Below are 57,671 nucleotides of genomic sequence, written 5' to 3'. Positions count from 1 at the left end.
CAAAAACTTCATTATGAATAACTGTATTTCCTATAAATCGTTTGTCTCCGCTTTCAGTATATATATCTAAAATATCAAGGCCTTCAAGTTTTTCGCCTTCAGGGGTTGTGTAATATTTCCCAAGCAATTGATATCCACCACAAATAGCTAAAAATACTTTACCATCTTGGATGTATTCTTCCATTGCTGATTTTTTAAGTTTTATTAAGTCAGGGGATACTATGGTCTGCTCATAATCTTGTCCTCCACCGAAAAATACAATATCATAGTCATCCCCTCTAAAATCATCACCCATAGACACATTAACGATGTTTACTTCTATGCCGCGGAGTTCAGCTCTGTGTTTTAATATTAAAATGTTTCCTACATCCCCATATACGTTCAGTAAATCAGGATATAAATGACAAATATTAATTTCCATATTAATTTTATACCTCACTTTTCTATTTAGACTATATTATATTACCAAATTTTATCAATGTAACCTTTAGTATGTAAAAATTTTCTTAAATTTATCATAGCAGTATAGGTAGCAAGTATATATACTATCTCTCCATTACAAGCTTTAATTTCATTAAGTAATTTTTCTTCATCACTGCATAAGAGGAAGGAATCTGATGAAAAACCTGCTACTTTTAGTCTTATAGCCATATCATACAGACGTATTCCCGATATCATAATTTTATTAATATTAAGGTTAGTTAAACGTTCGAAATTTACATCCCAAATCCATGAAACATCTTTTCCATCTGCGTAGTTATCATTAAGCATTAGGGACAAATTTATTTCGCGAGTGTCCAGGTTAATAGTATTTACAGCTTCATCATAACCAGCTGGATTTTTAACTAATATTATTTTGACCTCAATGCCATCTATATTTAAAGTTTCTTGTCTACCAAAGCTACTAGCCACGGTTTTAAGAGAGTGCTGCATAACGTCATCCTCAATGCCAAGCTCCTTAGATACAGAATATGCACATAAGGCATTGTAAATATTATAAGTGCCTGGTTGGTTTATATAATACTCCTTATTGTTGATATTAACACTTGAACCACTGGTGTTTAATTCAATAATTTTATCAACAGAGTATGTAAGGGGTGGACGTTTGTATCCACAACCAGTGCAATAGAAATCACCTAGATGGTTATAGGTAATAAAATTATATTCATAAGGAGATTTGCAGATCGTACAAAATTTAGCATCAGCATTGATATCTACAATTTTGTTTTCATTAACCTTCGCAGTAAAACCATAAAATTTCATATCATTTTTAAGGTCTAAATTTCCAAATAAAGATTCATCTCCATTAAGAATTAGGGTTGAAGAGGGAACTTTCGTAACGCCCTCAAGGATCTTTTTGAGAGTTGTATATACCTCTCCATATCTGTCCATTTGATCTCTAAACAAATTGGTAATAGTAATTATTTTAGGTGTTATATACTCAGTTACAAATTTAAGATTGGCTTCATCTACTTCTATAACAGCAATTTTTTTTGGGGTAGATTTTTTAAAAGAATAGTTTGAGATAAAACACGCGATTATTCCTGTATACATATTTGCACCAGTATTGTTAGTGATTACTGGTTTTCCGCTATCTTTTACTATTCCATAAATCATACTTGTTGTTGTAGTTTTACCATTTGTACCAGTTATGAGGATAACTTCATAATTAATTGCGATTGTTTTTAAAATATTCTTGTCTAATTTTAAGGCGATTTTACCTGGAAAATTTGTTCCACCTTGAAACAGTAGTTTTGATAATTTCATAATGAACTTTGAAACTAAGATACTGAGTAATGACTGAATTTTAATTTTGAACACATCCTTTAATTGTACTATGTAATTGTGTATTTATTTACTATTATTGACATTTATATAGAAAAACTTATCACTTATTTTAAAACCAGAATCTTTAGAGAGGTTATTTAAATTATTTAGTAAGTTTGCCTTAGCATCGCCTGCAAGAGGTGTTGGGCAATAATCATTTTTATAACTAACAGAAGATATACTGCAAGGTATAACTCTTACACCAATTGATGTTAAATTATTATTTATAAACTTAAAATCACTTTGAAAAATAAATGTTGTTTTATCAGTAGGATTAGTGTTGCCGCCAAAACAGAAATTTCCTAAACTATAGGCGATAATTCTACCCTTGTATTGTTCAATGCCTTGAATAACATGGGGGTGGTGACCAAGTATTATATCTGCGCCATTATCGATAGCGTAATGCGCAAGTTGCTTTTGATCATCAATTGGGTAATACTGTCTTTCGTTTCCCCAGTGAAAGTTAATAACTACCACAGAGTTTATTTTTTTTAATTCTATAATATCTGATTTTAGTTTATCAAGAAAAGCTTGATTTAAAGACCAACCTCTATATCCTAGAAATCCGAAGTTGTGCTGTTTTATTTTAAGTTCCCATTTTGAGCCTTCTCCAAAGTAGTTAATGTTTTCTTTTTCAAGAGCAAGTTTTGTATCAACATAGCCCTTTTGTTTATAATCATAAATATGGTTATTAGAAAGATTGACACCTTCAATAGAACCTAGAGTTAAACTTCTAGCATAATCACTGCTGGCTTTGAAGTTAAATTGTTTATTTTCTTTGTCGGTTGAATCCGTAAATGTTGTTTCTAAATTTGCAATTGTAACATCGTCTTTGCTAAAGATACTATTAACATTTTTAAAATAATAAGAAAAATCATTATCGTTATTGTTTGTTACCATAGCAGGAAGACTAGTTGAATAAGCAAATTTGTTGTCAGTTCCTATAGTACAGTCGCCTACAGCAGATAAGAGTACCTGTGTATTTGTGTTCTTAACTAAAGGCGCCGGTGCCGGGGTGTTACTATTACTCGCAGCGTTAGTCCTTTTAACGTTCTCTTTTTCGGAAGTAGAAACAACATAATTAGTATTTAAGTGTTTTAACGCATAAGGAATGGTTTTTGCAACAAATAAGCTTATTGTTGAAACCAACGTTAATAGTAAAAACAAACTTATTAGGAACTTTTTTTTATTAACTAATTTTATACGTGATTTTTTCAAAAATACGCCCCCTGCATTAAAAAGTGAAAAATTATATTTTTAAGTCAATATAATTTTATAACATTGTTGCATAAATGTCTAACATATTAATGTAATTTGAACTAAATATTATGGCTTTTTAGCTATGTATTTGTTAAAATACAACTATAACACACAAATCGTCGTATTTATGTAAATTCACTATTAGTGTTAAAGATTTTTTAAAATGCAAAGGACGTGTTACTTTGAACAAAGGATATATCTATTCAATTGTTTCTGCAATATTATTTGGAAGTGCAGGTCTTCTCGTAAAACTTGCATATGTAGGAGGAATTGATTCAATAAGTTTGTTAACCATGCAATATATTATAGCAGTACCATTAATGTTTCTAATGATGTACATATATAACAAAAAGTTCTTTAAGGTAACTAAAAAACAGCTATTAAGGCTAGCGGTGCTTGGCATAGTAGGGAATACTTTTATGACGGTATTTTATTATATATCTTTTAACTATTTACCTATTCAAATAGTAGCTATATTATTATACACCTACCCCCTAATGGTATTTATATATTCAACTATTTTTAAAAAGTACTCACTTAATGCTACTAAGTTTTTTGCAGTGTTTCTGGCTTTTTTTGGTTGTATTTTAACTTTGAATATTTTACCTTCAGGCTTTAAGTATTCGATAAAAGGTGTAGGCTTTGGATTAATATGTGCAATGTTTTATGCATTTATGAATATTTATAGTGAAGAAAAATTACAAGAGTTACCACCACTAGCCATTAATGCTTATTCTACTTTGTTTTCGTTAATAAGTCTTTTGATATATAAGTTCCCTATGTTTATTTTTAGTGGTAATATAACTAAAGATATACTACTGTATACAGCTATACTTGCAATAGTTTGCGAAATTATTCCATTAACATTATTGTATGCGGCTATAAAACATATAGGTTCACTTAAGGTATCTATAATAGGTAATCTTGAAATACCAACAGCTATGCTTATATCATTTTTCATATTACATGAGCAAATTAGAAGCATGCAAATAATTGGTGCTGTCCTTGTAATATTTGCTATATACATGATAAGGACATCCCCTATAACAAAATAAGGCATGACCTACATTGTAATTATGATATACTTAATAAATAAAAGAAGGTTAAATAAGGAGAATTATGAGAAAGAATAATATGTTTTATAGAGTTTTAATATTTGCAATTATAACAGCTGCTATATTTATTTGGAATTATAAAGTGAGCGACAAGGACATAGGTTTAAGTGTTACTAAATGGAAAAATTTTTATAGTGGAGATAATATTCATTTTTATTATTTAGATCCCAAAAATGAGAACTTATCAAAACTTAAAACTAAATATAAATTAGATAAAATTGTAGATAATAAGGTTGATCAACTTGCTAATTCTTTAAAAATTATGAATTTCATCAATGAGAAAGTAAAGGCTGGCAGTACCTCAATGACAAGCGATAAAACTGCTTTGCAAATAATGGATGAAGCTTTTAATGGTGGCAAAATATCAGATAACGATTATACAACTATATATGAAGAGTGTTTAGCGTCTGTTGGAATAAGCGTACGGCGAGGAGTACTTAGAAGCACTGATAGTAAAGTTAAAGGAAAATCATATTTTAATGTATGTGAAATATGGAGTGATAAATATCAAAATTGGATTATGATAGATGGCGTCAATGGATGTTATATGTCGCAAAAGGGAATCCCACTTGGAGCTACCCAAATAATAGATAAGGAAGTAGGAAAGGTTGAAATTACAGGTATAAAAGATACTAGTAAATATATAAAAAATATGGGGGATTATTATCAGAGTTATAGTATATCTATTGATAATAATAAATATGGTGAGCTCAAAAGTAATTCTAAAATCACGTATTTAAAAGACAAGCAACTTCCTAATATAGAAACAAAAGAGGGATTTATTCAACCTACTATCTTTGTTAATGATCTAAAGGTTTTTAGTGAATCTCCCACTGTAAAGTATGTGGATTCTGGCGATGATAAAGTACCTACTTTAATATTTGCAAAAAGAGATTTGAAAAATGATACTAAGGATGTACAGAATTTTACCATTGGAGCCTTTATGAACAGTTATATGGTTGAAGATTATTTTATAAGCGTCAATGGTTCTGATTATATAAAAGTAGATACTTATTATGATTTAAAAATAATCAAAGCAGTAACCTCTATTAAATTATCTCAGGATGGTAAAACTTTAGAGCGTGAAGTAATAATAGAAAAATAAATAAGTTGGCGTTATTTCATTATAAATAATAATACTTTAAAAATTAAAGAGTAGTTCTCATAAACTATAGTTAGGGGAACTACTCTTTTTTATGTATATTTGTGCCATCACTGATAAGTATAATATCTTTATTTAAATCTGTCCTATATATAATAGAATTTATTTTTTTTAATTTTTGTAAGGTCCCTTTATTTGGATGACCGTATGTATTGTAAAACCCACAACTAATTATAGAAATTTGTGGAGAGACCTTATCTAGAAATTCTTGCGATGTTGAGGTTTTGCTACCATGATGGCCAACCTTAAGCACTTGAGCTTTCAAATCGTAATTATTGTCTATTAGTTGTTGCTCGGCAAGTTCCTCCGCGTCGCCCATAAACAAATAAGTTGAACTTTTATAAGATATCTTTATAACACATGAGTAATTATTTTCATTTTCATAGGTTTCATTATTGGGAGACAACATAATGCAACTGGAATTAGGTCCTAAATCCAGAGAAATATTAGGTCTAGCTACATTTATATTAAGGTTTTTATTTTTTAGAGCTCTGATCATATTTTCAAAGGATTCAGAGGTGGCAGTAGTTTTAGGAGCATAAAACATACCTATGTCAAAGGTATTAATTACACTAGTCATACCTCCTATGTGATCATCATGAGGATGAGTTGCTATTACATAATCAAGCTTTTTTACATTATTGTTTTTAAGATACTTAATTAATTTTTTTCTTGAATCGATGGTTCCACTATCAATTAACACATTTTTACCATTTACTTGTATAAGGATACTATCACCTTGACCTACATCAATAAAATGAGTAACTATATTATTTTCTAAATTTAGGTTAGTTTTTGTAATAGAATTATAACCTATAGTTATACATATGAGTACAAAAGCTATGGAAACGCAAATCAAGGTATATTTTAACCAGGGGTTTTTAATCATGCTGTTAATCTCCTTACTATATATCTTGTACAACATTTAGAACATATAAATGACTTGATCTAAGTATATAAATGATTTTATCCAATTCTATAAAAAAATATCATTATCTATGAAAATATCAATATTTATGGACAAATTTAAAAGATTCATAATCGATATATAGTAATTAAGGCTATGAGAGCTAATCACGATAACCTATATTGATATAACACTTAAAGACTAGTATAATAATGATTGTAATTATAATTTAATTTTAAAAGGAAGGTAAAGTGATATGAGAACAATATATTTTTATTTGTGTGCTGTTGTTAATTTAATTTGGATCAACACTAAGAAATTCAAGTTTAGTAAAATTAAAAGAGATAAAAGTAGAGAAGAGGCAGATACACAGTTAGGTGTAATAGCTACGAATTGGTCTAAATTTATAATTAAAATTGCAGGTTTAAATTTAACTGTTGTGGGGAAAGAAAATATACCAAATGAAGCTTGCCTTTTTGTAGGAAATCACCAAAGTAACTTTGATATTCCAGTGATATTATCGAACATGAATAGAATTACTGGCGCTGTTGCTAAAAAAGAGATGGAAAAGATACCAATATTGAGTTATTGGATGAGAGAAATTCATTGCGTATTTATGGATAGAGGAAACCCAAGAGAGGCACTTAAATCAATATCCGAAGGTGTTGAAAATTTAAAAAACGGATATTCTATGCTTATTTTTCCAGAGGGAACTAGAAGTAAAAGCAATAATATGGGTGAATTTAAAAAAGGAAGTATGAGACTTGCTATAAAGGCCGGAGTCCCAATTGTACCTGTAACAATTTATGATACTTATAAAGCTATGGAAGGCAATAATGGTAAAATAAAAAAGGCAAATGCTAAACTTATAATTGATAAACCTATATATCTAGCTGAGATGTCAAAGCAGGAAAAAGCAAATATTTCAGATGTAGTACAAAGTATAATTCAACGTAATTTAGATAAAGAAAAACGAGCAGCAAAATGTTAATTAGTCATGTCTTTTGGTTATTATGTCTTCTATTATAGATATCTTAATTTGCAATAAATTATTTTCATTTTCGAGTTTCAATATATTCTTTTCAAGATCTGCATTTTTATGATCTATAGCTTTTACATTTTCATGTAATTTCTTGTTTATGGTTACTTTTTCATCAATAATAGGTTTATACAATCTATTTAATTCAAAATTATTATTGATTAAAAAGTATATTTTATTATAAAATGTAATTATATATAATTTAACGTCTTTACTTACATCTTTTATGTAGGAAATAATTGTATCTATTATATTATTCATATATCATCACCTCAATTACATTTTACATATAAAATACTAAGAAAGGCAAGGTAATAATAATGGATAAAAATAGTAATAGCTATTATCTGGAAAATATTAAACATAAAATTGTCAAATTGGATCTTAAAAAAAACGAATATCAAGATGAATTAATTAGTAAAGGTAAACTTTTAGTGCAGAATAAAGCTATTATGAAAAAAAATAAATTTACGAATAATATGTTGCAAGATAATTATAATAGTTTAATTAGGTTAATTCAGAAAGATGGAATAATTTTTGAACTAAACTTCAATGGATATACACCGGTTCAATGGGAAAATCTAGTTATGATAAAGTCATCAAATGGATATCTAATTCAAACTAAAAGTGGTCATGTTTTAATGATGTTAGATAAAAAATATTATAAGATTATACAAGATATAAATAAAAAAGAATCTCAAAGTTTAATAGTAATAAGAGTTACAGACAAAACTTCTCTAATTCAATTAAGATTTAATTAAAAAGAAACACAAAAATAATATAATTAAAACAAGATAATATAATTCAAATAAATAAATTTATTATAACTAAAAGAAATCTATTATAACAAGAAAGAAGCTGAATCAAAAATTTCAGCTTCTTTCTTGTATCTTGTACATCTATTTTGGAGTTATTTTACTTCTGTTGTGTCTCTGTTGCTATTTCTGTCTCTTCCTAAGAATGATAAAGAGTATAGACCACATAATCCTACTAGAGCAAAAATAATTCTTGTGAGTGCTGTTCCTGTACCAAATAAGCTTGATACTAGGTCAAATCGGAAAAATCCAATTAATCCCCAATTTATAGCTCCTATAATAACTAATACTAGTGCTGTACTATCTAATGCTTTCATTGTAAACATCTCCTCTTTCATAAAGTCTTGATATTATTGTTTACAATTATTAAAAAATTATTACAATATTTTAAAAATAATTATTTTGACTCACCATGTATTTCACAATCGGTAATTTCTACTACATTATTGCTTTCACCTACGAATACAACTGTAGGTTTGAACTTTCTTGCTTCTTCTTCATTTATTTGGCAAAAAGTCATAATTATTATTTTATCTCCAGCTTGGACACATCTAGCAGCTGCACCATTTACACACATAACACCACTACCAGCATCCCCTGCAATTACATAAGTTTCAAATCTACTTCCATTATCAATATCCACTATTTGAACTTTTTCATATTCTAGAATATTTGAGTGTTCCATTAGTGTCTTATCTATTGTTATACTTCCTACGTAATTTAATTTAGCCTGCGTTATTACGGCTCTGTGTATTTTAGATTTTAACATAGTTAATATCATATTGACCCTCCCTTGTTTATCTGGGGTAGTTAACAATTATCAATTGTTATCCTCCCACTTATAAAAGTGGGAGACTTTCCTTGTGAAATATCGTTAAACTTTGTATATAAAATTGTCTATTAGTCTTGTTTTTCCAATAAATACAGCCATTGCAACAAGAATAGTATTATGTGCAAATTGCAACGAAGATAGTGACGAAGCGTCAACAATCTCTATATAATCGATTTTAGCTAAAGCTTCAGTTTCAAGTTGTTTTGTTATAATTTCTTTTAGCATATCAGTAGAGTTTTCACCAGCAATCAAAGCTTCTTTACCTTTAGTTAAACTTTTGTTTAAAATTGTAGCTGCTTGTCTTTCTTTTGGTGAGAGGTAAGTATTACGTGAGCTTTTTGCAAGTCCATCATCTTCACGTACTATAGGACAACCAACGATTTCTACATCAAAATTTAGGTCCCTAACCATCCTTTTTATTATAGCTAACTGTTGAGCATCCTTTTCTCCAAAATAAGCTTTATCTGCAGGAATTATATTTAGGAGCTTTGAAACAACCGTACATACTCCATCGAAATGGCCAGGTCTTTTAGCACCGCAAAGGCCTGTTGCAAGTTCCTGCACGCTTACATTTGCTGGAGCTTCATTATGATACATTTCGCTTGGTTGCGGAGCAAATATTAAATTTGCACCAGCAAGTTCACATAGGAGTTCATCCTTATGTAGATCTCTTGGGTAAGAAACTAGATCTTCACCAGGGCAAAATTGCAACGGATTCACAAATATACTTACCACAACTTTTTGATTTTCTTTTGCAGCACGTTCAATTAGACTTGCATGGCCCGCATGTAAAAATCCCATAGTAGGAACTAAGGCAATGCTGTAACCTTCTTTTTTCCAAACTTTAACCTGATGACGTGCCTGATCAACCGTTTTTACAGTATTCATTTTCTAGAGACATTACAATGTGTTATTAAATATACATTATAATATCTAATACACTTCCTTTCATTTATGTATTTTAAATGTACTAATATAATTTGTTTAGAACTTCATCATCTATTTTAAAACAGTGCTCATTACTTGGAAATGTTCCTTCAGTAACCTCTTTAATGTATGATTTAAATCCATCTCTCATTAAATCACCAACATTTGCAAAGTTTTTTACAAACTTAGGTTTAAAGTCCTTAAACATATTAAGCATATCTTGATATACTAAAATTTGTCCGTCGCAACCACCACCGGCACCTATTCCTATGGTTGGTATAGATATTTCTTTTGAGATAATAGTTGCGAGTTTTGATGGTATGCATTCCAGTACAACTGCAAAAGCACCTGATGCTTCTATTTTTTTAGCATCTTCAATTAGATTTTTGGCGTCAAAACTATTTTTGCCTTGGACTTTAAACCCCCCTAGTATATTAACAGATTGAGGGGTTAGTCCAATATGACCCATTACAGGAATTTGTGCATTTACTATAGCTTTAATTTGTGGGCAAACAATCGAACCACCTTCGAGTTTTACTGCTTGGGCTCCAGCTTCTTGTATCAGCCTTCCGGCATTTTTAACAGCATCATAGATTGATGTTTGATAAGACATAAAAGGCATATCGCTAGTCACCAAAGCATTTTTTGTGCCACGAGTGACAGCTTTAGTATGATGGATCATGTCTTCCATAGTGACACTTAAGGTATCACTGTACCCAAGACAAACCATACCTAAAGAATCGCCTACTAAGATTCCATTAACACCGCTTTCGTCAATAATCTTAGCCATTGAATAATCATAAGCTGTAAGCATTGTTAATTTCTCACCGGAATTTTTTGCTGACATAAAGGTTGAAATAGTATTTTTCAATTAAATCCCTCCTGCACTCTAAATATTCTTCAAATTTATATAGAGTTTATTTTTGAGCTGACAAATATGACGTACTATTTTTTGTATAGAAAAATAAGTATTTATAAGGTTTTATAGGTGTTATGTTTATAAAAAAATATGAGAATAAGGTAAACTTAATATGCGAGAGCATCTGAATTGTTTATATTTAAAAAAGTACTAGAGGTTAAGAAGCCACTAGTAAAACATATTATTTTATTGGTTAAGTTAAATTGCCAGTTTCTGCTAAATTACGTTCGTAAATTCTTGAAATAGTGTGTTTAGATGTAACTGTCCCATTCATCAAGATATGAGCAGAAAAAAACAAACTAGATAATTTTATAATATGTTAAACAATTAGGTGCAGTTCGCAAGCGATACTACCCACAAATATATTATCATAAATATATTTTTAATACAAATATATTTAGAAAAATTAATGCATAAGGTATTGATATATATTAAGAAATGTTTGATAATGTATAGTATACATGTATTTTAAAAAAAGGAGGGTTAAAATATGGATATATTTTTACAAATACTTAGCATGCTTGCTTTTGCTATTGTTGTTATTGTAATATACAATGTCTTAAAAACTTATGTATTATTTAAAATAAAAATTAGTAAGTGGTTAGTGCTTGGACTAGCTTTTGTGTTTTTTGTGATTCCGATGATGGTATGGCGTAATATGCCGCTTTATGCTTCTAGATACGTAATACCGGGAATATTTGTTGTTTTGTTTTTATGGTTTATGGATTTATCAGGTTTTCTCAGAAAAAAGAATTATTCTAAAACAAATACTACAAGTAGTACTTCTAAGAAAGACAAAAAGGATGATATTGTTATTAGGCCTAAAGCTAAACCAAATAGGGTTAAAAACAATAAAAAATAATATATCAAGCAGAGTATAGATTTAAACACATTAATAAGTCTACATTCCATTAATTAATTTTAAAGGAATGTAGACTTATTTTGTTAAGTGAGTTCTAACTAATCGGCCGTTACATCTAAATTAATTGTGATTGTAGTTCCTGTTTTCACCTCTTTGTCTTCTATGCTTTGTTCTGAAGCTATTCCACTACCAACAAACTTAGTTTTGAGGCCAAGATCACTTAAAATTTTACTTGCCGTCTCGGAGCTGTTTCCAATAATACTTGGAACCATAACAACGTTATTATCATCATTAATAGGCTGCGTATGAAGGATAATTTCTGTTCCTTCTTTAACTGTATATCCAGGTTTTGGAGTCATATCAGTTATTATATCTCCATCAGTGGTTAATTTCATTTTTAAGCTATTTTCTTTTAATAGTTTTTCTGCATCTGATTTTTTAAGCCCTCGGACCTCTGGAACAATAATATCCTTAAGTAAGCTTTCACTAACTTGTGCACTAGTAGCATCAGATTTCATTGATAAATAATTAAAGATATCATTAAAAACTTGTTTCCCAACTACTGTTGCAATTTGACCACCATAATAATTGGATGGGTCTGGTTCGTCTATATTAACTAATATAGTTATTTCAGGATCGTTTGCGGGAGCCATTCCTGCAAATGATGATACGTATTTTTGTGATGCATAACCAGGACCTGTTGTACTTATTTTTTGAGCAGTTCCTGTCTTTCCCGCAATATGGTAGCCTGCAATAAATGCCTTTTTACCACCACCACTTTCTACAACTTGCTCAAGGTACCCCCTAAGTTGCTTTGCAGTCGCCGCGTCTACTATTGTTCTCTCATTATAATTTGAATAGGATTGTATAACCTTTTTATTATTTAAATCATCGTAATCGACTATCTCTTTCATAAGATGAGGAGTTATAAGTTTTCCTCCATTTGCAACAGCGTTAAAACCTGTTAAATACTGAATGCAAGATATAGCATTACTTTGACCAAATGATGTTGTTGCAACATCTTGAGCAGTCATATCTTTAGTTTTTCTAATTATTCCTGAAGCTTCTCCATTTGAATCAATACCAGTTTGCTTACCGAATCCGAACAAATAAATATACTTATTTAATTTCTCAGGACCTAGCCTTCTGCCGAGTTCCATAAATCCAACATTACAAGAGTTTTTTAATATATCTACGAAATTTTCAGCCCCATGTCCTGTTGTTTTCCAGCATTTAATTCTTCTTCCTCCAACTAATGTACTACCAGAGCAGAAAAATTGATCATCTTCCTTAACAACCCTTTCTGCCATAGCAGCTGTGGCTGTAAATACTTTGAAAATAGAACCTGGTTCAAAAATATCACTTACGGCCCTATTTCTCCAGACTTTTTGGTTCTCGTCATAAGTCTTAGTAAGGTCCCAAGGGTCATTAGGGTTATAATCAGGTTTATTAGACATCCCTAATATTTCTCCGTTTTTAGGGTTCATTGCTATTATACTAACAGCGGCAGCTTTATTATCAATCATAGCCTGTGATGCTGCTTTTTCACAAAAGAACTGAATCATCTCATCAATAGTAAGCACAACATCTTTGCCATCTATAGGTTTTGTGTAATCGGATATTGTATAAGGTATGTCTTCACTTTTTCTATCAGTTTCTGAGATTTTCATTCCAGGGATACCTGATAGATACTTATTGTAATATAGTTCAACACCTGTTAATCCATTGCCATCAGAATTAGTGTGTCCTAAAACACTTGCTAAAAAATTGTCGTTTGGATAGTATCTTTTTGTATCTCCTGTAATAACAATTCCACGAAGATTATATTTTTTTGAAAAATCACTAATCTTATCGGATGTAGCTTTTTCTATTCTTCTTTTTAAAATAGCGGATCCAATGAGTTTTCCCTTTGAATTCGTTTTAGTCAAAATGGTTAAAACACTATCAGGTTCCATGTCAAGTATTTCAGCAAGCTGCGGTGCAATATCCTTCATTGTTAACTTATTTTTGGTTGTACTCTCTCTTAGTGAATTAAGATCTAAGTCTACTCTAAAAACATTTGCACTTATAGCAAGCTCTTCGCCATTTCTATCTAAAATCCTTCCTCGTTTTGCTGCAATACGAACATCACTTGTCCATTGAAGAATTGCTTTTGCTTTATAAGTTACCCCTTTAACTATCATTACGTAGCTTAACCTAAATACCAACACAAATAGTAAAGTAAAAAGTATGGAAAAGACTATAAGCATTCTACGTTTAACTATTACCTTATCTCTATAACCTCCATTTGCCAATTCATAACCTCCTAAATATGTATTTAATAACTTGGAAATTCACATCAAGTATAAGAACTCTTATTTTAATATTTATGCAATATAAGTTTGAAACAAGCTGATATTTAATAGATTAATTAGACTTGTCAATCATAATTCTATAATTAAGTTCATAGTTAATAATATTATTGACTCATTGATTATATTCGCAGATTTCATGAAACTTTTTATTAATAAAAAAATTTAAAGCGGTATTTATAGGATATTTACGGCTTATATAGAAATTAAAAACAAAACCCTTTGGAGTTATATCCAAAGGGTTAAATGTATTATACTTTATTATAGAGACAACTATGAGGTGTTATAGAAATATCATGTATATGGGTTGCAGCTGACTATGGCAATAGTTCTGTAATAAATAAATCTTTTTCATTTTGTAAATCTATAAAATTTGAATCAATAGATATAAGAGGTTTAGATATATTATTTATGTCTATTTTAATTATCTTTCCGATAAGTCCATTATTAAGTTTTACCATTTCACCAGTGTAGTAGTTTGACATATGTCTTAGAAATGTAGTTATATAATTATAGTCTAATAAATCAATACAATCATGTTGCAAAACCTCTAACACTTTTAATGGGTTTTGTTTTTTGCTATAGACTCTGTCAGAGGTCATTGCATCAAACATATCTGTAATTGCTATTATTTTTGCGAAAGTACTAATTTTATCCTCTTTTAAACCAAGAGGGTAGCCTGACCCATTTAAACGTTCATGATGTGTAAGAACACCTGAAATTACGGAATTATCTAATAAAGGGATGTTTTTTATAAGTTCATAAGCATAAAATGAATGCTTTTTAACTTCATCAAATTCTGATTTTGTAAGTTTAGATGGCTTATTTAATATAGTAGGATTAAGTTTAGTTTTGCCGATATCACTAAGAAAAGCTGTATGAGTAAGCAATGTTAATTCAGCTCTAGGTAAATTAAGCCACTTTCCTAGCATTGAACTTAAAAGTGCAACGTTTACACAATGGCGTGTAAGGTATTCGTCTATATTTTTAGAATTTGTTATGTTCTTTATAATTGAACTATAATCATTAAGATTATCTAAAATTTCTTTAGACATAATTTTTATTTCTGTTAAATCAGGTTCAGAATCCTTTTTTAGACTATCTAAAAATATATCTATCTTATTTGAAAAACGATTTAATATATTTTCAGTTTCAATTAAACTCTGCGCTCTTGAATTTTGTGAACTAGGCGCTACAAGTTCTTCTCCACTTACATAAATCTGTATAGAGTTTGATGGATAAAATTCTACTATCTTTTTTATAATGGAACTATTTAATGCAATTTCTTTAGCAACTAAAGTCACGCCTTCTAGTATTAAATTTTCAGCTAAAATCATATTTGGTTTTAAATCGTAAATGCTTATACTTTTAACAGTTGGTTCCATAGATGCATCCTCCTTAAGGTTAATAAATAAATTCTGTGAAAGCTGTTGTAAGTTAATTCATATATATAAATCAATATTAATTTCTCTGTCATGTTATGCCAATACAATTAACTAATTGGTAGTATTATATCACATATAAAGGGGCTCCGTGTTTATAACACATGCTATTTAATTTGTCCATCATATAGATAATTAATTCCTTTATTAATTGTAGTATTTAAATTTATTGTTTAAAAAAACCCTCTGGAGTTCTAGCCAGAGGGTAAAATAACAATTACTTTGTTTATTAATATACAATGCGGTCTAGCTACATCCGGTAGTTGTTCCACATTCTAAACAAACTTTACAAGTGCCGTTTCTTACAAGTCTAGTACTTGAACAATGAGAGCAGGTTTCAGAGTATAATCTTTCACCTTGAACATCACCTGTACTCATTTTTGCATGGGAGAGTGCTGGCTCATCTTCTACTAAGGTAGTTGAAATTTCATTATCAGAAGGCATTAATGGGTTATTAGGTATGTTAGTACCATCGTAATTTTCAGGCTTAACTTGGCACCTAGAATAGTCACCTATCTCTATGTCAATAATCTTACTAATTAAATCAGAAATAGAAGAAACAGATTTAATGTAAGGATGTTTTTGTACAAAACCATAAGGTTCAAATTTTTGTCCGCGAAGCATCTTAGAGATATCTTCTGCAGGTACATGATGCTGAAGCATTACAGAAATTGATTTTGAAAGAGAATTTAATAGCCCAGTAATAATAGTACCTTCTCTATCTGTGGTTATATATATTTCAGAAATATCTCCATTTGAACGCCTATTTACAGTAGTATAGACTTTTACATCATCAATTTGAGCAGGATGAGTAGTTCCATAACGTATGCCAATTGGTTTTTCACGCGATGAATGATGAGAAATTCCTTGCATTGACTTAGCTTTCTTTAAAAGCTCATCATAAGACAAATCCTCAAGTAATAGATCTTTATCTTCAGATAAAGTAGTGTTTAAAGGTTGACTTGCCTTTGAACCATCTCTATAAAGAGAAATACCTTTTACTCCGAGTTTCCAAGAACTAAGTATTACTTCTTTAAAGTCTTCTATAGTAGCATTTTTAGGTAAATTAACAGTTTTTGATATAGATCCTGATATCATTGGAGTAATAGCTGCCATCATAAGAACATGCCCCATAAATGAGATATATCTTTTTCCACTACCGCATTTGTTTGCTGTATCAAATATATGCAAATGTTCAGGTTTTAAATGTGGAGCACCTTCAATTTTACCATCGATAAGTTTTTCATATTCAAAGCCGTCTTCATTAACTTTCTCTTTTCTTAAAATATAATCTAGAATGTCAGTTGTTTCTCTACTCGTGTATCCTAAATTATCTAAGGAAGCTTTAATTACAGGATTTACGATGGTCATGAATCCGCCACCAGATAATTTTTTGTAAATGAAATGGCTAAAGTAGGGTTCTACAGATGTAGCGCCACAATCCATTGCAAAGGAAATAGTACCTGTAGGTGCTAAAACTGTAACTTGAGCATTTCTAAAACCAAATTTTTCACCACTACTTATTGCATTTGACCAACAATTTTTTAAGGTTTCACTCATTTTTTGTAGTGAGTTTTTATTTAAATTAGTATGGTCAACTTTTAAAGGCTCATAATTTAAATTTTCATATTTACTATTTATTGCTCCAGCTGCTCTAGCGTGATTTCTTATAACTGATTGCATATGTTCTTTATTAATTTCATATTTTTCAAATGGAGCAAGTTCTTTTGAAAGCAGAGACGATACATAATAAGACTGTGCTGTCATTATTCCACTAAGGGTTGCAGCTATATTTCTAGAATCTTCTGAGTCATATGCATAACCCATTACCATAAATAAAGAAGCGAAATTTGCAAGTCCAAGGCCTGTAGTTCTAAATAAATAACTTTTTCTTGCTATATCTTCAGTTGGAAACTGGCCCCAATGTATTGAAGCTTCAAGAACTAATTGAGTAAGACCTATTAAATGAACATATCCTTCTACATCGAATTTTTTAGTTTTAGTATCATAAAACTTATAAATATTAATAGAGGCTAAATTACATGAGGTATCATCTAAAAAGGCATATTCGCCACAAGGGTTAGTTGAATTAATCCTATTGTATTTAGCATTAACGACTCCATCTTCTCCACCAGGACAAGTGTGCCATGCATTAAAGGTATCGTCAAATTGAGGAGCAGGATCAGCGCATTGCCAAGCAGCTTTGTTAAATGTATCCCAAAGTTCCTTAACTTTTATTTCTTCATCTATTGAGGAATCACATCTGCCTTTAAGAGTTATAGTTTGGTCTGGATTTTTTGATAAGTTATCAACTTTAGTCATAAACTCATCTGAGAATCTTATGGAGTTGTTTCCATTTTGGCCCGATACAGTTTCGTAAGCCTCTCCTTCAAAACTACCATCATAACCCATTTTAGTAAGGGCACGTACTTTATCTTCTTCTTTAGCTTTCCAAGTCATAAATTCCATTATTTCAGGATGATTGATGTCAAGGCATAACATTTTAGCAGCACGTCTTGTAGTTCCACCAGACTTAATTGCTCCAGCATTTCTATCAAGGCCTCTTAAAAAACTCATTAGACCTGAAGAAACACCACCACTAGATAATCTTTCACCGCGAGCCCTAAGGTTTGAGAAGTTAGTTCCTGTTCCAGAACCGCCTTTAAATAATTTGGTTTCTGTTACATACTGCTCAGAGATTGAATGTTTACCTAGGAGTTTATCTTGGATTGATAGTATAAAACAAGCTGAAGCTTGTGTCCTTGTGTAAGCATCTTCACTTTTAACTATCTTTTTTTGTTTTTCATCATAATAAAAATTATCTAAAGATCCACCTTTTATACCGTATGATAAATTAAGTCCAGTATTAAACCATTGTGGAGAATTTGGAGCAAACATTTGATTTAAAAATGTATATATTAATTCATCATAAATAATTGCTTTTTCTTCTTGTGATTTAATAACAGTTTCATCCATTAATGCTTCACACCAAAAATTAACAAGTCTATGAGCTACCATTCTCATACTATTCTCATAACCTAGTTTATTGTTAACACCAGATTTTCTAAAATATTTTGAAGCGATAATATCACATGAGTTTTGTGAGTAATGTTCTGGAAATTCTAAATCTTTCATGTCTAAAAGAACTTTATTAGTTTTATGGTCTTTTAGAAATACATCCACCTTTTTCCATGTAAATAAATCGAAAACAGAAAGGGTGGTATTTTTTTCGAGTTCCTTTGTGTAATATCTTTTAATTAAGTTTTTTATTTCCGCCATAATTAATACTAGCTTAAAATAAGCTAGTATATTCACCTCCTATTAGTTGTGTTGTATTTAAAGTTATATCAAATTTAAATTATGTTAAGTAAAAATTATATAAAGTATTCTTCTAAATGCTTCAATTTACTAGACCTAAATGATCTCTGCATTATATAGGCTAATTATGTGTATTAATGTTTAATAACACTATATGTAGTAATTATATATAAATTAGCAACTATATGTGGTAATCAAATCAATTTGTATTATATAATAAAAACGAAAATAAATCAAATAAATAATTCGACAAATAAGAAAGTTATTTGTACAATATAAGGGTATAATAAATGTATGTATATTATTTTGAAAGAGGTGAGGATGAAAGTATGATACATCAATTTGACGGGAAAATACCCAATGTACACAAAAACACTTTTATTGCTAGCAGTGCTGATGTTATAGGAAATGTATCTATTGGAGAACACAGTAGTATTTGGTTTGGGGCTGTCGTAAGAGGCGATATGGATTTCATCTCTATAGGGTCTTATACAAATGTTCAAGACAATTCCATAATTCATAATGACGATGATTTTCCAGTTGATATTGGAGATTATGTAACTATAGGACACAATTCGATAATACATGGATGTACAATATCTAGTTATACTTTAATTGGTATGGGTAGCACAATACTCGATGGAGCTATAATAGGAGAGTGCACTATAATTGGAGCTGGAAGCTTAGTTACTCAAGGCAAAAATATACCCTCTGGTGTTTTATGTATGGGAGTCCCTGCAAGGGTAGTCCGAGAACTTACGGCGAAGGAAAAACAAAGTTTAAAAGAATCAGCTGAGCATTATGCTACGCTTTCAATCAAATATAGTACAATAAATTAAATCATCTTCTGCGGAGCTGCAACATCTTCATAGAAGATGCATTGACGACTTAAAAAGGAGAGTGAAACTTCTACTGAAGTTTTACTTTTTGCCACTTTTTTAATACAATAGAAGATAGAGAATAGAATATTGTTGGTTTTAAGGAGTGAGAAATATTATAAAATTAAATGGAATAGAAAAGATGACAAATGAGCAGAAATATAAATATATGTTAATTCTTTTAGAAGGACAACTCAGCTCAGAAAAAAATGATCTAGCAAATTTATCAAATTCAACAGCAATAATTAAAGCAGTAATGGATAGGATTAACTGGGCTGGTTTTTATATTTTGCGAGAAAACACATTAGTTCTTACAACCTTTCAGGGCCTTCCGGCTTGTAACAGAGTAGAAATAGGTAAAGGCGTATGTGGGGCCGCGGTAGTAGATAAAGAGCTTAAACGTATAGAAAATGTGCATGAATTTGAAGGACACATTGCTTGCGACAACGCAACAAATTCAGAAATTATTATACCTATAACAAAAGATGGTGTAGTTTATGGAGTTTTGGATATAGATAGCCCATATATAGGAAGGTTTACTGGGCTTGAAGAAGAGTATTTAGTAAAATTTGTTGATAAACTTAATAAATATATAGATTGGTCAAAAGTTTAAAAAAGGTAGGAGATAATAAATGATAAAAATAGGAGATTTAAATAATTTAACAGTAGTTAGAAGAGCAGACTTTGGGTATTATTTAGGCGCAGGTACAGATAACACAAATGATGACGTATTATTGCCTATGAAAAGTACATTAGGTAGAGGGCTTAAGATAGATGATGAAGTTGAAGCCTTCATATACAGAGACTCAAGTGATAGATTAATTGCGACTTTAAAAAAACCTCTTGCAAAAGTTGGAGACTTAGCTTATTTAAAAGTAGTTGATATGACAACAATCGGAAGTTTTGTAGAAATTGGGTTAGAAAGAGATATATTAGTTCCTTTTAAGGAGGAAAATTACAAATTAGAAACAGGTAGAAAGTATCTTTTTTACATATATTTAGACAAGACTGGAAGACTCGCAGCTACTACTTTTATAGATGAATATTTATATGATACAGATTTATATGATATTGATGATGAAGTAGAAGGAACAGTATACGGAATCCAGACTAATGGTACATTAATGTTAGCTGTTGATGATATTTATAGAGCGGTTATTCTAAAAAATGAGAATTATGATAGTGTAACACCTGGTGATAAATTAAAAGTAAGAGTACAAAAATATTATGAAGATGGTAAAATGGACGTAACAGCAAGAAAACCAAGACTTGAAGAAAGAGATGTAGTTGAAGAGCAAATATTAGAATATTTAAATAAATCTAATGGATTTATGGCATTCAATGATAAAAGTTCTCCAGATGATATTAAGAAAACATTTAAGACTAGTAAAAATGCCTTTAAAAGAGCATTAGGCGGTCTTATGAAAAGCCGTCTAATTGTTCAAGATGAAGAGGGGACCAGATTAAAAGAAATAGAATAATTGTAAACTGAAAAGCAAAAGACTTAAGAATATTCTTAAGTCTTTTGCTTTTTTTAAAAAACTTATATTTTTTACATATATTTTATACTTTCAATGAATTACGCTTGAATATTTTTGTAATTTCATTGAGTAGCAGTGGAATTAATGATAATGCGGTGACAATGATCCAATCTGCCAAATTTAAATCATGAACGCTAAATGCATTTGCTAAAAATGGAATAGATATTATTGAGTCTTGTAGAACTACACCAAAAACTATTGCTGCAATTAGGTATTTGTTTGAAAATAAACCTATTTGGAATATAGATTTTTTATCATTTCTCATATTTAAAGAGTGAACAAGTTGAGAAACACTAAGTACTACAAAAGCCATAGTTTGTGCATGTTCTAGAGCATCTGCATTAATATCTTTAGGAAATAGTGGGAATATACTAGCATCTCCGTTATAGTATTTTGCACCTATTACAAAAGCTGCTAAGGTAAGTACACCAATTAACAGTCCGTTTAAAAGTAAACCTAGTCCTGCACCCTTAAATAAACTATCATTTGGGTTACGTGGTTTATATTTCATTACGTCAGGGTCACCAGGGTCTACGCCTAAAGCTAAGGCTGGAAGTGTATCTGTAATTAAGTTAACCCACAATATGTGGATAGGTCTAAGTGGAGAATCCCAACCTAAAAGTATTGCTAAAAATAGAGCTATGATTTCTCCAACATTACAAGAGATAAGGAATACTACAGTTTTTTTAATATTTGTAAAGATGTTTCTACCTTCACGTATAGCTGAAACTATAGTTGAAAAGTTATCATCTATTAATACCATATCGGCAGCGCCTTTAGCAACATCAGTACCTGTTATACCCATTGCAACACCAATGTTCGCCATCTTTAAGGATGGTGCGTCATTTACTCCGTCTCCAGTCATTGATACAATGTTTCCTTTGGATTTAAGAGCCTTTATGATTTTAACTTTATGTTCTGGAGATACTCTTGCAAATACGCTTATGTTATCAATTTTACTGTTAAGTTCCTCATCTGAGAGTTTATCAAGCTCATTGCCAGACATAACAGCTAGAGGGTCCGTAGTAATATTAAGTTCCTTGGCTATAGCAAAAGCAGTGTTTTGATGGTCTCCAGTAATCATTACAGTTTTTATTCCGGAATTTCTGCATAGAGAAATAGAATCTTTAACCTCGAGTCTAGGTGGATCTATCATACCTACCATACCAATAAGTATTAAATCATTTTCTAAGGAATCAATTTCTACATGGTTTGTAGGAATGATTTTATAAGCGGATCCTAGTACTCTTAAAGCATCGTCAGACATATTATTAGATGCAGCTAATATTTCTTTTTTTATGTCTGGAGTGATTTCTATTATTTCACCTTTAATATAGACTTTAGTACATAACTTTAATAGATTATCAATAGCCCCTTTTGTCATTACATAATATTCGTTATCGTATTTATTTACAGTAGTCATTAATTTTCTATCTGATTCAAAAGGAATCTCATCAATTCTTTTATGTTGTTTTTCTAAGTCGTCCTTGAATATTTTATAATTTACACCGGCTATGAGTAATGCAATTTCTGTGGGATCACCAGTTTTTGAGTTTTCAGAGTAAGTAGCATCATTACATAAAATAAGATTTTCAAGTAATAACTTATGATGAGTTTCGTTAATATCAAGGGTATCTAAATTTCCTAAGGTTCCACCGCAGTAGAATTTTGTTACAGTCATTACATTTTGAGTTAAGGTCCCAGTTTTGTCTGAACATATGATATTTACTGAACCTAAAGTTTCAACTGCAGGCAGTTTACGTACAATGGCTTTTTCCTTTATCATCTTTTGAACGCCCATAGCGAGAACTATAGTTACTATTGCTGCAAGGCCTTCAGGAATAGCAGCAACAGCTAGACTTATAGAGGTAAGAAGCATTTCAAAAATTTCTCTTTTTTGAAGAACACCAACCGTAAACATAAGGGCACATATGACAAGAGCGCCTATTCCTAAGTATTTGCCAAGCTCCGCAAGTTTCTTTTGCAGAGGAGTCTCTGAATCTACGTTTTCATCTAGCATTTTAGCAATTTTGCCTATTTCGGTATTCATTCCGGTGGAGACTGCTATGCCAACGCCTCTACCATAGGTTGCTAGGGTAGACATAAAGAGCATGTTTTTTTGATCACCAAGTGGTATATCATCACCTGTTAAAACAAGCATCGCATCTTTATCAACTGGTACAGATTCACCTGTAAGGGTAGATTCTTCAATTTTTAAATTTGCTGTTTCAATTAGCCTTAAATCACAAGGAATATATCTTCCTGCGTCTATAATAACAATATCTCCAGGAACAACTTCTTGAGATGGGATTTCTGAAAGCTCTCCATTACGTCTAACTATAGCCTTGGGTGTAGATAATTTTTTTAGTGCATCAAGAGCCTTTTCAGCTTTTGACTCTTGCACTATTCCTACAGTAGCATTAATAACAATAACAATGGCAATTATTATTGCATCACTTGTTTCACCAAGCAGAGCAGAAATTACAGCGGCTATAATTAAAATATAAATTAAAATATCATTTAATTGGGCAAAAAACATTGCAAATAGAGTTTTAGGTTTTTTAGATTCTAACTGATTTAGCCCAAATTTTTCTCTTTTTACTGCTATTTCTTTTTGAGAAAGTCCAGCTTCTGGTTTTGAATTAAGTTCCTTTAAAACTTCCTCTATTGTTTTGTTGAAAAACATGAACATCACCTCGCCATTTAGTATTTGTTATTTAAGTATAATTTATTAAAGTTTAATGAAATTATATAGTCACTTATATAAACAAGGAATATATAAGGGACTATATAGAAATTAAAGGCAATACATATTGATGTTATAGGGGTATCAAAGAATAAAATATAATACCCAATAAAGCTGAAATTACTATTACTAAAATGGGGTGAAGTTTATTACTAAGTAATAGTCCGAGAATTATAATCCCGATTACTACGCTCTTAACATCTTTATAGGATTCGCGCCCAAGGGACAAAAATACAGATATTATAAGACCAATCATAGCGGGCCTCATACCGGCAAGGGCTGCCTTCATTATGTAAGATTCTTTAAATTTTAAAATATAGTGGTTAGCTATGGAAACTAAGAGAAAAGAAAATGAAACAACGCCAAAGGTTGCGGCAACACTACCTAATATACCGGAAACTTTGAAACCTACAAAAGTTGCAGAATTTATTGCTATAGGGCCCGGAGTCATCTGTGATATACCAATAATATCAATAAATTCTTTGGCGGTAATCCACTTATTGTTATCTACAATTTCTCTTTGAATAATTGGAAGCATTGCATAACCTCCACCAAAGCTAAAGGCACCTATTTTTAGGAAAGATAGAAAAATTTTAATTAGTTCAGACATTTACTTCACCTTCTTTTCGAGGAATATAACCCCATATAATCCAGATATAAGTATAACTATAACAGGATGTACGTTAAAAAATGTTATACTTACAATAGTTATCAAAATTATAATAAAATTGGCATAACTCTTTTTTAAAGATTTAGATAAACTTACAACCGCTATGAGTATAAGCATTGGTACTGCAGCTGAAATTCCTTCGAAAACTAAATTTACAAAATAATAATCCCTAAATTTCATAAAGAAAACTGCAATGCATAAAATTATAAAAAATGAAGGCAAAATTACGCCCAGAAGCCCAATTATCGCTCCAAGTAAACCGCCAATTCTATAACCAATAAATATACTGCTATTAACAGCTAAGGCGCCAGGAAAAGTCTGAGAAATAACAACTATATCTAAGAAATCTTCTTTGGAAATCCATTTTTTTTTGGATACTACTTCAATTTCGATTAGTGGAATCATAGCATAACCTCCACCAAAGGTAAAAGCCCCTATTTTAAAGAAAGTAAAAAACATATTCATTATTTTTTTCATTTTGACCACCCTTAAGAATTTATTTTCTATTGTGACAAGAATTATTTTCTATTGTGACAAGAATTATTTTCTATTGTGTATATTTTTTTGCTTAAAGTTAGATATAATATATGTATATATAAGTTTAATGAAATTTAGACATAATTTTTAAATCATATAAATAAACTAGGAGGTGAATAAATTATGGAAATATCAAGGTCTAGAAGGAATTCGCCTGTTTCAACAGATAAAAAAACTTCTTCTAATAAAATGGATTTTTCCCAAAACTTTAGTTTTGCTAGGCAGCAAAAATCAGAGCAGCAACTAAAAGATATGATGGATGACATAAAAAAGAAAGGGAATAGGTTAAGTATTACAAAGTGTTTTGCTGATGTTAAAGCTTATAAAAATTTGATTAGGCAGTACTTGGATTCCGTTTTAAAACATATGTATGAGGTTAAAAGAGATATTAGTTTTTGGCAAACACAATATTTTATAACAGTGGATACAGTAGATACTAAATTAGAGGAACTTACTCAAAGTCTATTAAATGGTGAAAAAGAAAATCTGGACATTGCCAATACTGTTGATGAAATTTCAGGATTAATTGTAGATATCTACAAGTAGAGCGTAACTTAAAATAAAAACACACATATCGTGTAAAAATAAATTATAGATTTAATAATTTACACAACACGCTATGTTATTTATTAATCGATTAAAGGAACGAGTTATAACTTGCGTCAGATGGCATTCTAAGATCTCCTCTTGGAGATACACTTATAGTTCCTACTTTTGGACCATCCGGCAAAGCTGAACGTTTAAACTGTTGAGTGAAAAATCTTTTTATAAATTTATCTAACCATTTGATGATTTCTTCTTGCGTGTAATTATCTTTGAAGGCTTCTTTAGCTAAAAACAATATTTTTTTACGAGTTGCTCCTTGCCTTAAAAAATAATAAAGGAAAAAGTCGTGTAGTTCATACGGGCCTACTATATCTTCAGTTTTCTGAGTGATTTTACCACTCTTATCTGTAGGAAGAAGTTCAGGACTAACTGGAGTGTCAAGGACATCTAAAAGAATGTCTGAAACTTCTTTTGTGGTTTCTTTGTCTGATACATATTTTACTAAATATCTTACCAAAGTTTTAGGGATTGAACAGTTTACAGAGTACATTGACATATGGTCTCCATTATATGTGCACCAACCTAAAGCAAGTTCTGATAGATCTCCTGTACCTATTAATAGTCCACCTTCCTTATTGGCAAGGTCCATAAGAATTTGAGTTCTTTCTCTTGCTTGAACATTCTCATAAGTTACATCGTGTTTTTCTGCTGGATGATTTATGTCTTTAAAATGCTGGAGGCATGCCTCAACTATATTAATTTCCCTAAGCTCCGTGCCTAAATTTTTGCATAGGTTTACCGCATTCATATAGGTTCTATCGGTAGTTCCAAAACCAGGCATAGTAATAGTAATGATATTTTTTAAGGGTATTTTTAATAAATCAAAAGTTTTAACTATAACTAGTAGTGCTAAGGTTGAATCAAGTCCACCAGAAATTCCAATTATAGCTTTATTAAGACCAGTATAAGAGAATCTTTTAGCAAGGGCTGAGGATTGAATATTGAATATTTCCTTGCAACGTAGTTCACGTTTATACAAATCAGATGGAACAAAAGGATATCTATCGATCTCCCTATTAAAAATTCCGAAATTAAGACTTGAGAATTCAAAAGGAATTTCTAAAAAATCAAAAGGGCATATTGAGGTGCTGTTCCTAAAACTGGTATTTTTTAATCGTTCATTATTTAACTTGTCTATGTCTATAATAGAAGTGATAATTTCATTTTCTCTTTGAAATCTATTATTTTCTTTAAGTAACAAACCATTTTCGCTAATTAAAAGATGACCACTAAAAAGTAAATCTGTAGAGGATTCAAAAACACCACAAGATGAATATACATAAGAACACATACATCTTGCACTTTGAGATGATACTAGGGATTTCCTGTAATCCGCTTTACTAACTAATTCATTAGATGCAGAAAGGTTAGCAATTATATTTGCACCTTGAAGAGTTAAGTAGCTGCTTGGAGGAATAGTTACCCAAAGATCCTCACAAATTTCAATGCCAAATTTAATATTGCCACTGGTGAACAATAAATTTGTTCCAAAAGGGATGTTTTTTGCGAAAGAAAGATTTACCATTTTACTTATTATACCAAGACCTTCAGCAAACCATCTTTTTTCGTAAAACTCAGAGTAATTTGGAATATAGCTTTTTGGAACTATTCCTAAAACTTTGCCATCAAATATTATATAAGCACAATTATATAAATTATTATTAAAATGTAGGGGGGCGCCTACAACAATTAATATATCTTTGTTTTTAGAAAATTCACATAGAGATTTAATCGCAGCCTCAGACTTTGTAAGAAGCGCCTGTTGTAGAAATAAATCAGCACATGTGTAAGCTGTTATACAAAGCTCTGGGAAAACAATAAATTTTGAATTTTCATCGATTGCTTGATTAATGCAATTTTGTATGTTTGTTAAGTTAAATTCTATATCTGCTACATTTACAATTGGACAAGCGGCAGAAACCTTTATAAAAGAAGTTTCCAAACGTATTCACGACCTTTCTTTAGTTTTTAAATATAGTATATGCAAATATTACTTTATAAAACAGATATTTATTAAAATTATATCATTATTCAAAGCTAATTAGTAGTAAGTCTAATGATTATTTTACCATATGCTTAGTTTGGAAATTGGTAGCCTTTATAATCACTTTTATGTGAATATTAAAGCATATAGAAGAAATATGTTGGTTAGAATAAGAGTAAGGTTTAAAAGGATATAAAATATGATGAAATAAATCTTTATTAAGTTGGGAATATACACTATACTATAATAATAGTGGTATAATATTTTTTATATGTAATATTAATATATTTACATGAGTTTTAGGTAAGTTGCAATAATAAAGTTGAGCCACGGACACAATAGAACTTCAGTATAAAATGCACAAGTATACAAAAGATATATAATTTAAAAGAATATAATTTAAAATTATACTTAAAGGGGGAAATAATATGGAATGGACTCAGTTAGTATTTTGGGTAGCTGTGGCAGTAGTAGCACTATTTATTGATATTACAACTAGTAGTTTTATGTTTGTATGGTTTGCTATAGGTGCAGTAGCAGCGATACTTGCTATTGTATTTAATGCAACAATAGTTGTTCAAACGATTATATTTGCAGCGGTTACTGCTGTTTTTATGGCTGTTGGGTATCCTATAGTTAAAAAAACTATAAAGAAAACTGTTGAAAGAACTTTGACTATGGAAGAAGGATATGTGGGAAAAGAATTTAAAATAACAAAAGATGTCGATGATAAAGGAAATATTAAGTTTCAAGGTATTTATTGGACTGTGAAAAATGTGGGAGAACCTATAAAAAAAGGTGATATGGTTCAGATTACTGGTATCGAAGGAAATAGATTATTAATAGCTAAAGTGTAAGTCGCAACAAAAATATAAGGAGGAATTTGTAATGGATATTAGTATAGGAACCTTTATTGGTCTGTTTTTATTGTTATTAATTGTTGTTATGATTTTAGCATCTATTAAAATCGTTAATACTGGATCGGTGCTTTTAGTAGAAAGGTTTGGTCAGTTTCATAGGATACTTCAGCCGGGTTGGCATTTAACAATTGTATTTGCAGATTTTGTTAGAAGAAAGATTTCTACTAAGCAACAAATACTAGATATACAACCACAAAATGTTATAACTAAGGATAATGTAAATATATCAATTGATAATGTTATATTTTATAAGGTTACTGATTCAAGGGATGCAGTGTACAATATTGAGGATTATAAATCAGGTATTGTATACTCAACTATAACTAATATGAGAAATATCGTGGGAGATATGACTTTAGATGACGTACTTTCAGGAAGAGATAGAATAAATTCGAGACTTCTTGAAATTATTGATGATATTACAGATGCTTATGGAATAAAAATATTATCTGTAGAAATTAAAAATATAGTTCCACCAACTGAAATCCAAAATGCTATGGAAAAACAAATGAGAGCTGAAAGAGATAAGAGAGCATTTATACTTACAGCAGAAGGTGAAAAACAAAGCCAAATTGAAAGAGCAGAAGGACATAAACAAGCGCAAATATTAAACGCTGAAGCTGAAAAACAAGCAACTATAAGGCGTGCAGAAGGACTTAAAGAATCTCAACTTCTTGAAGCAGAAGGTAAAGCTAAAGCAATAGAGGCTATCGCAATAGCAGAAGCGGAGGCAATAAGAAAAATAAATACAGCAATTATAGAATCAGGTACTAATGAAACAGTAATAGCATTAAAACAAATAGAAGCGCTTAAAGAAATGGCTAAGGGTCCAGCTAATAAGCTTATACTTCCAAATGAAACATTGTCAAGTTTAGGTAGCATAGCAGCTATAGCTGAAATGTTAAAAATGAATAAGAACAATGAAAATATAACATTAGAAAATAAATTAACAAAAAGTGACGAAATAGAAAATAAACTAAAATAAAGAGAAAGCCTGAGTAAAATCAGGCTTTCTTTTTATTTTTTGAACGAGATTTATTATTTTTTTTCTGAACTGAATAACCAAATTTGCCTAGTGGAGTAGAATTTACACTAAAATACTCTCCATGTGAATAAGTAATAAGATCGGCTTTTTCAAAATGAATTTTACCATTAGCATCTATTAAGCTGTTATCGACATGGGTATTAACAATTTCAGCTAAAAATAAATCGTGGGTACCTAAAGGAGTAATGCTTTTGACCTTGCACTCTAAAGATATAGAGCAGTCAGAGATTAGAGGCGCTATTACATCCTTGCCATCTTCAATCGTAAAATTCATTTCGCTGATTTTATCTATTTGTTTTCCAGAGCGTACCCCACAATAATCAACCTGGCGAACTAACCTAGAATTAGGAAGATTAACTACAAAGTCACCACTTTCTTTTATATTGTCATAGGAAAGTCTTTCAGGTCTTATGGCTACGGTAATCATTGGCGGTTTAGTACAAGCCATGCCTATCCATCCTACTGTAAAAACATTTACTTTACCTTCTTTATTCTTTGAGGTAATTAATACTACAGGAACGGGATTTAACATCGCACTGCCTTTAAATATAGTTTTTGTCATTTAGTTCACCCCTATATATTTAACATGCCACGTTCGGTATGTTTTACTTTTGTATAACATTCTCCATTATACAATAACTTAAAAGAATTATACAGGTGTGATTTAAGCGATATATACATGTAAAATTTAAAGTAGTAATAATTTTATGATAATATGGTATAATAAGTATATATTAATATAGGTGTGGTGATGATTATGACTATAGTAGGGAAAATAATATATGGTGCTGGAAAAGTAATTGGGAATACTGCTGGATATGGTATTGAAGCAACGGGTAATGTTATATCTTCTATAGCGGATATTTCAGGTAAAGAGAAATTAGCGCTTAACGCCAAGAAATATAGCAAGGTAGCATCTGGGCTGACTTTAAAAACTTCAAAAATAACAGCAGCAGTGGCTGCAGTTATAGCAGACATAACTATTGAGGCAACTATAAAAACTGCAAAATATATTGCTGAAAATGCTGTGGAAACAAATGTACGCATTTATGGTGAATCAGAAAAATTTTACGATAAAGACAAATATATAGAAGTTGAGTATAAAGTTATGGAGAAATAATAATATATATGTTAAAATATGTAAAAAAATATACTTTATTGTAATAATATTTTTTAAATTATTTTATATTACTTTCCAAATACATATTTTAGTGATATAATTTAAGTAAGAGTAAATATGAAACAACATGAAATATTGCTAAAGAAATGAGATCCACACTAGCAAGCCTATTTTAAAGATAGACTTATTCGGTGTGGTTTTTTTGTTTTAGCTTATATATATATATATAAAATTAAATATTTTTATAATGTAACATTTACGAATTAATATAGGAAATAGTGGTATAAAATTATAGTATAGAATATTAAATAAAATAAATGGGGGATGAGATTGTGATTTCACAAAATTTTATATTTAAAGGTAAGGGTAATTTAGAGATATTTACATATAAATGGTTACCTAATGAGCATGAAGAAGTAAAGGGAGTAGTACAGATAGCGCATGGTATGGCAGAAACAGCAGCTAGGTATGAGAACTTTGCAAGTACATTAACAAAAGATGGTTTTATTGTTTATGCTAACGACCATAGAGGACACGGGAAAACAGTAGGACAAGTTGAAAGATTAGGGGACTTAGGTGAAGATAGTTTTAATTCAATGGTTGAAGATATGCATAGCCTAAATAAGATTATTAAAGAAGAAAATCCTAATTTGCCTGTATTTTTATTTGGTCATAGTATGGGGTCTTTTTTATCTCAAAGGTATGTTTGCTTATATTCAGGTGAACTAAATGGTGCTATTATTACAGGAACTTGTGGCGCCCGGGGTATTATCTTAGATATAGGATTGTTAATAGTAAAAACAGAAATTAAAAAGGTTGGTAGAAATGGGAGAAGTGATAAATTAGGTAAATTAATTTTTGGGGGCTATGACAGAGCCTTCAAACCCTGTAGGACAGCTTATGATTGGTTAAGTAGTGATAACAAAGAAGTAGATAAATATATAAATGATCCGTTTTGTGGGTCATCTTTTACAGCGGGATTTTTCTGTGATTTTTTAAGTGGACTTAAAAGTGCAGAAAACGATACTGAGATTAAAAATATAAGCATAGATTTGCCTATTTACATATTTGCAGGTGATAAAGATCCAGTAGGAAAGAATGGTAAGGGTGTTTTAAAATTGGTTAAGACTTATAGAAAACATGGAATTAAGGATTTAGTTTATAAATTTTATAAAGGTGGACGTCATGAGATGCTAAATGAAATTAATAAAGAAGAAGTGATAGAGGATGTAATAAAGTGGCTTAACGCCCATAAAAATAAATATATTGGAATATAAACAAGCAAATGGTTATATACTAGACATATCGTAATTTAGAAATAAATGGAGTGTGTTACAATTTACAGCCTTATTAGATTATAGATATACATTTCACAATAATACATCCACAAATATATGGTAATATAGTTATAATATATTAAATTAAAATCTACATAAGGAGATTTTAAATTCAAAAAAGAAAGAAGGAAAGTTTAGTGAGTGAAGTTAAAAAACTTAAAAAAAGAGACGAAATTGATAGTAAGTATAAGTGGAACGTTGAAAAGCTTTATGAGAATTCCCAGGTGTGGGAGAAGGATTTTGAAATATTAAAATCGAAAGCTCCAGAAATGGAGAGATACTCTGGAAAACTAGGCAAAGCTGAGGAGCTATTATCATTTTTAGAAAGCAATGTAGACATTGAAAGACTATTAGATAAATTGCTTGTATATGCACATTTAAGAGGTGATGAGGATACAGGTAATGCTAAATTTCAAGTCCTTAAAAATAAGATTGATTCATATGGGGCAGAAGTTTCTAGCTTTACAGCTTTTTTTATTCCTGAACTATTATCATTACCAGAGGGAGCTGTAGACGAGGCAATAGCTAAAATTCCAAAGCTCAAAGCATATGAATTTTATCTAAAAGATATCTTAGATCAAAAGGATCATACCTTAAGTGCAGAAGGAGAAAAACTTTTGGCATCTGTTAGTGACTGCTTAAGCGCCCCGGGAAATATATTTGGAATGCTTACAAATGCTGATATGACATTTCCATGTATAAAAGATGAAAAAGGTAATGAGATTGAATTAACTGAAGGAAATTACAGCAATTTTATAAAATCAAAGGATAGAAGAGTAAGGAAAGATGCATTTGAAACATTATTTAAAACCTATAAAGGATTTAGTAATACTTTAACAACATCTTTAACATCTTCAATAAAGAATTTTATATTTAATGCAAAAACAAGGAATTACTCCTGTGCTTTAGAAAGTTCTTTAAAGCCTAACAACATTCCACTCGGCGTATATGAAAATGTGGTGGATACTATAAATGATAATTTACCATCGCTTCATAAATACGTAACCCTTAAAAAGAAATTGTTAGGGCTTGATGAAATCCATATGTATGATTTATATGTGCCAATAGTTGAAGCAGAAGAAAATCATATTGAGTATGAAGATGCTGTTAAGATAGCATTAGAAGGTATTAAACCATTGGGTCAAGAGTATTTAGGTATATTCAAAGAAGGAATTAACGAAGGTTGGGTAGATGTATTTCAAAACAAGGGCAAACGATCGGGAGCATATTCTTGGGGCTGCTTTGATAGTATGCCATACGTACTTCTAAATTATAATTATCAATTAAACGATGTGTCTACACTGGCTCATGAGATGGGACACTCTATTCATTCATATTATTCAAGGAAAAACCAACCATATATATATTCAGGATACGAGTTGTTTTGTGCCGAAGTGGCATCTATAACTAATGAATGTTTATTAATAGATCATTTAATTAAAAATGAGAGTGATAAGAAGAAAAGGTTGTTTTTAATCAATCAGCAATTAGAAGGAATAAGAACTACAGTATTTAGGCAGTGTATGTTTGCAGAATTTGAGAAGATAACTCATGAAAAGATTGAACAGGGGTGTCCATTATCTCCAGAAGATTTATGTGAAATATATCATGAGTTAAATGTGAAATATTTCGGACCGGATATGGTTGTAGATGATGGGATAGATATGGAATGGTCAAGAATTCCTCATTTTTACAATGATTTTTATGTGTATCAGTATACTACTGGTTTTGCAGCCGCTAATTCTTTCAGTAAAATGATAGTAGAAGAGGGCGAGAGTGCTGTAGAAAGATATATAGGATTTTTAAAGAGTGGTGGAAGTGACTATCCAATAAACATACTTAAAAAAGCTGGGGTAGATATGACATCACCAAAACCTTTAGAAGATACTATAAGAAGATTTGACGAATTATTAGAGATGCTTGAGAAAGAAATATAAGAAAAGAAAGGTATAAAGTTTCTCCTTAGTGCCTTTCAACCGAACTTAAAACTTGAAATTAAATTAAGAAATTCTAATGTTTTTGCGTCTCTTGTTGAAAGTCACTCCAGAGAAATTTCATACTTAATTCTCGGTTGATATAATTATAAAAGATTTAGAGTTACAAAGTAACTGGGGATTAATATTCGAAATAGACCAATTAATCAATGGTCACATCATATATTTTAGATAAATATATTAGCTTATCCATTTCTGGATAAGCTATTCCAGTTTCCCATTTAGATATAGCCTGTCTGCTTATTCCACATTTTTCTGCTAAAAACTCCTGTGAATATTCTTTTACTTTCCTAAGCGATTGTAATTTTTCAGAAGTATTCATATCATTCCCTCCTTAAATTGTTTTGATGACTTAATTATAGATTTTAACTCAAAATACTACCACCAACTATGGTTTGCATTTGTCAACCGTTGGTTGCAATTACAGGTAAATGAGTACAATATGTTTCATAAGTTTTCATCCAAGGTAATACATGATTTTTTATAGGTATGGACTAATTATTATTTATTATTATTTAATTTATATACTAAGGATAACATTAATTCCAAATATAATTATTATTTATAAATATAATTATAAAAATACATAATATCAAAAACAATGATTGACTTTAACAATGTTAAATATTATACTTAATATTATTAAGAAATATATTTAATAAAGTACAAATAAAGTTAAGGTGTGATGTTAAGATGCCAATAAATGTAGTGCCAGATTGGTTGGTTAATTTGGATGATGAAGATGTAAGTTTTATAAAGAAGTTTATAATGTCTTCAGGGTCTCTAAAAGAAATCGCAGGTATTTATGAGGTGACCTATCCAACGGTAAGACTTAGATTAGATCGTTTAATTCAAAAAATACGAATATCAGAGGATACTACAAATGAGCCTTTTGTTTCACTTATAAAGAAGTTGGCAATAAATGAAAAGTTAGATTTTGATACTGCTAAAATTTTAATTTCAGAGTACAAAAAAACAAAAAAAGGAGATTGATTAAGATGCCAATAAAAACTCTAATACTTTTGGTAGGAATTATTATACTACAAATATTTTTATCAAAAAGAGAAAACAAATGGCTTGGTTTAATATTGCCAGCAGTAAATGTTATGTTCTCTATTATTGCAGTTTTAGGTATGGCTTTTTTTGAAAAGCCATCAATTGCTGAAATTATTCTACAAGTTATTATGTTGTTTTTAATATGGAATATTTCAACAGCCATTTTAATTGCTATATATTATTCATGTCGTGAAAAATTAAAGAAGAAAAAAGAAATAGATAAAATGAATATTCAAGATTTACATTAATAAAAAATTATGTATATGAATATTTCATCTCCGTATTATTAATTTTTATAATTATAATTAATCGCTACAAAAGACCTTTTATATCTAACAATATAGAAGGTCTTTTGTTTTTTCATTTATCTTATACTCAACAAAATGCTATTTAAAATTTTTAAAACATACAACTTAAAATATCTTCTATAACTGCATTCGAAAAATAATCAGGGATATTAAAGGTTGAAAGTAATTTTTTTACTTCTAAGTATTCGTGATTTACACCTATAAGTCTAGCCTCTATATCTGAAACATCGAGTTTGCTAAAGAAATCGCCATACAATTTAACATCTTTTATTACTCCATGAGTTACTTCCATGTTACATTCAATTGTTCCAAATGGAAATTTTACTTCATTTATAAAATTATATTTTGGAGAATTACCGAAATTCCATTCCCAAGTAGAATATTTTTGAGCTACAAGCTTATTTATATTATCTAAATCATAGTTAGTAAATTCATACAAGGTGTTTGAACTATTCTGGGTAAGAATATAGTCCATAATTAGAGATTTAAAATCCTCTATAGACAGTGGGTATTTTAAGTGGGCGCTTATATTAGTTACTCTGCTTAATACAGATTTAATACCTTTACCCTCAAATTTTAAAGGCTTAGATTGTAATGCTTTTGATAAATCAGTAATATCTGACGCGAAAAGCAGGGTTCCATGATGAAGAACTCTGTTTTTATAATTATATTGTGCATTGCCTGAGAATTTTTTACCTTCGATAGTTAGATCATTTCTTCCGCTAAACTCAGCATTTATGTTAAGCGATTCTAAGATTTTTAGAATGGGTAATGTGAATTTTTGAAAATTATTAAAATTTCCATAGCTACCGTTTTTTATAAAGGTGAAATTCAAATTGCCTAAATCATGAAAGACAGTGCCTCCACCAGATAATCTTCGCACCACGGGAATATTGTTTGTGCTTACATAATCTAGGTTAATTTCTGATAAAGTGTTTTGATTTTTCCCTACTATAATACTTGGCTTATTACGCCAAAGCATAAAGCAGTCTTCATTAAACTCCTTAAGCATATATTCTTCCAAGGCCAAGTTAAAATAAGGATTAGTATTTGTGTTATTTATATAAAGCATAATAGCCCCCCGTATTAAATTTTTTAATTAACACTAATTGTATATAGTTAATTAAATTATATATTATAAATAAACATAATATATATAAAATTTGATGAAATATAATTATATATTTTTATGTTTTATATCTTTTTTCAGATTGCTACGCATATATTTTACAAAAACGCATGGGGGAAGTATGATGGATAATTTAAAAATAACGCCTTTATACAATGCTTATAAACAATACGGTGGAAAAATTATAGAATTTGCTGGTTGGGCAATGCCTTTGCAATATGAGGGGATAATTAATGAACATGAGGCTGTAAGAAATGCAGCTGGACTTTTCGATGTTTCACACATGGGAGAAGTAGAGATAAGAGGAGCGGATGCCACTAAGTTTCTTCAAAATCTGGTGACAAATGATATATCAGTACTTAAAGATAATCAAATTTTGTATACTTTAATGTGTTATGAAAATGGTGGAATAGTCGATGACCTTTTAGTATATAAGTTTTCTGATGAACATTTTTATCTTGTTATAAATGCATGTAATATAGAGAAAGACTTCTTATGGATGTTTAAAAGCTCGGATATATATGATGTTGAAATTACTAATTCATCATGGAATATTGCACAGATTGCTATTCAAGGACCAAAAGCACAAAAAATACTTCAAAAAATATCAGATAAAGATTTAAATGATATTAAATTTTTTAATTTTAATAGTGATGTTCATTTAGATGGCATAAAATGTATTGTATCGAGAACTGGGTATACAGGTGAGGATGGATTTGAAATATATACTCAAATAGATAAAATAGAAAAATTATGGCATAAACTACTTAATATAGGTGCCATAGAAGGTCTTAAACCTGCTGGGCTTGGCTGCAGAGATACTTTAAGATTCGAAGCTTGTTTGCCTTTATATGGGAATGAAATATCAAAAGATATTACGCCACTAGAAGCTGGACTTTCTTATTTTGTGAAACTTCAAAAACATGAGTTTATAGGAAAAAATGCTCTTTTAAAGCAACAGAGTGAAGGCCTTAAAAGGAAATTAGTTGGTGTTGAAATGAAAGATAGAGGAATTCCCAGACATGGATATGAAGTTACCATGCTTGGTAGAAAGATTGGTTTTGTAACAACAGGATATTCATCACCTACAATAAAGAAGAATATAGGACTTGCTTTAATAGATTCTAAATATAGCCAATTAGGAACAGAAATAGAAATAGAGATTAGGGGTAAGTCGTTAAAGGCTGAGGTTATAAATAAAAATTTCTATAAAAATAATTATAAAAAATAGGAGGATTTTAAATGGAAACATTAAAAGAGTTATTTTATACTAAAGGGCATGAGTGGATAATGGTTAAAGGAAATAAGGCATACGTGGGGATTTCTGATTTTGCTCAACATGCATTAGGTGATATTGTTTTTGTTGAGCTTCCAGAGGTTGATGAAAAGTTTGCAGTGGGGGATGCGTTTGGAGTCATTGAGTCTGTTAAAGCTGCTTCTGATTTGTGCATTCCTATAAGTGGAAAGGTTTTAGAAAGTAATCAGGCTATAGTAGATAATCCAGTGCTTGTAAATGAAGAATGTTATGAAAGTTGGATGATTCTTGTAGAAATCACAAATAAGGTTGAATTAGAAGATCTTATGAACGAAGAACAATATAAAGAATATTGTAGTAAGGAGAAATAATATGTTTCCATATATTCCGAATACTTTAGAAGATGAGTCATCGATGCTTAAACAAATTGGGGTTTCCTCTGTAGAGAAATTATTCGAAGATATACCAGGCGATATTAAATTAAATAGGGAACTAAATATAAATCCATCAATGTCAGAACTAGAGGTTCAAAAGCAAGTTAAATGCCTATCCAGTAAAAATAAAAGTACTGAGGAGTTAGTTTGTTTTTTAGGAGCTGGAGTTTACGATCATTATATACCTTCTATAATAAAGCATTTGGTTTCAAGATCAGAATTTTATACGTCATATACGCCTTATCAACCAGAGATAAGCCAAGGGACGCTTCAGGCTATCTTTGAATATCAAACACTTATATGCAGTCTAACAGGACTAGATGTTGCTAATGCATCTATGTATGATGGTTCTACGTCATGCGCTGAAGCAGCTTTTATGGCGACGGAGTACACTAAAAGAAAAACAATTATTGTATCTAAAAGTGTGCATCCTCAGATAAGAAAAGTTCTTGAAACTTATATGAAATTTAAAGGAATCGAGCTAATACTTGTGGATATAAAGGATGGAGTTACTGATACTATAAAGTTAAAAGAACTTGTAGATAATAAAGTTGCAGGAGTCATAGTTCAAAATCCGAATTTCTTTGGAATTATTGAAGATATGACAGAGGCCGAAAAGATTACTCATGATAATAAAGCGCTTTTAATAATGAGTGTAGACCCTATATCTCTTGCTATATTAAAAACTCCAGGAGAAATAGGGGCAGATATTGTAGTAGGAGAAGGGCAGTCTCTTGGAATCCAAATGAATTTTGGTGGGCCATATTTGGGGTTTATGGCAACTACAACAAAACTTATGAGAAAAGTACCAGGAAGAATTGTTGGGCAGACAGTTGATGTTGATGGAAAAAGAGCCTTTGTATTAACGCTTCAAGCTAGGGAACAACATATAAGAAGGGAAAGAGCAACTTCAAATATATGTTCAGACCAAACTTTAAACGCTATAGCTGCTGCAATTTATCTCACAACTATGGGAAAGCAGGGATTAAAAGAGGTGGCATATCAAAGCATGTTAAAGGCACATTATGCATTTAATGAAATTATAAAGAGTGAAAAATATAATGCAGTATTTAATAAACCTTTCTTTAAGGAATTTATGATTGAGGCTACCCAAAGCGTTAATGTTATTAATGATTTATTATTAGAAAAGAACATAATTGGTGGATATGATATAGAGGTAGATTATCCGGAATATAAAAACACTTTATTACTTTGCGTTACAGAGAAAAGAACAAAACCAGAAATGGATAAGCTGGTAAGTGTTTTGGAGGAGATAAAATGAAGGAATACAATAAATTAATATTTGAAATATCAAAAGAAGGTAGATGTGCTTATAAATTACCTGCTTGCGATGTTGCAAATATAGATATTAGTGAAATGGTACCAGAGTATTTACTAAGTAAAAAAAATTTATTTCTTCCACAAGTAAGCGAAGTAGATGTTATAAGGCATTATACTTTATTATCTAATAAAAATTATGGGGTAGATAGTGGGTTTTACCCTTTGGGTTCTTGTACTATGAAATATAATCCTAAAATCAATGAAGATATGGCGAGTGTTCCATCATTTACTCAGATTCATCCTTATCAAAACGAAAAGACTATTCAAGGATCCCTACAATTAATGTATGAACTTTCAGAGAAATTAGCTGAGATATCAGGAATGGATCAGGTTTCACTTGCACCCTCAGCAGGGGCTCATGGTGAGCTTACTGGCCTTATGATTATAAAGGCTTTTCATGAGAATAAAGGTGATTTTAATAGAAAAAAAATAATAGTTCCAGATTCAGCTCATGGAACTAATCCGGCAAGTGCTAGTGTGGCAGGGTTTGAGATTATAGAAATTAAATCTAATGATAAGGGCGGAGTAGACATAGATAGTCTAAGATCATCATTAAGTGATGAAGTAGCAGGGTTAATGCTAACAAATCCAAACACCTTAGGCTTATTTGATGAGAATATTAAAGAAATATCAAACCTAGTGCATGATGCTGGTGGGATTGTATATTATGATGGAGCAAATCTAAATGCAATTATGGGTAAAGCAAGGCCAGGAGATATGGGGTTTGATGTTGTTCATATGAATCTCCATAAAACATTTTCAACGCCACATGGTGGCGGTGGACCTGGAAGTGGGCCGGTAGGAGTTAAAAAAGATCTTATAGAATATTTACCTGTTCCGATAATAGAAAAAGAAGGTAAAAAATTTATTCTAAGTTATGATAAACCATTATCTATTGGGAGGATAAAGAGTTTTTACGGTAATTTCGGTGTGCTTATACGTGCATATTCTTATATACTTTCTATGGGGGCTGCTGGACTAAAAAAGGCGAGTGAAATGGCAGTGCTTAATGCAAATTATATGAAAAGTAGATTAAAGGATTATTATTATTTACCACACGTGCGAGTTTGCAAACATGAATTTGTGTTAGGAGGTTTAAAAAATGCAATAGGTGAGGTAACTACATTAGATATTGCTAAGAGGCTTTTAGATTATGGCTATCATCCACCAACAATTTATTTTCCAAGCATTGTGGAGAATGCAATTATGATAGAACCTACGGAAACGGAAAGTATTGAAACTATGGATGCTTTTATTGAAGTTATGATTAATATTTCAAAGGAAGCAAGAGAAAACCCGCAGCTTTTAAAGAATGCACCATATAATACTCCTGTTAGAAGGCTCGATGAAGTTTCTGCGGCTAGAAATCCGATTCTAAAATATACTAAAATGGTTTAGATAAGGTATATAGGGGGTGAAAGTTGTGGACAGGGATATAATTATTATTGGGGGAGGTCCTGGGGGGTATGTAGCTGCAATTCGAGCAGCTAGGCTTGGGGCTAATGTTTGCATTATAGAAAAAGGCGAGTTGGGTGGAACGTGTTTAAACAGAGGATGTATACCTACAAAGGCGCTTTACAGGAATGCTGAAATTTTGAATAGTTTAAAAAATATTAACGAATTTGGAATAGTGGTGGATAGTTACAGCATTAATGTAGAAGATATTCAAAATAGAAAAGATAAGATAGTTAGCAATTTAGTTTGTGGGGTTCAGCAATTATTAAAAGCTAACAATGTGGAGATAATTTTAGGCACTGCTTCTTTAAAAAATAAAAATACAGTTTCAATCGTACTTGAAAATGGGGACTTAAGAGAAATAACAGGGAAAAATATAATTATTGCAACTGGTTCCATTCCAGCAATGCCTAATATACCAGGTATAAATCTTCCTGGAGTATTTACTAGTGAGTCAATATTAAAGTTTAAAAAAGTGCCTAATAGCTTGATAATTATTGGTGGTGGGGTTATCGGCATGGAATTTGCAGGGATATTTAATGCACTAGGATCAAAGGTAACCGTCATAGAATTTCTACCTAGCATTCTTGCTCAAGTGGATTCGGATTTAACAAAAAGACTTGCCTTATCACTTAAAAGAAAAGGCATAGATATTAATGTTTCTACAAAGGTTATTAGTATTGAAAAATATGGTGAAAAGGTGATTATTACTGCTGAAGGTAAAAATGGAGAAATAAAGTACGCTGCAGACAATGTACTGGTATCTGTTGGACGAATACCCGCTATTGAAGGACTTAATGTGGATAACTTGGGTATATTGCATAATAAAAATGTTATAATTGTGGATAAAAATTATAGAACTAATATCCCGAATATATATGCTATTGGAGATGTAAATGGGAAAAATATGCTTGCTCACGCTGCATCTCGTCAAGGTAAAAATGTAGTTGAAAGCATTATGGGATGTTTAACTTCTTGCACAAGCGCTATAATACCAAGTTGCATTTTTGTATTCCCAGAGATTGCATGTGTAGGGTTAACAGAAAATGAAGTCAAAGAAAAAGCAGTAGAGTATAAAACGAGTAAGTTTTTATTTGGGGCAAATGGTAAGGCATTAGCATTAGGAGAGGGAGCGGGACTAGTAAAGGTTATATCAACACTTGACAACAAAATTATTGGAGTACACATAATGGGGCCTCATGCATCAGACTTAATTCATGAAGGATCTATGGCTATAAATAATAACATGAATGTAGATGATATAGCAAGGCTTATCCATGCCCATCCTACTTTGTCTGAAGCTTTTGAAGAAGCTGTACTAGGGCTCAAGGGCGAAGCTATTCATATGATGCCTACTAAAAACAGGTGAAGTAATTGTTATTATATTAAAATCTTTTGTATCTCACTGAACCATGTTTTGTTATAATAAAATTAATTAATAATATGTTAGTAAATGATTGGGGGAATAAAAATGAGATTGCTGATTACAAACGACGATGGTATAAATGCAAAAGGAATATATGCTTTAGCTAAGGAACTTGAAAAGAATCATGAAGTAATCATCGTAGCACCAAATTCAGAGCGAAGTGCGTGTGGGCATTCAATAACACTTACAAGGCCACTTGTTGTGAGAGAAATGAAGCTTGCCGGATTAAAGTCAAAAGCTTTCAGCGTTGATGGAACACCTGCTGATTGTGTAAAAATTGCAATTAATAAGCTTGTTAATGATAAGATAGATATGGTAGTATCAGGAATTAATAAGGGGTTAAATTTAGGCACAGATGTCCTATATTCTGGTACAGTTTCTGCAGCTATTGAAGGAACTATTTATGAAATACCGGCTATGGCGATTTCTATGGAAATTTTGCAAAATACTGAAAATGAGGAAAGTTATGAAATGGCAGCGAAATATGCTGGTCAAATACTGCTAAAGGCTAAAGAAAATAATATTGGAAATAATATTGTATTGAATGTGAATATTCCCATGCTAAAGCAGAATGAGATAAAGGGAATTAAAGTATGTAAAGTTGGCAGTAGATTGTATAACAATACTTATATACAATCAATTGTAGGAAATAATGAGACTCAGTATAAAATTAAAGGTGAATTAATAGATAAACATGAGCAACATTCAGACACAATATATCACAAAGAGGGATATGTTACGGTGACTCCACTTCATTATGATTTAACTAATTATAAAATATTAAATGCGGTTAGTCAGTGGTTCTAAGGAAAGTTTAGTGGTATAATTATAAAAAAATAACCAGGAAAATTTAATCTTTTTATGATTAGTTTTCGCTGGTTTTTATTATTTTGATATATAATATTATATATAGATTAATGTTCTGTTATTTGATATGATTAGTCTAAATATAATTTCGTGGTTTAAAAGAAAATTAGATAATTTTATTTTGAGGGAGGTGGAAATATATGAATATTAAAGGTAAGCCATTAATTTTTGATGGTGCAATGGGCACATATTATGCAAGTATTTGTAAAGATCCATTATCTAAATGCGAACTTGCAAATATTTATGATAGAAATACCATACTGAATATACATAAGGAATATATAAATGCAGGTTCTAGGGCCATTAGAACTAATACATTTGAAGCTAATAAAATTAGCCTTGAATGTGATTTTGACACAGTTAAAGAGGTTATTGTGAAAGGTTATGAAATAGCTAAGGAGGCCTCACGTGGCACTGATGTTTTAGTTTTTGCAGATATTGGTCCAATCCCATTTTTAGAAATGCTAGATTTATGGGATGCATTTAAGGAAATAGTAGATGTATATTTAGATCTAGGAGCAACACATTTCATATTTGAAACATTTAGTAGTGATGAGTATCTTCCTGAGATTTCAAGGTATATTAAAGAGAAAAATCCGAATGCATATATTTTAATGGAATTTGCTGTTTCGCCAGAAGGTATTACAAGGATTGGTAGATCTGGTGAAAAGTTTATAGAGAAAATTTCAAAGATGAAAACTATAGATGCATGTGGATTTAACTGTTTTTCTGGGCCGTATCACTTACTAAAATACATTAAAACTCTTAATATAGAAAATAAAACCATATCGATTATGCCAAACTCCGGGTATCCGACAATAGTAAATAATCGTACTACTTTCAATAATACTAAAGAATATTTTGCTTTGCAAATGATAGAAATAGCCAAAGAAGGTGTTGCTATTTTAGGGGGTTGTTGTGGTACAACCCCGGAATTTATTAGGGAAACTGTTGAAAATATCGAAAGGTTATCAATGGGCGAAATTATTCCAAGGGTGAAAGTTCAGAAAACTAAGATTGAGAAATTGATTGTTAAAAACCTTCTTTTAGAAAAAATCAGGATTGGTAAAAAAATTATTGCGGTAGAATTAGATCCACCACTTGACACAGAAATAGACTTTTTTATGAATAGTGCTAAAACTCTTAATGAGCAAGGGGTAGATGCTATAACCATCGCAGATTGCCCAATTGCAAGAGTAAGGGTAGATAGTAGCTTGCTAGCTTGTAAGTTAAAAAGAGAACTGGGCATAACAACTATTCCTCATATGACATGCCGTGATAGAAACATTAATGCAACAAAAGCGCTTCTTTTAGGGCTAAGCATTGAGGGGATAAATAACGTTTTAGTGGTAACTGGGGACCCGGTGCCTACGGCACAGCGCGATGAGGTTAAGGCAATGTTCAGTTTTAATTCTGCAATACTTGCAAGTTATATAACTAATTTAAATGAAAAAACATTTAAAGCTCCATTTAATATCTGCGCAGCTTTAAATTTAAATGCTATAAATTTTGATAGCCAACTATTGCATGCAAGAAAGAAAATAGAAAATGGAGTTACTATGTTTTTAACGCAGCCCATTTTATCAAAGCAAGCTGTAGAAAATTTAAAACTAGCACATGCTGAGTTGCCTGCTAAAATTCTAGGTGGAATTTTTCCCATTGTAAGTTATAAAAATGCTTGCTTTATGAATAATGAAATATCAGGGATAAATGTTTCAGAGGAAATTATGGATCAATACAAGGATATTTCAAAAGAAGAAGCGAGCATTTTAGCAGTTAAAATATCTACTGATATTGCACAGGAAATCTATCCTTATGTAGATGGATATTATCTTATGACCCCGTTTAAAAGAATAGATATTATTTCTGAGATTGTTAAGAATATAGGAAATATTAATAAGTGATGAAACTAACTTATTTTTTGTACACTCCGTTGTTGTAAGTGCAGGCAGAGTTTTCTTGATTATACTTATCCGTTCTTTATTATAATCTTCGATAGTATCACTTAACATCAAAAGATTTCCGGTTAAAGATACCATAGATATAACACTTTTTAGCCATTCAATATTGGTTCTAGCACAAATATGATCTGGGTAATTTAAGAATAAAATTCTTATAAATCTTCCGTATTAATCACTTAGGAATATATGTTACATTCCTTCTACATTATTTCCAGGAACACCAACCATTAGCTTACTTTTGATTTGGAAGCTGCTCACATGGTTTGTGATATGTGTATCCTAGATGGGTTCTATTTTACTGCATTTTAAAATTAATAATCCAGAGTTTTTCTTAAAATAGGCTAAAAAACTATAATTTATGTACTGATTTCTACAATATGCTTAAATGCTACAAATTTATCGAATTAGAAATGAATAGAACTGAGAACAAATACCTCCAATGGGATGGCCTTGCGATATATTTGCTAAAAATGCTAATCTCTTTTGTGCCATATGCTTAAGATTTCTCATCTGTTGTAATTTAAGTGTAATTTTATACATATTTCCACACTTCCTCTTTACTATCTAAAATACAACAAAACAAAACAAAACAAAACACAACAATTTTTTTCAATTAAATTGTTGTAAAATATAACCTATAGCGATGACTAGACGTGATATTATTAGATGTTGAGTGATAATGTAAAAAAAAACTTACTTATAATGATAATGATGAAATTAAAATTAATATAAGTAAACCTATTGATATGATTACTCAAATAACTGATATTATTCATCAAATATGAGTACCTGCTCATATAAAAGGTTATATGTATCTAGTGGAAGAAATAAACCTGGTGGTTAATAGAATTGAACTTTTGCCGCCGATTAGTTGATAAAACAGATAATAAATAAGTGTGTGAAATAGATAAAGCAAAGTGATTTTCAAATATAATAAAGAATAATCAAATAAATTGTAACTTTCTTTACCTTATAGTGCTCTAATTAGTGTTATAAGGTAAAGAAAGAAGGTGTGGAAATGGACCCAACTATAATAATAAAAAGGACTCAAGAGCAAGATGATGAAGCTTTTATCAAATCAATAGACACATGTAAAGAAAAGATGTATAGGATTGCTTTTGCGTATTTTAAAAACGAGCAAAATTCTTTAGACGCTGTAAGTCAAACCATATATAAGGCTTACATGAATATGAATGAACTTAAAACACCAAAATTCTTTAACATATGGATTATTAGAATTCTTATAAATACTTGTAACTGCATATTAAAGCATGATAATAAAGTAATCTATATTGAAGATTACAAAGAAATAGGTAATACAAAAGATGAAAGCTTAGACACAGAATTTAAAATAGCTAGCAATGTAGACCTATATAATTCAATTGATAAATTAAGTGAAGGGTTTAAAAGTATTGTTATATTGAAATATCTTGAAAACATGACTATTGATCAAATATCAGAAGTTCTTGATTTACCAGAGGGAACTGTAAAGGGTTATTTGAGAACAGCTTTAGCAATATTGAAAATAGAATTAGGTGAGGAGTGTATATAGATGACTACTAAAATGGGAAATGGCTTTGAACATATAAAAATTTCAGATAAACTTGATAAAGTTATTAAAGATACCCTGGAAAAAGCAAAGAAAGATAAAAAAACAATTAATAATTTAAAATTAAATAACTTCAATGCACGATAGGGGGTATCTGTATTAATGGAACAAAAACGGCAATAAGAAATACAATTTATACCATTAACGTTCAAATTATAGCTATGTACAAATTAATTTAATTATTTTCAAAAAATATTAACTGATGACAAAGATGATTTAAATATTATCAAGGAAAAATATAAATATTCTGAAACAGCACCTAAAATTGATAATATAGTTGGGTTTGCAAGTTCTTCCAATAAATCAAATGAATATTTACCCACAATGTTAATATGTTCATAACCTAATGGAGGCAATCTTCTAATATCAGCATCATTTACAAGTTCACTATCTTTACGTAGTTTTTCAATAACTGCTCATATAAAAGGTTATATGTATCTGATTAACTATATAAGATTTTAATTCTTTAACCTTTAATTGTCTATATATAGTCATTTTTGATACATTGAACAAAATTCTTTAGATGCTGTAAATGAAATTATATAAGGCTTATATGAATATGACTGAACTTAAAATGCAACGTTTTTTTAAAACATGGATTATTAGGATTCTTATAAAGTGTTGTAACGACATATTAAAAGTTAAAAAGTATTGTTATATTAAAATATCTTGAAGCTTTGACTAATAGTCAAATATCAGAAGTTATTGATTTACCAGAGGGAACTCTGAAATTTTCAAAGTAAAAATTATATTTATGGGACTGCATTTTTTTTAGCGTACGCTACCCAGTTAGGTTTTACAAATGCTGATGAATTTAATAATTTTTTAAATACTTTATAAAAATATATGATTTAATTAAAACATTCTACCAAAGCAATAGCCCAAAGATATAAGCTTATATCTTTGGAGTTATTGCTTTTATTAATTATATTGAATTTTACTATGTTTTTGAAATTAACTCAATTACACTTGTGTTACACTTTCACTTTGCTTTCAAAAAAGTCTAACACTTACGTTAGGCTATTTTCCTTCACTTTTCATATTCTTTTATAAATTCATACATATTTCTGCACTTCTCTTTATTACCTATAATGTTGTAAAATAAAGCAAAATACAACAATTTTTTCGATTAAATTGTTGTAAAATAATCCAAATAAATTGTAACTTTCTTATACTTATAACTATCTAATTAGTGTTATAAGTATAAAATTAGTGTTATAAGGTAAAGAAAGGAGGTGTGGAAATGGGCCCAATTATAATAATAAAAAGGACTCAAGAGCAAGATGATGAAGCTTTTATCAAATCAATAGACACATGTAAAGAAAAGATGTATAGGATTGCTTTTGCGTATTTAAAAAACGAGCAAAATTCTTTAGATGCTGTAAGTCAAACCATATATAAGGCTTACATGAATATGAATGAACTTAAAATACCAAAATTCTTTAACACATGGATTATTAGAATTCTTATAAATACTTGTAACTGCATATTAAAGCATGATAATAAAGTAATCTATATTGAAGATTACAAAAAAATCGGTAATACAAAAGATGAAGGCTTAGACACAGAATTTAAAATAGCTAGCAATATAGACCTTTATAATTCAATTGATAAATTAAGTGAAGGGTTTAAAAGTATTGTTATATTGAAATATCTTGAAGATATGACTATTAGTCAAGTATCAGAAGTTCTTGATTTACCAGAGGGAACTGTAAAGGTTTATTTGAGAAGAGCTTTAGCAATATTGAAAATAGAATTAGGTGAGGCGTATATATAGATGACTGGTAAAATTGAAAATGGATTTGAACAGATAATTATTTCAGATAAACTTGATAAGGTTATTAAAGATGCGCTGGAAAAAGCAAAGAAAGATAAAAAAACAATTAATAATAATTTGAAAATTAAATAACTTCGTCATAAACTGTTAAGAACTCACACTCACCTTAGATAAAATTACATAAACAAATAATAGTATTACCAAGGAGGAGTTATGAATGATGAAATAGGATTATTTAGAGAAAAATTAGAAAATTTAATACAAATTACTGAAAATCTTACTGATTATAAAGTAATTTATTTAAGTCAAGAGTTGGACAAGCTGATTAACAATTATTATTTACAAAATGCACGAGATGGTGTATCTATATCAATGGAACAAAAACGGAAATGAAAAATATTGGCACATATCTTTCCAGTTGCATGGCAGCATATAAATTTCTATGGTTGCTTAGATAATATTAGTATTTTAGTCTCAATAAAGTATATAACGAGGGGGAATGGCATATGGATGATAGTTTTTACATACAAGAAACAGAGCAATTAGAAATAAGATTAAAAGAAATTGAAGAAAAAACCAACAACGTGACTGAATTAATTATTGCTAATAAGGAACATGTTTTTCAAATAAAGAAATTGAAGAAAAAACCAACAACGTGACTGAATTAATTATTGCTAATAAGGAACATGTTTTTCAAATCAGAGAGGAATTATATAGGACAGCTGAGTTAATTAATGCATATAAAGAGATTGCCTTGAAAAGCGAAGAGAAAGAAAAATGGGCTGCCGAGTTAATAATTTGTAATAAGAGACAGGGAGAATTAATATCTCTACTTTGAGTAAACAATAATGAAGTTACCATTTCAGCTCATTATTTATAAATATTAAACTTTTAATTATATCCATTTTTTCAGTTAAAAAATGATACAAATTAAATTCTATTGCAATAAAAAAATCTTAAATTGCATAATTTAAAAAACTAAGAGGAGGGGTTAGTATTAAAGTGTTATTTGTGGCTTCTGAAGCGTATCCTTTTATAAAAACTGGAGGCGTTGGGGATATGGTATATGCACTACCTAAAGCTCTAAGAAAGTTTGGAATTGATTGTAGAGTAATTATACCTAAATACAGTGGTATTCCCTTGCCTTTTAAAAATTGTATGGAAACTATATCTACTTTTAAAGTGAAAGTTGGATGGAGAAACCAATATTGTGGTTTGGAATATTTAACTTATGATGATGTGCCTTACTATTTTATAGATAATGAATATTATTTTAAGAGACCTCATGTATATGGATATTACGATGATGGTGAAAGATTCTCTTATTTTTCAAAAGCAATATTAGAATCTATAAAATACATGGTAGATTTTACACCAGATATAATTCATTGTAATGATTGGCAATGTGGAATTATACCTGTTTTACTTAAAGCCAACGATAGTAAGGACACCGGATTTAGTAAAATAAAGAGTATATTTACTATACATGATGTAAAAAATCAAGGAATATTTCCAAGAGAAATATTAAATGAGTTATTAAATTTAGAGGAGATTTATTTTAATGAGGATGCACTAAAATTTTATGATTCTATATCTTTCATGAAAGGTGGAATTGTTTTCTCAGATGCAGTAACTACTGTATGTAATACTTATACACGAGAAATACAGACTCCTTTTTATGAAGAAGGTTTAGGTGGATTATTGTCATCCAAAGCTGAAAAACTTTATGGAATTATAAATGGTATAGACTATGAACTCTACAATCCTAAATTGGATAAAAAAATATTTCATAATTACGATTTACAAAGTATAAAACAAAAGGTGAAAAATAAATTGAGATTTCAAGAAGAACTATGTTTTACCGTAGACGAAGATATGCCAATGGTAGGAATTGTAACTAGCCTAGTTAATCAAAAGGGTTTAGATTTAATTATAGATAAACTCCAAGAATTACTTAGCCTTGATATTCAAATAGTATTGCTTGGTAATGGCGAGAAATATTATGAAGATATATTTCAATTTTATGCTTCTAGATATCCAAGTAGGCTATCAACAAACATTGTTTTTGATGAAAAAACAGCACAAAAAATATACGCTGCTTCCGATATATTTTTAATGCCGTCGTTACTTGAGCCTGGTGGTATAGAACATCTTATAGCATTAAAATATGGAAGTATTCCAATTATTCACGAAACTGGAGGGTTAAAAGACCCCGTTATCTTTTATAGCAAATATACGGGTAATGGCAATTGTTTCTCTTTTAACAATTATAAGAGTGATGAATTATTAGATGCAGTAAATAGAGCTCTAGATTTATATAAAGACAAAGCTTCCTGGAATAAATTAATTCGCAATGCCATGCTTTCAAACAATAGTTGGGAAATTTCAGCTAAGAAGTATATTAAGTTATATAGTAACATAATTTAAAAATATTGTAAGTAATAATTCATAATAAAATGTAAGGAGGCAAAATATGGAGTCAAGTGTATTAGAAAGTGAGATGGCTTGATGGAAGGCTTGAAATTAATAATAACCGTGCCTTATCCTCAGCTTTAGAAAATCCTTAGGAATGTTTGAAAGTAACTTAAATGATGCTTTTTATGTTGAATCCTGAGGATTTTGTTATATAATTTAACAGAAAAGACAATACTGAAATTACCAAACAATTTAAGGAGGTAATTTCATGTATCAAAATTAGCAAACAGAAATTGTTCACTTTGTTACTAATTTTTGTAATGGGGTCGCATCAGCCACCTAGTATATGGGAATGAATGGTTAGCTAGGCGATGATGATGTGGGTGTGACCTTAATTACACAATATAATCTTTATATAAATTTTACATTTATTAGTCGGCTGATACGACCCTGTTGTAAAATATGGAAGTGTATACGCACAGGTTTTACTTTCTAATTTATTGTTATAAATAAGTAAAAAACAAAATGTCAGTAACTACACCAAACTAACTAACCCTATTTTGTAATCTTAACTTGTCAGCCACCATTGCTATAAATTGTGAATTAGTAGGTCTGCCTTTTTCATTACTAATAGAATAACCAAAAATCTTATTAATAGTTTCTAAGTCACCCCTAGTCCATGCAACTTCTATTGCATGCCTTATACCTCTTTCCACCCTACTACCAGTTGTATTAAACCTTTTACCTACTACTGGTATAATTCTTTTGTAACTGCTGATAAAAGCTCTATATCATCCATTACCATGTTTATTGATTCTCTTAAATACATATAGCCTCTTATGTGAGCGGGTACTCCAATTTCATGAATAATGTTAGTTATCTGAGCAATCATATCAACTGGTTCACTTATATCACATTCATTTGCTTTAGTTTCAGTATTTTCAAAATGAGATACCGGTTTTTTAGTGTAACAACTACTTATAGTATGATCTAACAGCTGTCTTATTCGATGAACTAATACGTTAATGTCGAAAGGTTTTATAACATAATAATCTGCTCCAAGAGATATGGATCTTTGGGTTACTTTTTCTTTTGATTCTTCCATATTTGTAGTCTCCCCTATATAATATATACTATTATGTAAATTTCTCGAGATATTGGTAAATATACTTATACGATAACACAACCTCCCTCAGTATGGAAATTAACAAGTCTTTTTTATTAAAGCGTGGGTTGTAATGTTAAGGAAATTATTAAAAAGGTGGAATTTAAACAAACTACTGATTTAACTCCTTAACGTGAGTTTTTCTGAAACGTTGGCTATACGCCATATATCTATATTATTTTATTGTTTTTATAAATTAATAATTTATCCGCATACAAGATAACGAAATACAATCTATAACTTGTCCCATTTTTAAAACCTTAGCATATTTTATCTAATGAGGAGATGTATATAGATGTTAGAAAAAAAACTATACCAGATACTAAATTATATTGAGAGTGAAATAAATAAGCCACTTGATAATTATAACTATGAAACAAGAATATGGAGCAAAGGATATAGAAAAGCTATGGAAAAAATCAAAAACTTTATTTGGAAATGTTTAAATAAAGACGATTAATTATAAATATCATATGAGGAACAGTTAAATTTACGTTCCTCATATATATGCTATTCAATTAAATAACTTATTATACTTAAATGTAAATAGGTCATTCTGATAAACAAAGCAAAGCGTATTTTGATCAAAATTTTTTATAAATCTATATCATAAACTTGTACTAAATAATTAGTATGATGGTATGGAATTTGGAGCGTGGATAAAGTTAAAAATCATGCATACAAGTAGTGTATATTCTTAATTAGGGGTATCAAGAACATAGCTGTAATCTGGAGCCCAAGGGTCAGGAACCTTACAGAGAAAGGAGCTTGTGGTTTGTATAGAGGATAAGGTTTTTGACTGATTGTTGATTCACGGCAAGCAAACATTTTTCTATAACCTTTGTGCCTATTCCTATCCCCTGATAACATTTACTAACTCCAAGCTTAGCCAATTTAAAGGTGGTTTCATCAACCTTAATGATTGATGAGGTTCCACTATTTCATCGTTGTATTTAGTGAAAAATATCCTTCCTCACTTATTCAATACTTGACTCCTAGCCTATTGTTGATGATTTGGGTGAAAACAAACTATTAAGTATTGCATTATTTAAATAGTGCAGTACTTTTTGTATGTACATTATATAAAAATATTCATAATATATATAAGTAAAAGATTATAAAACAGAAAATATTAATTTAAAACTCTGTATATAGTCAGTTACTATGTTATTAATAGTTATGTATATTAAACATTCTAATAAATAGCCAAATTATTATAACAAAATTAGTAGATATTAAAGTGAGAAATAAATTGCCTTACAAATATATTTAAAGAAAACTGTAGAGAAATATAGAGTCTATTGTTTTATTAGACTACAGAAATACAAAGAAAAATCCAGTAAGTGCAGACAATTAAAATTTATAGGAGATGAAATTTAATGAAAGGAATAGATATATCTAGTTATCAAGGTAATGTAGATTTTGTAAAAGTAAAAAACAGTGGGATAGAAATAGTTTATATTAAGGCAACTGAAGGAATCGCTTACACCAATCCTTTGTTAATACCACAATATAATGGAGCAAAAGCAGCCGGACTCAAAATTGGCTTTTATCATTATCTAAGAGCAAATGATCCAATATTAGAGGCAAAATATTTTCTAAGCACTATAAATGGACTTTCAGTAGACTGTAAATATGCTATAGATGTAGAAGTAACATTAGGACAAGCTGTAACTAAAATAAGTTCTAATGTAAGACTGTTTGCCAATTACCTGACATCAAATAAAAAAGAAGTATGTATTTATACAGGGGATTATTTCTACGCAAATAATTTAGACAATACAGTCATAAATATACCTTTGTGGGTTGCACATTATGGAGTCTCAAAACCAGATGCAGCTAATTATATAGGTTTTCAATATTCAGATTCCGGAAGCGTAAACGGAATAAATGGGCCTGTAGATTTAAATAAATTTAGTACAGGTATATTTCTTAGTTTAATTCCACCTGTACCTGTTAATTTAGTTGTAAAGGCATTTCAACATGCTGCCAACTTAGTTGGATTAACAGACAAAAATAGGCACAATCTTGTTGAGGATGGTATTAAAGGTATCCATACAAATGAAGTTATAGATAAAACATTTGTTACTTCAGGAATTTATAATGAGCTTGTACGTTTTATACAGAAACGACTTATTTCATTAGGATTTAACTGCGGAAAAACTGGAGCTGATTCATACTTTGGGCCTAATACCCTAATAGCAGTTAAGAATTTTCAGGTTTCAAGAAAGTTAAAATCAGATGGAATTGTAGGACCATTAACAACAACACAACTTTTAAAATAAAAAATCGTGTTGCATTCTGTTATAAAATATATTTAAAATGAAAGAAAGAGGGCATACTAAACCGGTATCTATGTCAAGGACAATATAAAAAAAAGAGTGTTAGGATGCTAAAAGGTGATTTCTGTATTGCACAGGAGTCATCTTTTTCAAGTCCCACTGGTATCTGTAATTGTTATAATATGTGATATACTTATCTATGATTTTCTTAACATTCTCAAGAGTAGTACAGGACTTTAAATCTATCTCATCTTTCATATGTCCAAAGAATGATTCTTGTGGAGCATTGTCCCAACAGTTACCTCTACGTGACATTGATTGTGCTAATTTATGTTTTTTTAATAACTTTTGAAATGTTGGGCTTGTATAATGACTACCTTGATCTGAATGAATAAATGCATCTTTTATTAATGTTACTCGTTTAGTTTTAACTAGCTTTTTTATTGTATCCAATGCTATATCTAGTGTTATTCTATCTTAAGTTTGATATGCTAATATTTCATTTGTTGAGGAGTCCTTAATTGTGGATAAGTAAGCCATTTTACTATTACTGTATGGTAAGTATGTTATATCAGTAAGCAGAACCTTCCCCGGCGTAGCCTGCTTGAATTCGCGATTCAAAATATTTTTCACTACGCTATGCTCTTTTGTTGCTTTAGCAATTCTTCTATATGGATTTGCCTTTCTGTGAGGGCATATTATTTCATATTTGTTCATAATCCTACGGATACGTTTTAAACTATATATAATATTAAATTCATTAACTAATATCATCTTAATAGATCTAGATCCTTTCTTATAGCCCCTTCGATTAAATGCCTTTAGTATTAAGTCTCTATCCTCTAAATCACGCTGCTCGCGTTCTACCCGTATATCCTTTGAAGCAATGTAATTGTAATAACCAGATCTAGACACTCCTGATAATTCGCATAAGTATCCAATTACATTTACAAAGCTATATTTTTCAATAACTTCTTTTATAGTTTTAAAAGCATCGCTTGATTTAATTTTCTTATTTTTTTGTACCACCCGCCTTTCTTTCGCGTCTAATTTTTTTAACAATTCTACCTGTGCCTCAAGTAGGTTTATTCTAGCATTTTGCCTCGCTATTATTTCTTCCTTAGTAAGCTCGGTAGAGCGTGGTCTACCGCTTGCTGTTTTCCTTGTGTCTTCTAACCCTATTATTCCATCCCTTTTGTATGCTGCATTCCACCTATATGCTGATTGCTCGATTCTTTTTAACCCTATTACATCTATATCAAATCCATTTTCGGCAAAAATCTGTCTTGGTAGTTTTCCAGCAATATATTCATTTATAAATAACATTTTAAATTTAAAGTCATACGTAATTCCACATTCACTAACATTTTTGACATTTTTATTTTTTTCAAGCTTTAAAATATTTTTTTTGGTAAATAAAATTTTACTCATTTTCCACCATCCTATCTATATATAAATTATACAAAAAAAGCACCTATAATCCAAACACTTTTTTTAAAAGTGTCCTTCCTATAGGTACCATTATATACAATTGCCTTCTTTTTTATCTAGCAATTAAGTTAGGATATATCACTCCGGTAAGTTAGCGATATTTAATATATTATATATGGAAAAGGTCCCATATATAATATATTAAACTGGGATAAATGTTATCTTAAAAGTGGCACATACCAATGTAGATTAAATATAAGTGTTAAGTACTAGTACATATATCTTTAATTGTTATAACAAAACTAACAATGAGTAATATAGCAAAAGTGAAAGTAACACAATTACACTTGTGTTACTTTCGTTATTATTTTAGATACAATAAAAATATATTACTATAAGCTTATCAATTTCTGAACTATAAAAACAATTAATCCGCCTATAAGACCTGAAATCATTATTAACAAAGATGTTGATAATCCTTTTCTGCCTTCACTTTCATATCTGCTTTTTTCTAACACCATTAGTCTTTCATCTAGATGATTATTAATATTATCAATTAGGCTTTTAAGAGCTTCATCTGAAGTTGCAACATGACCTGCTAGGACCGATGCTTGAGCTATAGCTTTTTCATTAGCAAGAACCACTGCACTTGTATCAATAGCTCTATTAGAATCTATACGTTTTATTTCTGCAACTATTATTTTGTCTATACATTCAAAGAGAATGTTCATTTGTTTCTCAAGATTTTGTATATCGGATTGACATTTATTTTTTTCTTCCATGTTGATACAGCTCCTTATTATATTTAAAATATAGTGGAAGTTAGAAATCCCCCACTAAGTAATAGGGTAATTCTTAACAATATCTACGCTAAATAAAAATAGACAAGACATCCTGTATGTTCTCAAGATATTTTATGAAGCTTGTCCCAGCATTGTGCATCGTGATTTTAAATATTAAATATAAATGGGAGATATATTCTACTATAAGTGATTCATTGATACGCACAAAGACAATTAATTCATATATTAATAATAACGCAAAATCACTATCATTTTTCACTGTAATTGCATGATGCACCCCCAGTCGGAGTCGAAAATGAGGGGGAAAAATAAACACAAAATAGCAACTAAAAACCGCAATAAATTGGCTTGTGTTTATTTGTCCACCTCATGACACATTATATTGAATTTTAGAACCAATAAATAGCAAAAGGGCATTCAATATAATATATAATTATTTTGAATGCCTTTTATCGTGTAGTTTTTGAAATGTTATTATGATTTTCATATAAAGTTTAAGAAGGAGCTACATAGGATGAGAAGTTTTTTTTATGTAAGAGTAAGTAGTAAAGCCCAATCTTTAGAAAGACAAATTGCTACGGCTAAATAACTTGGAATACAGGATGAATATATATTTATAGAAAAATCCAGTGGTAAAGATTTTAAAAGATCTGAATATCAGTTAATGAAGCGTATTCTTCGAAGTGGTGATATTTTATACATCAAATCGCTTGATAGATTAGGAAGAAATAAAATACCAATTGATGAAAATTTTAATTCCTTGGATAAGTTGCCTATTCCACCTTTTCGGGGGGGGGGGGGTG

Annotated in this window: 55 protein-coding genes and 2 pseudogenes (1 of these 57 running past the window's edge); 34 read left to right on the top strand and 23 right to left on the bottom strand. The window is 30.2% G+C overall.

Features of this window, described 5'->3' with window-relative positions; translation table 11 throughout:
* The 3 genes in view from ACREVX_RS14030 to ACREVX_RS14020 are tightly spaced (at most 41 nt apart) and all read right to left on the bottom strand, a layout consistent with a single transcriptional unit that may run on beyond the window.
* A protein-coding gene (locus tag ACREVX_RS14030; RefSeq protein WP_431544816.1) for a type 1 glutamine amidotransferase crosses the window boundary here: on the bottom strand, positions 1 to 421 show its 5' portion. The gene continues 305 nt to the left of window position 1, outside the view; the window shows 421 of its 726 coding nt (coding positions 1–421); its start codon is at positions 419 to 421; its stop codon lies off the left edge, out of view.
* Positions 422 to 462: 41 nt separating this feature from the next.
* Positions 463 to 1,821, bottom strand: coding sequence for a DUF1727 domain-containing protein (locus tag ACREVX_RS14025; protein WP_431544814.1), 1,359 nt, complete (start codon positions 1,819 to 1,821; stop codon positions 463 to 465).
* Between the two features lie 30 nt (positions 1,822 to 1,851).
* A complete protein-coding gene (locus ACREVX_RS14020) occupies positions 1,852 to 3,045 on the bottom strand; it encodes a CapA family protein (protein ID WP_431544813.1) in 1,194 nt (397 codons plus the stop codon).
* A 224-nt stretch (positions 3,046 to 3,269) separates the two neighbouring features.
* On the opposite strand from ACREVX_RS14020, the gene ACREVX_RS14015 reads away from it, so the two are divergent.
* Both ACREVX_RS14015 and ACREVX_RS14010 read left to right on the top strand, forming a co-directional pair.
* Positions 3,270 to 4,142 (top strand): DMT family transporter, encoded by an 873-nt coding sequence (locus tag ACREVX_RS14015; RefSeq protein WP_431544811.1) that lies wholly within the window; start codon positions 3,270 to 3,272, stop codon positions 4,140 to 4,142.
* 64 nt (positions 4,143 to 4,206) lie between these two features.
* Positions 4,207 to 5,307 (top strand): transglutaminase domain-containing protein, encoded by a 1,101-nt coding sequence (locus tag ACREVX_RS14010; RefSeq protein WP_431544810.1) that lies wholly within the window; start codon positions 4,207 to 4,209, stop codon positions 5,305 to 5,307.
* Positions 5,308 to 5,386: 79 nt separating this feature from the next.
* Here ACREVX_RS14010 and ACREVX_RS14005 read toward each other — a convergent pair whose 3' ends face one another.
* Positions 5,387 to 6,253 (bottom strand): ComEC/Rec2 family competence protein, encoded by an 867-nt coding sequence (locus ACREVX_RS14005; protein ID WP_431544808.1) that lies wholly within the window; start codon positions 6,251 to 6,253, stop codon positions 5,387 to 5,389.
* A gap of 274 nt (positions 6,254 to 6,527) precedes the next feature.
* On the opposite strand from ACREVX_RS14005, the gene ACREVX_RS14000 reads away from it, so the two are divergent.
* Entirely contained in the window at positions 6,528 to 7,262 is a 735-nt protein-coding gene (locus ACREVX_RS14000; protein ID WP_431544807.1) for a lysophospholipid acyltransferase family protein, read from the top strand.
* On the opposite strand, the gene ACREVX_RS13995 is transcribed toward ACREVX_RS14000, so the two are convergent.
* Positions 7,263 to 7,571, bottom strand: coding sequence for a hypothetical protein (locus ACREVX_RS13995; protein WP_431544805.1), 309 nt, complete (start codon positions 7,569 to 7,571; stop codon positions 7,263 to 7,265). It abuts the gene before it with no gap.
* 59 nt (positions 7,572 to 7,630) lie between these two features.
* Between ACREVX_RS13995 and ACREVX_RS13990 the strand changes: the two genes are divergently transcribed.
* On the top strand, positions 7,631 to 8,071 hold the full coding sequence (locus ACREVX_RS13990) for a hypothetical protein (RefSeq protein ID WP_431544804.1): 441 nt from the start codon (positions 7,631 to 7,633) through the stop codon (positions 8,069 to 8,071).
* A 149-nt stretch (positions 8,072 to 8,220) separates the two neighbouring features.
* Here ACREVX_RS13990 and ACREVX_RS13985 read toward each other — a convergent pair whose 3' ends face one another.
* From ACREVX_RS13985 to panB, 4 genes are all read right to left on the bottom strand, one after another.
* A complete protein-coding gene (locus tag ACREVX_RS13985; RefSeq protein ID WP_431544803.1) occupies positions 8,221 to 8,442 on the bottom strand; it encodes a DUF378 domain-containing protein in 222 nt (73 codons plus the stop codon).
* Positions 8,443 to 8,522: 80 nt separating this feature from the next.
* A complete protein-coding gene (gene panD, locus ACREVX_RS13980) occupies positions 8,523 to 8,906 on the bottom strand; it encodes an aspartate 1-decarboxylase (protein ID WP_431544802.1) in 384 nt (127 codons plus the stop codon).
* Between the two features lie 93 nt (positions 8,907 to 8,999).
* Positions 9,000 to 9,845 (bottom strand): pantoate--beta-alanine ligase, encoded by an 846-nt coding sequence (gene panC, locus ACREVX_RS13975; RefSeq protein ID WP_431544801.1) that lies wholly within the window; start codon positions 9,843 to 9,845, stop codon positions 9,000 to 9,002.
* Positions 9,846 to 9,927: 82 nt separating this feature from the next.
* On the bottom strand, positions 9,928 to 10,755 hold the full coding sequence (panB, locus tag ACREVX_RS13970; protein ID WP_431544800.1) for a 3-methyl-2-oxobutanoate hydroxymethyltransferase: 828 nt from the start codon (positions 10,753 to 10,755) through the stop codon (positions 9,928 to 9,930).
* Positions 10,756 to 11,293: 538 nt separating this feature from the next.
* On the opposite strand from panB, the gene ACREVX_RS13965 reads away from it, so the two are divergent.
* Positions 11,294 to 11,665, top strand: a complete 372-nt coding sequence (locus ACREVX_RS13965; RefSeq protein WP_431544799.1) for a hypothetical protein — start codon at positions 11,294 to 11,296, stop codon at positions 11,663 to 11,665.
* 98 nt (positions 11,666 to 11,763) lie between these two features.
* Here the strand turns inward: ACREVX_RS13965 and ACREVX_RS13960 are convergent, their stop codons facing one another.
* The 3 genes from ACREVX_RS13960 to ACREVX_RS13950 all read right to left on the bottom strand — a co-directional run bounded on the left by ACREVX_RS13960 (position 11,764) and on the right by ACREVX_RS13950 (position 18,737).
* Positions 11,764 to 13,959: a stage V sporulation protein D gene (locus ACREVX_RS13960; RefSeq protein WP_431544798.1), complete on the bottom strand. Its 2,196-nt coding sequence runs from the start codon at positions 13,957 to 13,959 to the stop codon at positions 11,764 to 11,766.
* Between the two features lie 374 nt (positions 13,960 to 14,333).
* Positions 14,334 to 15,401, bottom strand: a complete 1,068-nt coding sequence (locus tag ACREVX_RS13955; protein WP_431544797.1) for an HD-GYP domain-containing protein — start codon at positions 15,399 to 15,401, stop codon at positions 14,334 to 14,336.
* A 303-nt stretch (positions 15,402 to 15,704) separates the two neighbouring features.
* A complete protein-coding gene (locus ACREVX_RS13950) occupies positions 15,705 to 18,737 on the bottom strand; it encodes a vitamin B12-dependent ribonucleotide reductase (RefSeq protein WP_431544796.1) in 3,033 nt (1,010 codons plus the stop codon).
* Between the two features lie 368 nt (positions 18,738 to 19,105).
* Between ACREVX_RS13950 and ACREVX_RS13945 the strand changes: the two genes are divergently transcribed.
* From ACREVX_RS13945 to ACREVX_RS13935, 3 genes are all read left to right on the top strand, one after another.
* Complete coding sequence (locus ACREVX_RS13945) at positions 19,106 to 19,615, top strand: gamma carbonic anhydrase family protein (RefSeq protein WP_431544865.1); 510 nt, start codon at positions 19,106 to 19,108, stop codon at positions 19,613 to 19,615.
* A gap of 181 nt (positions 19,616 to 19,796) precedes the next feature.
* On the top strand, positions 19,797 to 20,267 hold the full coding sequence (locus tag ACREVX_RS13940; RefSeq protein WP_431544863.1) for a free L-methionine (R)-S-oxide reductase MsrC: 471 nt from the start codon (positions 19,797 to 19,799) through the stop codon (positions 20,265 to 20,267).
* A gap of 19 nt (positions 20,268 to 20,286) precedes the next feature.
* Complete coding sequence (locus ACREVX_RS13935; protein WP_431544795.1) at positions 20,287 to 21,135, top strand: CvfB family protein; 849 nt, start codon at positions 20,287 to 20,289, stop codon at positions 21,133 to 21,135.
* Between the two features lie 82 nt (positions 21,136 to 21,217).
* Here ACREVX_RS13935 and ACREVX_RS13930 read toward each other — a convergent pair whose 3' ends face one another.
* The 3 genes from ACREVX_RS13930 to ACREVX_RS13920 form a co-directional block, all read right to left on the bottom strand.
* Positions 21,218 to 23,881: a cation-translocating P-type ATPase gene (locus tag ACREVX_RS13930; RefSeq protein WP_431544794.1), complete on the bottom strand. Its 2,664-nt coding sequence runs from the start codon at positions 23,879 to 23,881 to the stop codon at positions 21,218 to 21,220.
* A gap of 133 nt (positions 23,882 to 24,014) precedes the next feature.
* Positions 24,015 to 24,551 carry a chromate transporter gene (locus ACREVX_RS13925; RefSeq protein ID WP_431544792.1) on the bottom strand — a complete coding sequence of 179 codons (537 nt, stop codon included), beginning with the start codon at positions 24,549 to 24,551 and terminating at the stop codon, positions 24,015 to 24,017.
* The gene (locus ACREVX_RS13920) at positions 24,552 to 25,088 is read right to left on the bottom strand and encodes a chromate transporter (protein ID WP_431544791.1); all 537 of its coding nucleotides are present in this window, start codon (positions 25,086 to 25,088) and stop codon (positions 24,552 to 24,554) included.
* 183 nt (positions 25,089 to 25,271) lie between these two features.
* Between ACREVX_RS13920 and ACREVX_RS13915 the strand changes: the two genes are divergently transcribed.
* The gene (locus ACREVX_RS13915) at positions 25,272 to 25,694 is read left to right on the top strand and encodes a YaaR family protein (protein WP_431544790.1); all 423 of its coding nucleotides are present in this window, start codon (positions 25,272 to 25,274) and stop codon (positions 25,692 to 25,694) included.
* A gap of 91 nt (positions 25,695 to 25,785) precedes the next feature.
* On the opposite strand, the gene ACREVX_RS13910 is transcribed toward ACREVX_RS13915, so the two are convergent.
* On the bottom strand, positions 25,786 to 27,696 hold the full coding sequence (locus ACREVX_RS13910; protein WP_431544789.1) for an NAD(+) synthase: 1,911 nt from the start codon (positions 27,694 to 27,696) through the stop codon (positions 25,786 to 25,788).
* 470 nt (positions 27,697 to 28,166) lie between these two features.
* On the opposite strand from ACREVX_RS13910, the gene ACREVX_RS13905 reads away from it, so the two are divergent.
* Positions 28,167 to 28,595 carry an NfeD family protein gene (locus tag ACREVX_RS13905; RefSeq protein WP_431544788.1) on the top strand — a complete coding sequence of 143 codons (429 nt, stop codon included), beginning with the start codon at positions 28,167 to 28,169 and terminating at the stop codon, positions 28,593 to 28,595.
* A 31-nt stretch (positions 28,596 to 28,626) separates the two neighbouring features.
* The gene (locus ACREVX_RS13900) at positions 28,627 to 29,643 is read left to right on the top strand and encodes an SPFH domain-containing protein (protein WP_431544787.1); all 1,017 of its coding nucleotides are present in this window, start codon (positions 28,627 to 28,629) and stop codon (positions 29,641 to 29,643) included.
* Positions 29,644 to 29,662: 19 nt separating this feature from the next.
* On the opposite strand, the gene ACREVX_RS13895 is transcribed toward ACREVX_RS13900, so the two are convergent.
* Positions 29,663 to 30,265: a flavin reductase family protein gene (locus ACREVX_RS13895; protein ID WP_431544786.1), complete on the bottom strand. Its 603-nt coding sequence runs from the start codon at positions 30,263 to 30,265 to the stop codon at positions 29,663 to 29,665.
* A gap of 195 nt (positions 30,266 to 30,460) precedes the next feature.
* Between ACREVX_RS13895 and ACREVX_RS13890 the strand changes: the two genes are divergently transcribed.
* From ACREVX_RS13890 to pepF, 3 genes are all read left to right on the top strand, one after another.
* On the top strand, positions 30,461 to 30,823 hold the full coding sequence (locus ACREVX_RS13890) for a hypothetical protein (RefSeq protein WP_431544785.1): 363 nt from the start codon (positions 30,461 to 30,463) through the stop codon (positions 30,821 to 30,823).
* A gap of 332 nt (positions 30,824 to 31,155) precedes the next feature.
* On the top strand, positions 31,156 to 32,100 hold the full coding sequence (locus ACREVX_RS13885) for an alpha/beta hydrolase (protein WP_431544784.1): 945 nt from the start codon (positions 31,156 to 31,158) through the stop codon (positions 32,098 to 32,100).
* Between the two features lie 197 nt (positions 32,101 to 32,297).
* A complete protein-coding gene (pepF, locus tag ACREVX_RS13880) occupies positions 32,298 to 34,097 on the top strand; it encodes an oligoendopeptidase F (protein ID WP_431544783.1) in 1,800 nt (599 codons plus the stop codon).
* 199 nt (positions 34,098 to 34,296) lie between these two features.
* Here pepF and ACREVX_RS13875 read toward each other — a convergent pair whose 3' ends face one another.
* Complete coding sequence (locus tag ACREVX_RS13875) at positions 34,297 to 34,476, bottom strand: helix-turn-helix domain-containing protein (protein WP_431544782.1); 180 nt, start codon at positions 34,474 to 34,476, stop codon at positions 34,297 to 34,299.
* Between the two features lie 371 nt (positions 34,477 to 34,847).
* Between ACREVX_RS13875 and ACREVX_RS13870 the strand changes: the two genes are divergently transcribed.
* Both ACREVX_RS13870 and ACREVX_RS13865 read left to right on the top strand, forming a co-directional pair.
* Positions 34,848 to 35,147 carry a DUF2089 family protein gene (locus tag ACREVX_RS13870; protein WP_431544780.1) on the top strand — a complete coding sequence of 100 codons (300 nt, stop codon included), beginning with the start codon at positions 34,848 to 34,850 and terminating at the stop codon, positions 35,145 to 35,147.
* A gap of 5 nt (positions 35,148 to 35,152) precedes the next feature.
* Positions 35,153 to 35,458: a hypothetical protein gene (locus ACREVX_RS13865; RefSeq protein WP_431544779.1), complete on the top strand. Its 306-nt coding sequence runs from the start codon at positions 35,153 to 35,155 to the stop codon at positions 35,456 to 35,458.
* 151 nt (positions 35,459 to 35,609) lie between these two features.
* On the opposite strand, the gene lplA is transcribed toward ACREVX_RS13865, so the two are convergent.
* The gene (lplA, locus tag ACREVX_RS13860) at positions 35,610 to 36,590 is read right to left on the bottom strand and encodes a lipoate--protein ligase (protein ID WP_431544778.1); all 981 of its coding nucleotides are present in this window, start codon (positions 36,588 to 36,590) and stop codon (positions 35,610 to 35,612) included.
* A 181-nt stretch (positions 36,591 to 36,771) separates the two neighbouring features.
* Between lplA and gcvT the strand changes: the two genes are divergently transcribed.
* The 7 genes from gcvT to ACREVX_RS13825 all read left to right on the top strand — a co-directional run bounded on the left by gcvT (position 36,772) and on the right by ACREVX_RS13825 (position 45,329).
* A complete protein-coding gene (gcvT, locus tag ACREVX_RS13855; RefSeq protein ID WP_431544861.1) occupies positions 36,772 to 37,878 on the top strand; it encodes a glycine cleavage system aminomethyltransferase GcvT in 1,107 nt (368 codons plus the stop codon).
* Between the two features lie 11 nt (positions 37,879 to 37,889).
* Positions 37,890 to 38,273, top strand: coding sequence for a glycine cleavage system protein GcvH (gene gcvH / locus ACREVX_RS13850; RefSeq protein ID WP_431544777.1), 384 nt, complete (start codon positions 37,890 to 37,892; stop codon positions 38,271 to 38,273).
* 1 nt (position 38,274) lies between these two features.
* Positions 38,275 to 39,618 carry an aminomethyl-transferring glycine dehydrogenase subunit GcvPA gene (gene gcvPA, locus ACREVX_RS13845; protein ID WP_431544776.1) on the top strand — a complete coding sequence of 448 codons (1,344 nt, stop codon included), beginning with the start codon at positions 38,275 to 38,277 and terminating at the stop codon, positions 39,616 to 39,618.
* Positions 39,615 to 41,075, top strand: a complete 1,461-nt coding sequence (gene gcvPB, locus ACREVX_RS13840; RefSeq protein WP_431544775.1) for an aminomethyl-transferring glycine dehydrogenase subunit GcvPB — start codon at positions 39,615 to 39,617, stop codon at positions 41,073 to 41,075. Before gcvPA ends, gcvPB begins: the two co-directional genes overlap by 4 nt.
* 25 nt (positions 41,076 to 41,100) lie before the next feature.
* Positions 41,101 to 42,501, top strand: a complete 1,401-nt coding sequence (lpdA, locus tag ACREVX_RS13835) for a dihydrolipoyl dehydrogenase (protein ID WP_431544774.1) — start codon at positions 41,101 to 41,103, stop codon at positions 42,499 to 42,501.
* A 102-nt stretch (positions 42,502 to 42,603) separates the two neighbouring features.
* Positions 42,604 to 43,365 carry a 5'/3'-nucleotidase SurE gene (gene surE / locus ACREVX_RS13830; protein WP_431544773.1) on the top strand — a complete coding sequence of 254 codons (762 nt, stop codon included), beginning with the start codon at positions 42,604 to 42,606 and terminating at the stop codon, positions 43,363 to 43,365.
* Positions 43,366 to 43,565: 200 nt separating this feature from the next.
* On the top strand, positions 43,566 to 45,329 hold the full coding sequence (locus ACREVX_RS13825) for a bifunctional homocysteine S-methyltransferase/methylenetetrahydrofolate reductase (protein ID WP_431544772.1): 1,764 nt from the start codon (positions 43,566 to 43,568) through the stop codon (positions 45,327 to 45,329).
* 453 nt (positions 45,330 to 45,782) lie between these two features.
* Here ACREVX_RS13825 and ACREVX_RS13820 read toward each other — a convergent pair whose 3' ends face one another.
* Positions 45,783 to 45,926, bottom strand: a complete 144-nt coding sequence (locus ACREVX_RS13820; RefSeq protein ID WP_431544771.1) for a hypothetical protein — start codon at positions 45,924 to 45,926, stop codon at positions 45,783 to 45,785.
* A 478-nt stretch (positions 45,927 to 46,404) separates the two neighbouring features.
* Here ACREVX_RS13820 and ACREVX_RS13815 point away from each other — a divergent pair, with 478 nt between their 5' ends.
* From ACREVX_RS13815 to glgA, 8 genes are all read left to right on the top strand, one after another.
* Positions 46,405 to 46,938, top strand: coding sequence for a sigma-70 family RNA polymerase sigma factor (locus ACREVX_RS13815; RefSeq protein WP_431544770.1), 534 nt, complete (start codon positions 46,405 to 46,407; stop codon positions 46,936 to 46,938).
* Positions 46,939 to 47,082 carry a hypothetical protein gene (locus ACREVX_RS13810; RefSeq protein ID WP_431544769.1) on the top strand — a complete coding sequence of 48 codons (144 nt, stop codon included), beginning with the start codon at positions 46,939 to 46,941 and terminating at the stop codon, positions 47,080 to 47,082.
* A gap of 1,156 nt (positions 47,083 to 48,238) precedes the next feature.
* Positions 48,239 to 48,772: a sigma-70 family RNA polymerase sigma factor gene (locus ACREVX_RS13805; protein WP_431544768.1), complete on the top strand. Its 534-nt coding sequence runs from the start codon at positions 48,239 to 48,241 to the stop codon at positions 48,770 to 48,772.
* Complete coding sequence (locus ACREVX_RS13800; protein WP_431544767.1) at positions 48,773 to 48,904, top strand: hypothetical protein; 132 nt, start codon at positions 48,773 to 48,775, stop codon at positions 48,902 to 48,904. It begins immediately after the preceding gene.
* An 81-nt stretch (positions 48,905 to 48,985) separates the two neighbouring features.
* Positions 48,986 to 49,165: an aspartyl-phosphate phosphatase Spo0E family protein gene (locus tag ACREVX_RS13795; RefSeq protein ID WP_431544766.1), complete on the top strand. Its 180-nt coding sequence runs from the start codon at positions 48,986 to 48,988 to the stop codon at positions 49,163 to 49,165.
* 113 nt (positions 49,166 to 49,278) lie between these two features.
* The gene (locus ACREVX_RS13790; protein WP_431544765.1) at positions 49,279 to 49,431 is read left to right on the top strand and encodes a hypothetical protein; all 153 of its coding nucleotides are present in this window, start codon (positions 49,279 to 49,281) and stop codon (positions 49,429 to 49,431) included.
* Positions 49,428 to 49,610: a hypothetical protein gene (locus ACREVX_RS13785; protein ID WP_431544764.1), complete on the top strand. Its 183-nt coding sequence runs from the start codon at positions 49,428 to 49,430 to the stop codon at positions 49,608 to 49,610. Before ACREVX_RS13790 ends, ACREVX_RS13785 begins: the two co-directional genes overlap by 4 nt.
* 158 nt (positions 49,611 to 49,768) lie before the next feature.
* The gene (gene glgA / locus ACREVX_RS13780; protein ID WP_431544860.1) at positions 49,769 to 51,199 is read left to right on the top strand and encodes a glycogen synthase GlgA; all 1,431 of its coding nucleotides are present in this window, start codon (positions 49,769 to 49,771) and stop codon (positions 51,197 to 51,199) included.
* A gap of 533 nt (positions 51,200 to 51,732) precedes the next feature.
* On the opposite strand, the pseudogene ACREVX_RS13775 reads toward glgA, so the two are convergent.
* Positions 51,733 to 52,016 (bottom strand): annotated as a pseudogene (locus ACREVX_RS13775) (sporulation initiation factor Spo0A C-terminal domain-containing protein).
* Between the two features lie 631 nt (positions 52,017 to 52,647).
* Here ACREVX_RS13775 and ACREVX_RS13770 point away from each other — a divergent pair.
* Positions 52,648 to 52,812, top strand: a complete 165-nt coding sequence (locus ACREVX_RS13770; protein ID WP_431544763.1) for a hypothetical protein — start codon at positions 52,648 to 52,650, stop codon at positions 52,810 to 52,812.
* Between the two features lie 919 nt (positions 52,813 to 53,731).
* Positions 53,732 to 54,637, top strand: a complete 906-nt coding sequence (locus tag ACREVX_RS13765; RefSeq protein ID WP_431544762.1) for a GH25 family lysozyme — start codon at positions 53,732 to 53,734, stop codon at positions 54,635 to 54,637.
* Positions 54,638 to 54,736: 99 nt separating this feature from the next.
* Here the strand turns inward: ACREVX_RS13765 and ACREVX_RS13760 are convergent.
* Positions 54,737 to 56,065: pseudogene (locus ACREVX_RS13760) on the bottom strand (IS3 family transposase).
* Between the two features lie 392 nt (positions 56,066 to 56,457).
* Positions 56,458 to 56,847, bottom strand: coding sequence for a hypothetical protein (locus ACREVX_RS13755; protein ID WP_431544761.1), 390 nt, complete (start codon positions 56,845 to 56,847; stop codon positions 56,458 to 56,460).
* Positions 56,848 to 57,463: 616 nt separating this feature from the next.
* On the opposite strand from ACREVX_RS13755, the gene ACREVX_RS13750 reads away from it, so the two are divergent.
* A partial coding sequence (locus tag ACREVX_RS13750; RefSeq protein ID WP_431544858.1) for a recombinase family protein occupies positions 57,464 to 57,671 on the top strand: 208 nt, incomplete at its 3' end.

It is taken from the genome of Clostridium sp., from assembly GCF_050717545.1.
Classification (GTDB): domain Bacteria; phylum Bacillota; class Clostridia; order Clostridiales; family Clostridiaceae; genus Clostridium_AD.
This window is presented reverse-complemented; position numbering and strand designations above follow the sequence as displayed.

Bases quoted from the DNA above. Each gene is read 5' to 3' on its own strand.
- ACREVX_RS14010 (WP_431544810.1), top strand. From the start codon at position 4,207: ATGAGAAAGAATAATATGTTTTATAGAGTTTTAATATTTGCAATTATA.
- ACREVX_RS14005 (WP_431544808.1), bottom strand. From the start codon at position 6,253: ATGATTAAAAACCCCTGGTTAAAATATACCTTGATTTGCGTTTCCATA.
- ACREVX_RS14000 (WP_431544807.1), top strand. From the start codon at position 6,528: ATGAGAACAATATATTTTTATTTGTGTGCTGTTGTTAATTTAATTTGG.
- ACREVX_RS13995 (WP_431544805.1), bottom strand. From the start codon at position 7,571: ATGAATAATATAATAGATACAATTATTTCCTACATAAAAGATGTAAGT.
- ACREVX_RS13990 (WP_431544804.1), top strand. From the start codon at position 7,631: ATGGATAAAAATAGTAATAGCTATTATCTGGAAAATATTAAACATAAA.
- ACREVX_RS13985 (WP_431544803.1), bottom strand. From the start codon at position 8,442: ATGAAAGCATTAGATAGTACAGCACTAGTATTAGTTATTATAGGAGCT.
- panD (WP_431544802.1), bottom strand. From the start codon at position 8,906: ATGATATTAACTATGTTAAAATCTAAAATACACAGAGCCGTAATAACG.
- panC (WP_431544801.1), bottom strand. From the start codon at position 9,845: ATGAATACTGTAAAAACGGTTGATCAGGCACGTCATCAGGTTAAAGTT.
- ACREVX_RS13965 (WP_431544799.1), top strand. From the start codon at position 11,294: ATGGATATATTTTTACAAATACTTAGCATGCTTGCTTTTGCTATTGTT.
- ACREVX_RS13955 (WP_431544797.1), bottom strand. From the start codon at position 15,401: ATGGAACCAACTGTTAAAAGTATAAGCATTTACGATTTAAAACCAAAT.
- ACREVX_RS13950 (WP_431544796.1), bottom strand. From the start codon at position 18,737: ATGGCGGAAATAAAAAACTTAATTAAAAGATATTACACAAAGGAACTC.
- ACREVX_RS13945 (WP_431544865.1), top strand. From the start codon at position 19,106: ATGATACATCAATTTGACGGGAAAATACCCAATGTACACAAAAACACT.
- ACREVX_RS13940 (WP_431544863.1), top strand. From the start codon at position 19,797: ATGACAAATGAGCAGAAATATAAATATATGTTAATTCTTTTAGAAGGA.
- ACREVX_RS13935 (WP_431544795.1), top strand. From the start codon at position 20,287: ATGATAAAAATAGGAGATTTAAATAATTTAACAGTAGTTAGAAGAGCA.
- ACREVX_RS13930 (WP_431544794.1), bottom strand. From the start codon at position 23,881: ATGTTTTTCAACAAAACAATAGAGGAAGTTTTAAAGGAACTTAATTCA.
- ACREVX_RS13925 (WP_431544792.1), bottom strand. From the start codon at position 24,551: ATGTCTGAACTAATTAAAATTTTTCTATCTTTCCTAAAAATAGGTGCC.
- ACREVX_RS13920 (WP_431544791.1), bottom strand. From the start codon at position 25,088: ATGAAAAAAATAATGAATATGTTTTTTACTTTCTTTAAAATAGGGGCT.
- ACREVX_RS13915 (WP_431544790.1), top strand. From the start codon at position 25,272: ATGGAAATATCAAGGTCTAGAAGGAATTCGCCTGTTTCAACAGATAAA.
- ACREVX_RS13905 (WP_431544788.1), top strand. From the start codon at position 28,167: ATGGAATGGACTCAGTTAGTATTTTGGGTAGCTGTGGCAGTAGTAGCA.
- ACREVX_RS13900 (WP_431544787.1), top strand. From the start codon at position 28,627: ATGGATATTAGTATAGGAACCTTTATTGGTCTGTTTTTATTGTTATTA.
- ACREVX_RS13895 (WP_431544786.1), bottom strand. From the start codon at position 30,265: ATGACAAAAACTATATTTAAAGGCAGTGCGATGTTAAATCCCGTTCCT.
- ACREVX_RS13890 (WP_431544785.1), top strand. From the start codon at position 30,461: ATGACTATAGTAGGGAAAATAATATATGGTGCTGGAAAAGTAATTGGG.
- ACREVX_RS13875 (WP_431544782.1), bottom strand. From the start codon at position 34,476: ATGAATACTTCTGAAAAATTACAATCGCTTAGGAAAGTAAAAGAATAT.
- ACREVX_RS13870 (WP_431544780.1), top strand. From the start codon at position 34,848: ATGCCAATAAATGTAGTGCCAGATTGGTTGGTTAATTTGGATGATGAA.
- ACREVX_RS13865 (WP_431544779.1), top strand. From the start codon at position 35,153: ATGCCAATAAAAACTCTAATACTTTTGGTAGGAATTATTATACTACAA.
- lplA (WP_431544778.1), bottom strand. From the start codon at position 36,590: ATGCTTTATATAAATAACACAAATACTAATCCTTATTTTAACTTGGCC.
- gcvT (WP_431544861.1), top strand. From the start codon at position 36,772: ATGGATAATTTAAAAATAACGCCTTTATACAATGCTTATAAACAATAC.
- gcvH (WP_431544777.1), top strand. From the start codon at position 37,890: ATGGAAACATTAAAAGAGTTATTTTATACTAAAGGGCATGAGTGGATA.
- gcvPA (WP_431544776.1), top strand. From the start codon at position 38,275: ATGTTTCCATATATTCCGAATACTTTAGAAGATGAGTCATCGATGCTT.
- gcvPB (WP_431544775.1), top strand. From the start codon at position 39,615: ATGAAGGAATACAATAAATTAATATTTGAAATATCAAAAGAAGGTAGA.
- surE (WP_431544773.1), top strand. From the start codon at position 42,604: ATGAGATTGCTGATTACAAACGACGATGGTATAAATGCAAAAGGAATA.
- ACREVX_RS13825 (WP_431544772.1), top strand. From the start codon at position 43,566: ATGAATATTAAAGGTAAGCCATTAATTTTTGATGGTGCAATGGGCACA.
- ACREVX_RS13820 (WP_431544771.1), bottom strand. From the start codon at position 45,926: ATGTATAAAATTACACTTAAATTACAACAGATGAGAAATCTTAAGCAT.
- ACREVX_RS13815 (WP_431544770.1), top strand. From the start codon at position 46,405: ATGGACCCAACTATAATAATAAAAAGGACTCAAGAGCAAGATGATGAA.
- ACREVX_RS13810 (WP_431544769.1), top strand. From the start codon at position 46,939: ATGACTACTAAAATGGGAAATGGCTTTGAACATATAAAAATTTCAGAT.
- ACREVX_RS13805 (WP_431544768.1), top strand. From the start codon at position 48,239: ATGGGCCCAATTATAATAATAAAAAGGACTCAAGAGCAAGATGATGAA.
- ACREVX_RS13800 (WP_431544767.1), top strand. From the start codon at position 48,773: ATGACTGGTAAAATTGAAAATGGATTTGAACAGATAATTATTTCAGAT.
- ACREVX_RS13795 (WP_431544766.1), top strand. From the start codon at position 48,986: ATGAATGATGAAATAGGATTATTTAGAGAAAAATTAGAAAATTTAATA.
- ACREVX_RS13790 (WP_431544765.1), top strand. From the start codon at position 49,279: ATGGATGATAGTTTTTACATACAAGAAACAGAGCAATTAGAAATAAGA.
- ACREVX_RS13770 (WP_431544763.1), top strand. From the start codon at position 52,648: ATGTTAGAAAAAAAACTATACCAGATACTAAATTATATTGAGAGTGAA.
- ACREVX_RS13765 (WP_431544762.1), top strand. From the start codon at position 53,732: ATGAAAGGAATAGATATATCTAGTTATCAAGGTAATGTAGATTTTGTA.
- ACREVX_RS13755 (WP_431544761.1), bottom strand. From the start codon at position 56,847: ATGGAAGAAAAAAATAAATGTCAATCCGATATACAAAATCTTGAGAAA.